At 52.9% G+C, this 57671-nt stretch carries 48 protein-coding genes and 1 pseudogene (2 of these 49 cut by a window edge); 10 read left to right on the forward strand and 39 right to left on the reverse strand.

The genetic code is table 11. The features are described from left to right. The 6 genes from priA to mazG form a co-directional block, all read right to left on the reverse strand. A protein-coding gene (gene priA, locus IPH59_16420; GenBank protein ID MBK7093270.1) for a primosomal protein N' crosses the window boundary here: on the reverse strand, positions 1 to 1472 show its 5' portion. It extends 928 nt beyond the left edge of the window; the window shows 1472 of its 2400 coding nt (coding positions 1-1472); it begins with the start codon at positions 1470 to 1472; its stop codon lies off the left edge, out of view. 127 nt (positions 1473 to 1599) lie between these two features. Then, positions 1600 to 2910, reverse strand: coding sequence for a tetratricopeptide repeat protein (locus tag IPH59_16425; GenBank protein ID MBK7093271.1), 1311 nt, complete (start codon positions 2908 to 2910; stop codon positions 1600 to 1602). Between the two features lie 82 nt (positions 2911 to 2992). Beyond that, positions 2993 to 4339 carry a DUF4139 domain-containing protein gene (locus tag IPH59_16430; GenBank protein MBK7093272.1) on the reverse strand — a complete coding sequence of 449 codons (1347 nt, stop codon included), beginning with the start codon at positions 4337 to 4339 and terminating at the stop codon, positions 2993 to 2995. 215 nt (positions 4340 to 4554) lie between these two features. Further along, positions 4555 to 6183 carry a response regulator gene (locus IPH59_16435; protein MBK7093273.1) on the reverse strand — a complete coding sequence of 543 codons (1629 nt, stop codon included), beginning with the start codon at positions 6181 to 6183 and terminating at the stop codon, positions 4555 to 4557. Beyond that, a complete protein-coding gene (locus IPH59_16440; GenBank protein ID MBK7093274.1) occupies positions 6123 to 8945 on the reverse strand; it encodes a PAS domain S-box protein in 2823 nt (940 codons plus the stop codon). The genes IPH59_16435 and IPH59_16440 overlap by 61 nt, the downstream gene beginning before the upstream one ends. 228 nt (positions 8946 to 9173) lie before the next feature. Then, on the reverse strand, positions 9174 to 9959 hold the full coding sequence (gene mazG, locus IPH59_16445) for a nucleoside triphosphate pyrophosphohydrolase (GenBank protein ID MBK7093275.1): 786 nt from the start codon (positions 9957 to 9959) through the stop codon (positions 9174 to 9176). Between the two features lie 137 nt (positions 9960 to 10096). Between mazG and IPH59_16450 the strand changes: the two genes are divergently transcribed. Further along, the gene (locus tag IPH59_16450) at positions 10097 to 12769 is read left to right on the forward strand and encodes a valine--tRNA ligase (GenBank protein MBK7093276.1); all 2673 of its coding nucleotides are present in this window, start codon (positions 10097 to 10099) and stop codon (positions 12767 to 12769) included. Positions 12770 to 12803: 34 nt separating this feature from the next. On the opposite strand, the gene IPH59_16455 is transcribed toward IPH59_16450, so the two are convergent. Next, a complete protein-coding gene (locus IPH59_16455; GenBank protein MBK7093277.1) occupies positions 12804 to 13598 on the reverse strand; it encodes a hypothetical protein in 795 nt (264 codons plus the stop codon). A 24-nt stretch (positions 13599 to 13622) separates the two neighbouring features. Further along, complete coding sequence (locus IPH59_16460) at positions 13623 to 13922, reverse strand: Rieske 2Fe-2S domain-containing protein (GenBank protein ID MBK7093278.1); 300 nt, start codon at positions 13920 to 13922, stop codon at positions 13623 to 13625. Between the two features lie 671 nt (positions 13923 to 14593). Here IPH59_16460 and IPH59_16465 point away from each other — a divergent pair. Beyond that, the gene (locus IPH59_16465) at positions 14594 to 21136 is read left to right on the forward strand and encodes a T9SS type A sorting domain-containing protein (protein MBK7093279.1); all 6543 of its coding nucleotides are present in this window, start codon (positions 14594 to 14596) and stop codon (positions 21134 to 21136) included. A gap of 156 nt (positions 21137 to 21292) precedes the next feature. On the opposite strand, the gene IPH59_16470 is transcribed toward IPH59_16465, so the two are convergent. The 26 genes from IPH59_16470 to IPH59_16595 all read right to left on the reverse strand — a co-directional run bounded on the left by IPH59_16470 (position 21293) and on the right by IPH59_16595 (position 44158). Next, positions 21293 to 22189, reverse strand: coding sequence for an aminotransferase class IV (locus tag IPH59_16470; GenBank protein ID MBK7093280.1), 897 nt, complete (start codon positions 22187 to 22189; stop codon positions 21293 to 21295). Positions 22190 to 22192: 3 nt separating this feature from the next. Beyond that, a complete protein-coding gene (aroQ, locus tag IPH59_16475; protein MBK7093281.1) occupies positions 22193 to 22630 on the reverse strand; it encodes a type II 3-dehydroquinate dehydratase in 438 nt (145 codons plus the stop codon). After that, the gene (locus IPH59_16480) at positions 22627 to 23706 is read right to left on the reverse strand and encodes a 3-dehydroquinate synthase (GenBank protein ID MBK7093282.1); all 1080 of its coding nucleotides are present in this window, start codon (positions 23704 to 23706) and stop codon (positions 22627 to 22629) included. Before IPH59_16480 ends, aroQ begins: the two co-directional genes overlap by 4 nt. Then, positions 23696 to 23920, reverse strand: coding sequence for a hypothetical protein (locus tag IPH59_16485; protein ID MBK7093283.1), 225 nt, complete (start codon positions 23918 to 23920; stop codon positions 23696 to 23698). Before IPH59_16485 ends, IPH59_16480 begins: the two co-directional genes overlap by 11 nt. Next, entirely contained in the window at positions 23911 to 24228 is a 318-nt protein-coding gene (locus tag IPH59_16490) for a shikimate kinase (GenBank protein MBK7093284.1), read from the reverse strand. The genes IPH59_16485 and IPH59_16490 overlap by 10 nt, the downstream gene beginning before the upstream one ends. Beyond that, complete coding sequence (aroC, locus tag IPH59_16495) at positions 24212 to 25345, reverse strand: chorismate synthase (protein MBK7093285.1); 1134 nt, start codon at positions 25343 to 25345, stop codon at positions 24212 to 24214. The genes IPH59_16490 and aroC overlap by 17 nt, the downstream gene beginning before the upstream one ends. Further along, positions 25342 to 26151 carry a hypothetical protein gene (locus IPH59_16500; protein MBK7093286.1) on the reverse strand — a complete coding sequence of 270 codons (810 nt, stop codon included), beginning with the start codon at positions 26149 to 26151 and terminating at the stop codon, positions 25342 to 25344. Before IPH59_16500 ends, aroC begins: the two co-directional genes overlap by 4 nt. Beyond that, positions 26152 to 27417 carry a 3-phosphoshikimate 1-carboxyvinyltransferase gene (gene aroA / locus IPH59_16505; protein ID MBK7093287.1) on the reverse strand — a complete coding sequence of 422 codons (1266 nt, stop codon included), beginning with the start codon at positions 27415 to 27417 and terminating at the stop codon, positions 26152 to 26154. Then, positions 27414 to 28262, reverse strand: coding sequence for a prephenate dehydrogenase (locus IPH59_16510; protein ID MBK7093288.1), 849 nt, complete (start codon positions 28260 to 28262; stop codon positions 27414 to 27416). The genes aroA and IPH59_16510 overlap by 4 nt, the downstream gene beginning before the upstream one ends. Next, entirely contained in the window at positions 28262 to 29275 is a 1014-nt protein-coding gene (gene aroF, locus IPH59_16515) for a 3-deoxy-7-phosphoheptulonate synthase (GenBank protein MBK7093289.1), read from the reverse strand. Before aroF ends, IPH59_16510 begins: the two co-directional genes overlap by 1 nt. Positions 29276 to 29277: 2 nt before the next feature. Continuing rightward, on the reverse strand, positions 29278 to 29643 hold the full coding sequence (gene aroH, locus IPH59_16520) for a chorismate mutase (GenBank protein ID MBK7093290.1): 366 nt from the start codon (positions 29641 to 29643) through the stop codon (positions 29278 to 29280). Beyond that, on the reverse strand, positions 29640 to 30440 hold the full coding sequence (locus IPH59_16525) for a tryptophan synthase subunit alpha (protein ID MBK7093291.1): 801 nt from the start codon (positions 30438 to 30440) through the stop codon (positions 29640 to 29642). The genes aroH and IPH59_16525 overlap by 4 nt, the downstream gene beginning before the upstream one ends. Next, on the reverse strand, positions 30424 to 31614 hold the full coding sequence (gene trpB / locus IPH59_16530; protein ID MBK7093292.1) for a tryptophan synthase subunit beta: 1191 nt from the start codon (positions 31612 to 31614) through the stop codon (positions 30424 to 30426). Before trpB ends, IPH59_16525 begins: the two co-directional genes overlap by 17 nt. Then, complete coding sequence (locus IPH59_16535; GenBank protein MBK7093293.1) at positions 31604 to 32197, reverse strand: phosphoribosylanthranilate isomerase; 594 nt, start codon at positions 32195 to 32197, stop codon at positions 31604 to 31606. The genes trpB and IPH59_16535 overlap by 11 nt, the downstream gene beginning before the upstream one ends. Then, positions 32194 to 32967 carry an indole-3-glycerol phosphate synthase TrpC gene (trpC, locus tag IPH59_16540; GenBank protein MBK7093294.1) on the reverse strand — a complete coding sequence of 258 codons (774 nt, stop codon included), beginning with the start codon at positions 32965 to 32967 and terminating at the stop codon, positions 32194 to 32196. Before trpC ends, IPH59_16535 begins: the two co-directional genes overlap by 4 nt. Before the next feature lie 100 nt (positions 32968 to 33067). After that, positions 33068 to 33985 (reverse strand): anthranilate phosphoribosyltransferase, encoded by a 918-nt coding sequence (gene trpD / locus IPH59_16545; GenBank protein ID MBK7093295.1) that lies wholly within the window; start codon positions 33983 to 33985, stop codon positions 33068 to 33070. Then, complete coding sequence (locus tag IPH59_16550; GenBank protein MBK7093296.1) at positions 33979 to 34551, reverse strand: aminodeoxychorismate/anthranilate synthase component II; 573 nt, start codon at positions 34549 to 34551, stop codon at positions 33979 to 33981. The genes trpD and IPH59_16550 overlap by 7 nt, the downstream gene beginning before the upstream one ends. Beyond that, positions 34548 to 36020: an anthranilate synthase component I gene (trpE, locus tag IPH59_16555; protein MBK7093297.1), complete on the reverse strand. Its 1473-nt coding sequence runs from the start codon at positions 36018 to 36020 to the stop codon at positions 34548 to 34550. Before trpE ends, IPH59_16550 begins: the two co-directional genes overlap by 4 nt. Before the next feature lie 341 nt (positions 36021 to 36361). Continuing rightward, entirely contained in the window at positions 36362 to 36733 is a 372-nt protein-coding gene (secG, locus tag IPH59_16560; GenBank protein ID MBK7093298.1) for a preprotein translocase subunit SecG, read from the reverse strand. Positions 36734 to 36751: 18 nt separating this feature from the next. Continuing rightward, positions 36752 to 37507, reverse strand: a complete 756-nt coding sequence (locus IPH59_16565) for a triose-phosphate isomerase (protein ID MBK7093299.1) — start codon at positions 37505 to 37507, stop codon at positions 36752 to 36754. 10 nt (positions 37508 to 37517) lie between these two features. Beyond that, positions 37518 to 38708 (reverse strand): phosphoglycerate kinase, encoded by a 1191-nt coding sequence (locus IPH59_16570; GenBank protein MBK7093300.1) that lies wholly within the window; start codon positions 38706 to 38708, stop codon positions 37518 to 37520. Between the two features lies 1 nt (position 38709). Continuing rightward, entirely contained in the window at positions 38710 to 39702 is a 993-nt protein-coding gene (gene gap / locus IPH59_16575) for a type I glyceraldehyde-3-phosphate dehydrogenase (protein ID MBK7093301.1), read from the reverse strand. Between the two features lie 19 nt (positions 39703 to 39721). Beyond that, positions 39722 to 40393, reverse strand: a complete 672-nt coding sequence (locus IPH59_16580; protein MBK7093302.1) for an outer membrane beta-barrel protein — start codon at positions 40391 to 40393, stop codon at positions 39722 to 39724. Next, entirely contained in the window at positions 40386 to 41438 is a 1053-nt protein-coding gene (locus IPH59_16585; GenBank protein ID MBK7093303.1) for a 6-phosphofructokinase, read from the reverse strand. The genes IPH59_16580 and IPH59_16585 overlap by 8 nt, the downstream gene beginning before the upstream one ends. Positions 41439 to 41490: 52 nt before the next feature. Continuing rightward, positions 41491 to 43320 carry an aspartyl protease family protein gene (locus IPH59_16590; protein MBK7093304.1) on the reverse strand — a complete coding sequence of 610 codons (1830 nt, stop codon included), beginning with the start codon at positions 43318 to 43320 and terminating at the stop codon, positions 41491 to 41493. A 109-nt stretch (positions 43321 to 43429) separates the two neighbouring features. After that, a complete protein-coding gene (locus IPH59_16595) occupies positions 43430 to 44158 on the reverse strand; it encodes a glycerophosphodiester phosphodiesterase (GenBank protein ID MBK7093305.1) in 729 nt (242 codons plus the stop codon). A 93-nt stretch (positions 44159 to 44251) separates the two neighbouring features. On the opposite strand from IPH59_16595, the pseudogene IPH59_16600 reads away from it, so the two are divergent. The 4 genes and pseudogenes from IPH59_16600 to IPH59_16615 all read left to right on the forward strand — a co-directional run bounded on the left by IPH59_16600 (position 44252) and on the right by IPH59_16615 (position 47137). Further along, positions 44252 to 44796, forward strand: a pseudogene (locus IPH59_16600) (NTP transferase domain-containing protein). Further along, complete coding sequence (locus tag IPH59_16605) at positions 44789 to 45244, forward strand: dTDP-4-dehydrorhamnose 3,5-epimerase family protein (GenBank protein ID MBK7093306.1); 456 nt, start codon at positions 44789 to 44791, stop codon at positions 45242 to 45244. The pseudogene IPH59_16600 and the gene IPH59_16605 overlap by 8 nt, the downstream one beginning before the upstream one ends. Then, a complete protein-coding gene (locus IPH59_16610; GenBank protein ID MBK7093307.1) occupies positions 45237 to 46247 on the forward strand; it encodes a GDP-mannose 4,6-dehydratase in 1011 nt (336 codons plus the stop codon). Before IPH59_16605 ends, IPH59_16610 begins: the two co-directional genes overlap by 8 nt. After that, positions 46247 to 47137 carry an SDR family oxidoreductase gene (locus IPH59_16615; GenBank protein MBK7093308.1) on the forward strand — a complete coding sequence of 297 codons (891 nt, stop codon included), beginning with the start codon at positions 46247 to 46249 and terminating at the stop codon, positions 47135 to 47137. Before IPH59_16610 ends, IPH59_16615 begins: the two co-directional genes overlap by 1 nt. A 57-nt stretch (positions 47138 to 47194) precedes the next feature. Here the strand turns inward: IPH59_16615 and IPH59_16620 are convergent, their stop codons facing one another. The 5 genes from IPH59_16620 to IPH59_16640 form a co-directional block, all read right to left on the reverse strand. Then, positions 47195 to 49114 (reverse strand): hypothetical protein, encoded by a 1920-nt coding sequence (locus IPH59_16620; GenBank protein MBK7093309.1) that lies wholly within the window; start codon positions 49112 to 49114, stop codon positions 47195 to 47197. After that, positions 49015 to 49371, reverse strand: a complete 357-nt coding sequence (locus tag IPH59_16625; protein MBK7093310.1) for a hypothetical protein — start codon at positions 49369 to 49371, stop codon at positions 49015 to 49017. The genes IPH59_16620 and IPH59_16625 overlap by 100 nt, the downstream gene beginning before the upstream one ends. A gap of 157 nt (positions 49372 to 49528) precedes the next feature. Further along, entirely contained in the window at positions 49529 to 49915 is a 387-nt protein-coding gene (locus IPH59_16630; GenBank protein ID MBK7093311.1) for a hypothetical protein, read from the reverse strand. A gap of 39 nt (positions 49916 to 49954) precedes the next feature. Further along, positions 49955 to 51280: a B12-binding domain-containing radical SAM protein gene (locus IPH59_16635; protein MBK7093312.1), complete on the reverse strand. Its 1326-nt coding sequence runs from the start codon at positions 51278 to 51280 to the stop codon at positions 49955 to 49957. Then, positions 51277 to 51660 carry a hypothetical protein gene (locus IPH59_16640; GenBank protein MBK7093313.1) on the reverse strand — a complete coding sequence of 128 codons (384 nt, stop codon included), beginning with the start codon at positions 51658 to 51660 and terminating at the stop codon, positions 51277 to 51279. The genes IPH59_16635 and IPH59_16640 overlap by 4 nt, the downstream gene beginning before the upstream one ends. 340 nt (positions 51661 to 52000) lie before the next feature. Here IPH59_16640 and IPH59_16645 point away from each other — a divergent pair, with 340 nt between their 5' ends. The 4 genes in view from IPH59_16645 to IPH59_16660 are tightly spaced (at most 14 nt apart) and all read left to right on the forward strand, a layout consistent with a single transcriptional unit that may run on beyond the window. Continuing rightward, positions 52001 to 54271 (forward strand): SLBB domain-containing protein, encoded by a 2271-nt coding sequence (locus IPH59_16645; protein ID MBK7093314.1) that lies wholly within the window; start codon positions 52001 to 52003, stop codon positions 54269 to 54271. Positions 54272 to 54285: 14 nt separating this feature from the next. Continuing rightward, positions 54286 to 55464 (forward strand): glycosyltransferase, encoded by a 1179-nt coding sequence (locus tag IPH59_16650; GenBank protein MBK7093315.1) that lies wholly within the window; start codon positions 54286 to 54288, stop codon positions 55462 to 55464. Further along, on the forward strand, positions 55461 to 56696 hold the full coding sequence (locus tag IPH59_16655; GenBank protein MBK7093316.1) for a glycosyltransferase family 4 protein: 1236 nt from the start codon (positions 55461 to 55463) through the stop codon (positions 56694 to 56696). Before IPH59_16650 ends, IPH59_16655 begins: the two co-directional genes overlap by 4 nt. Before the next feature lie 9 nt (positions 56697 to 56705). After that, on the forward strand, positions 56706 to 57671 hold the 5' end (the start) of the coding sequence (locus IPH59_16660; GenBank protein ID MBK7093317.1) for a bi-domain-containing oxidoreductase. Its footprint extends 1179 nt past the window's final position; 966 of the gene's 2145 nt are visible here — the first part of the coding sequence; its start codon is at positions 56706 to 56708; its stop codon lies off the right edge, out of view.

Raw genomic sequence — 57671 nt, forward strand, 5'->3', positions numbered from 1 at the left:
ATAATCTGGCCGTTTTGCTCGATAGCGCCGTTGATTTCTGCAATCAAAGTATCACTGAGATAACCGGAGCCCTTCTTCTCGAAGCTTTGCTTAAGATCAACGATTTCGACGGCCGGGAGATCGCGGCCATCGACGCGTTCAGGCAGTTCCAGAAGCGCGTACTTTCCGCTCTTGGCGTTGTAGTAGCTTTCAATCGATGGCGTTGCTGAGCCGAGCACGACAACAGCGCCAAGCTTTTGCGCGCGATATACTGCCAGATCGCGGGCATTGTAGCGCGGCGCGGGAGAAGCCTGTTTGTAGGCGGCGTCGTGTTCTTCGTCGACAACGATCAACCCAAGATGCGGAAAAGGCGTGAAAATTGCGGAGCGCGGACCAAGGACTATCTGCAGCTTGCCGGAGCGTGCTTTGTTCCAGATCTCATAGCGGGATCGAGCGGTTAGGCGCGAGTGGATCAATCCGAGAGAGCTGCCGAAGACGTTTTCGAGACGCAGATAAATCGCCTGTGCAAGGCCGATTTCCGGGACGAGCACGATGGCCTGTTTGCCGGCTTTGACCGCGTGTTGGATGGCGGCGACATAGACCTCGGTCTTGCCAGAACCCGTAACGCCGTGGAGCAAGAATGGCTCGAATTTGTCTGAGGAGATAGCAGAGTTCAGAGCAGTGATGGCATCTTCCTGAGCGGTAGTCGGCACAAACTCGCGCGGAGTCACCGGTTTCAAGGGCTCGACAAAAGGCGGTTTTTCGGCGATCCGAACAGCACCGGCTGCTGCCAACTCCTGTATCTGTTTGCGAGTCAAGCGATGGGTTTTGCGCCACTCGACGAGGTCGGCTATACCCCACTCACTAAGGTAATCGACAGCATCGCGTTCGCGGGATGTGAGTTCCATTTCCGGATCGGTGTGCTCTGAGCGCTCGACCTGATAGTCCTCTTCCTTGAGGCGAGTCGTTTGGACATTCCAATCGACCTCAATGACCCCGGCTTCGATGAGCTTTTCAATTGCAGCACGCGAGTACGACTGCAAATGATGCGATGCAATCATCGAACGTCCGCGCGATTTGGCCTGAACGAATTGGGCAAGCGCGTTGCCTTCGATGGCGAGTTGATCGAGTTTCTCACGGGAGATGATTTGCACGCGCTGAGAGAGCTGCGAAGTTAGCGGCTGGGGCAACAGCGCTCTGATCGTGTCGCCGAGTGATGCGAGATAGTATTCTGATACGAAACGGCAAAGAGCCAAGTCTGCTGTCGAAATCACCGGCTGGAGATCGGGCAAGGAGTCGATGGGCCGAGTTTGGCCATCAAAATTCACATCGACAGTAGTGATCACTCCCAGCTGCTTGCGTTTGCCAAGAGGTACGATCACACGGCGACCGATCAAATCGGGCGACTGCAATTCATCAGGAATGTGATAAGTCAGCGGCTTTTTGATCGAACCAAAAAGACAAACTTCTGCCAGCTTCCGTGCCTTTTGCATACGAAGCAATATAGGCAATTGGGCGGGATGATTCCATCACATCTGTCGTGGGCACAGAATTAAGGGAGAGCAAATAGAAACGGGAGCGCTAAGACGCGCTCCCGTAGAAGTTCAAAAGCAGAGAACTCTATTTATCCTTGCATTTGCTGGAGGCATCTTCGGCTTCCGGCTTCATTCCCTTGCGGGCATAAACAAGGCTAAGCTGGCACCAGCAATCGCTGAAGTTGGGGTCGGTTTCGGTGCACTTTTTGTAGGCTTCGAGCGATTCATCCTGTTTTTCGAGGAAGAATGCGGTATTGCCATACCAGTACCAATAGAGCGGCTCCTTGGCATTGGTCTCGGCGGCCTGCTTGAAATCGGCGAGCGCCTTTGTGTTGTAGTCCTGCCGCGATTTGATCATTTGGTCCCTAGCGGCGATAAGCGCTGCATCTTTGGGACTGACAGTAAGCAGGCTGTCGATCTTCTGAGCTGAATCGCGCATTTCCGGCGACGAAGCATTGCGGACATACATTACACCGCGCTGATAGCGAATTTCCGCATTGGCCGGGTTCACTTCAAGAATCTTGTCGAGTGTCTTCTCAAGAGAAGCATTGTCTCCAAGTGCCTGATACGACATTGCCTGATTGATGAATGCGGCCTCAGCGTTGGCCTTATCGAGCGCGCCGAATTCGCCGTAGTATCGTGCCGAATTGGCATAATCTTTCTGATCGAAATAGACGTTGGCCAAGTCATAGACCATAAGCGCATCATTGGGATTCAACTTGTAGCTGCGCTGGTAATACTCCAGGGCCTTGTCAATGTTGCCGAGTTTCTTTTCGATGAGGGCGAGGTTGGTCCAGATGCCGGGAATTGTATCGTCGATGACAATACATTCGTTGAAGAGACCCTGGCCCTTATTGAGAAGCTGTTTGACAATGTCAGCCCGCGTCGCTTTGGTTGAATCACCGGGAACAGTCACAGTATCACCAGCGGCTGCGGATGAGTCGGCAGCGGTCGCCATAACCGACGACACAGAGTCGGCGAGCCTGATTTGTGTTACGCCATCCTTGAAAGCACGGCTCAGTTCGGCTTCCTTGGTCTCGCGAATCTGCTTGGGCATGTCATCTTTTTGACAAGCTTTAGCGCGCTTTTTGTCGGCGTCCATGTTTTCCTTGGAGCAGATAGCTTCGAATTTGCGAAAGTGATCCATCATTACGGAGTATTCCGCGCGTTCAGCGGCGATCAGGCCAAGATAGAAGTGGGCCTCCAGCGGATCCGGATAGTTTGCGACCGCGATATCGAGCAACTCGACGACATGGTCGTAGTCCTTGTCTTTTTGACCCAGATAGATCTTGGCAGACCGAATCAGTGCGTCATAGGGCAGAACTTCCTTCTTCTGCTGAGCAAACGCGGTGACCGTCAAGGCTAACAACAACACTCCAATGAGTATCTTTTTCATTCTTATCTCCTCCTGCAAGTGAACTTCGTCACAATCTTAGCTCGGAACCTAATCATTCCCGCAAATCAAGTCAAAGAGTTTGTTAGCTTCCGTAGCGGATCCGATACTTGAGAACGGCCTCTTGATCAGATTTCGCCGGCACGGTAAACTCAAGTTGTTGAGCCGTTTTCTTGACATATTCAAAATTCGACTCAACGACCTGCCAGTCGCCGTAGAGGCGGTAGCGAACATTGATCGTTACATTTTCTTCCTTACGATTGCGAAGTTTGACCTCAACTGTCTCTTCTCGAACCCGATCGGAAATGCGTCGCGAATCAATGACGGCCGTCTCTGCGGCAATGTCAAATGCGTTGCCGCCACGCAGTTCAACTTCTTCGTTGCGCGGCGTGTGATCGATCATATCCTCGCCGATAAATTCCTCCGAGCCGTCGCTGTCGAGTTTGGTCACGCGAATCTTGCCTGCCGGAAGCGGCATACCCAATCCGCCGGACTCGGAATTGACAAATGTCACTACGACGTTGACATCGGTGACGCCGGGGGAAGCCTCGTAGCGATAGAGCTTCTTAATCTGGGTCGAAGCGGGGTCAAAAAGACTTACCTGCTTGGTTTCGTTGTTGGCCACGGTTGTTGCACGGCCAAGGGTGTAGAGATGGTATTCAAAGAAGGATTTCTCTTCGAACCCTCGCCCAGCCGCGTCCATTGCCATTGATTCGTACATAACGCCTTTGGCCATTGCAGGAGGCATGGCACGATGAATATCGCCAGCGACAAGTTTCAATTTGGCGTCGCGGTAGGTCTTGCCGGAACGGTTATCGAGCGAAACCCAGCCGGAGAGGCGAAGATTTTTGTCGTCCTTGTCCAACTGCGCAATGTATTCGGCGTGCCAACTGATGTCGCTGGTCAAATAGGAGATTTCGGCGTCGCGCTTGCCCGAGACGTCGCTGGCAATCAGCCACTCAAGGGTTGGGGTGACGATTAAGCCTTCCGGCAGTTTCGGAGCGGAAACGGTCAGCATCTCCAGCGAATTAACGAGGCGAACTGCGCCATCGGCGAGATGCAGGACCATGTAGCCGGATGAGAGTGAGAGGAACTTGCCGCTAACGACATCGCCGTTCTTCATGGTGATTTCGACGGTATTGCCAAGATACTTCTGTAGAATTTTATCCGACGATACCAGGTCGTACTGATAATTCTGTTCGAGTAACTCAACCTTGTCGGAGCCCCGCAGTTTGAAGTGCACCGAGGTCGGGTCGATCGAAGCCGCGATATCGGTAAGGCTCATGCGATTGGTGCCCTTCTGGAATTCGAGGGTGCGGCCTTCCCTGACCAGCGCGAGGTTCTGATTATACACGGTAATGGCAACATCATCGGCCATAGCGATTGAGGCGATGAGTGCGAATGAAAGGACAGAAAGGATTAGTTTCAACATATACTCCTCCACTTGTACTATTAACGAGCCCCGTCGTATCCAGACACTTTTCTCGAGTTCATCTGCGACGCGGCGAACCGGCGCAGCATTGTCCCAGTGCCGATTCATAGCAATTACAAACGTATACGGCAATATATTCCGTTGATTTGTTTACTGCAATGGCATCAATGAGTTAGGAATTCGAAAAATTGAGCGGGACGGTCTGTGATTGCCGATTAGAGCTGGCGAACTTTGGTCCGCAAATCGAGGGCTTCGCGTATCTTGACCAGGAATGTACGCATCTGGAAAGGTTTGGCGATGTATCCGAGGATACCATCCTGGAGAAATTCCTGAATATCCTGATCGCTGAAGCCGGACATGATGAGAACTTTGACGTCAGGATTGAATTTCTTGAGAGCTGCAAAGGTATCGCGACCGTTCATTTTCGGCATCATCATGTCGAGCAGAACAAGATCGATGGCGTTCATACCGGTACGATAGAGTTGAACGGCTTCTTCGCCATCTTTGCAGGAAACGACCTTGTAGCCCGCCTTGGTGAGCATTCTCTCGGCGAGATTGCGAACGATGTCTTCATCATCGACGAGCAAAATGCGCTCGCGACCATCGACTTTGATTTCGGTAATTTCAGCCGCGCTCGGAAGCGCTGTACCTTCCAACACCGGGAAATACAAAGTGAAGGCTGAGCCTTTACCGACGCTGCTGGCAACCTCGACACATCCGGCGTGGCTCTTGACGCAACCGTAAACTCCCGCCAAACCAAGACCGGTACCCTTGCCCTGTTCTTTGGTCGTGAAGAATGGATCAAAGATGTGCGAGAGAATCTTGTCCTCAATTCCGACACCGGTATCGGATACAGTAATGGAAATGTATTCGCCGGGTCCACGCTCCAGCGAATGACGGTTACAATAGTCAGCGTCGAGATTGACATTGCGGGTAGTGATGATTAGTCGGCCACCATCGGGCATGGCATCGCGGGCATTGACGCCGAGGTTGAGAATAGCACTCTGGATCTGCGACGGGTCGCCCTTGACAAAACTTTGCGACGCAGAAAGCTCTGTTTGAATTTCAATCCGACGGTCGATGGTGTGTGAAAGGATAATCTTGACTTCATTGATTGCATCATGAATATCCATCGGAACAGCGAGGAAGTTGCCCTTGCGCGCGAAAGCGAGCAACTGACTGGTGAGATCGGCGGCGCGCGAAGCGGCACGGATGATTTCGCCGGAGTAGTCTTTCAGCTTTGAATCGTCGGCTGCTTCGAGACTGATCAATTCGCCAAATCCGCGTATACCGGCGAGAAGATTGTTAAAATCGTGGGCAATTCCGCTCGCAAGCCGCCCGACAGCCTCGAGTTTCTGCGCTTGGCGAAGTCGTTCTTCGAGTTCGGCCTCTTTGGTGACATCGCGTTTGACAGCGACGAAATTGATGACTTTGCCGGCTGCATCTTTAATTGGCGAGATTGCGCATTCTTCTTCATAGAGAGTACCGTTCTTGCGCTTATTGGTGAATCTTCCCACCCAGGGTTCGCCGGCGCGCAAGGTGGTCCACATATCCCGGTAGTACTCGGCGGATTGCACACCGCTCTTAAGAATTCGCGCGTTCTGACCAATGACTTCTTCGCGGCTGTATCCGGAGACATTCACAAAAGCAGAATTGACGTAAATGATCTTGCCGTCGATGTCGCTGATGACGATCGACTCGGTTGCTTGTTCGACCGCTTTCGCAAGCTGCGAGCGTTCGGTTTCGATTTCGCGTCGATCGGTGATATCACGCGAGTTGAAGACTATAGCGCCGACATGCGGATCATCAAGCAGTTGCGGCCAATCGTGTCGAGAATGCGCCAACTGCCGTCTTTGTGGCGAATGCGCAATTCTGCAGAAACATCGCCGCCCTTGATGAGAGCGCGCCGCATAATCTCTCGCACGCGTCGGCAATCGTCGCGATGCAGGCGCCTGAAGATGCTGGTGCCTTTGAGCTCGTCGGCACTGTAGCCGAGCACGCGTTCCACGGACGGGCTCAGGTAGATGAACTGTCCGTTGATATCAAAGAGTGTGATTACGTCAGACGAGTTATCGATGAGAGCACGGAAATGCTCTTCGCGTGACTGCAGCGCTTCCTCGGCGTGTTTCTGCTCGCTGATATCGGCAATGAACCCTTCGAGGGCAACAACCCTGTTCTCTTCGTCTACAACTGCGCTGCCCTGTTCCCAAACGAACTTGATCTCGCCGTTGCGTGTGATGAGACGATAGGTGAGCCGGTACGATTCACGTCGTTCGATGCCTCGTTGCACTTCGTTCCAGACCATTGTGCGATCATCAGGATGGATTAGATCATTGTATTGGACCGACCCGCCAATCTGCATCTCAGATGGGGTGTAGCCGGTCAATTGACGACAACCTTCACTGACGAATTCCATCGGCCAATCGGGGGTGTTCTGGCATCGATACGCCATTCCTGGAAGATTCCCGAGGAGAGCGGACACAGATCTCTGCTGATCGCGCAATTTTGCCTCTGCAAGTTTGCGCGCGGTGATGTCTTCGAATACGGTAACGAAGTATCCTTCTCTGGGACTATAGGCAGAAATCCAGAACCAGCGACCAAGCTCGGGTGTTTCGCTTTCAAACTTGACTGTCTCGCCATTGAGCGCGACGCGGCCATACTTGCCGATCCAATTTTCCTTGGCGGATTCGATGCCGGGGATGACTTCGGTAACGCATCTGCCTATTAAGTTTTCGCGTTTGAGTCCAGTCATTTCCTCAAAGACAGAGTTGACCTCAAGAAATATGTAGTCGATGGGATTGCCGCTCGGATCGAGGACTATCTTGTGGAGTGCAAAGCCATCGATCAAGTTTTCGAACAAAGAACGATACTTCTCTTCGCTTTCGCGCAACGCATCGTGAGATATCTTCTCGCTGGTAATCGACTCGGTAAAGACGATGATGCCGCCGATTGAATCCTGACTGGTTCGCCACGGACTAACAATGAATCGTATCCAACCTACTGTACCGTCAGCGCGGATGATCCTTTCTTCAGTGCTTTCAACGGTCTCTCCCGCCATGGCATGACGGTAGATATCACGCCAGCGTTCACTGGTCTCCGGGAAGAATTCGAATTGAGAATGTCCAATAACGCCCTGATCGCGCAGCCGATATTCCTCGAGCCACGCAGTCGTGGCAAAGAGGTAGCGCATCTGCTTATCGAAGATTGCTATCGCTGTCGGCGTGTGCTTAAACACCAGCCGGAATCGTTCATCGCTTTCACGCAAAGCGGCCTCGGTGCGCAGCTTGTCGGTGATATCAAAAATCGTCGAGTACAAGTAGTCGCGCCCGTCGAGACTGAGCGGACTCGAGTGAACCTCTACCTGTCGGACTTCACCGGACGAGAGTCGGTGGTCGAATATGAATCGGTTTCGCTGCTCGCCGCTGGCGGTGCGCATTAGATCGCGCACTTCTATTTCAGGCAGTGTGTTGATGTCCCAGACTTTTAGGGAGCGCAGTTGCTCGACCGAGTAGCCATAGAAGCTTGCCGCTGCGGGGTTCGCATCGATGATCGTACCGTTTGCAGGATCAATCACGAGTTTGACAGCTTCGTTCTTTTCGAAGAGTTGGCGGAATCGCCGTTCACCCGCTGCGTGGCTTTCTGTGAGCCTTGTGCGCTGCAGGTATTGGGCAATCTGTATTCCAATTCCGCTGACTGTCTGGAGCAGGTCGGTGTCGATACTATACGACTCTATACTGTAAAGCGTAAAAATGCCGCCATCGACAGTGCCGTCAGAAATCGGGAATGACAGGCTGGTCTTTAGCCCGAGTTTTGCTGTAGCTTTACGACGCTCTATGGGGTCAGAATCGACGACAGTTGCTGTCCAAAGCGGTAAACCGCCGGTCCAAACCTTTCCTTGTGTCATCTGGGCTCGATCCAACTGCAGCGTGCGGGTTATGGCGACAAATTCGTCTGTCGATTTGAGATTTTCAGCGCACCAGATTTGCGAAATGCGCAGTTGGGGACTGCCTTCTACCGGAATCCAGTGCTCACAGATTTGCCAGCCCAACTCCTTGCCAATGGCTTCAAGCGTTGACAAGATTGCCGAATCCGATGCTTTTGCAGAAGATAAGATGTTTGCGACAGTGTGTTGGGCTTTGAGATGTTGATGTCGCGTGTAGACTTCGGTGACACATTCGGATCGAATAGTCGTGAGGATCAGTTCCTCGCCTTCGGAGGTTTTGACTATGCGGCTATCTTCCTCAACTCGAACTTGCACACCATCAACGCGATAAATTACATACTCGGTTCTAAACGGAGTACGGTGGTGGATTACAGAGTCAAAATATTCGACAACCTGATCACGATGCAATTGATGGATGCAATCGAAACGGAGTTGGGGACATTTCTGCAGTTCTTCAGCGGAGAAGCCAAAAACGGCGGTTGTCGCTTTGTTGGCGTAACGGACTTGCGCGCCATCAAGGCTGAACAGAATGTGAACATCCCGCAGGTTGTCGAGAATAGCCTTGATGATAGCTCCGTTCCTAAATCTTTTAGCCCTTTGGTCGGAGTCGGAGGTGAGTGCGAAACTTCGCTTTTCAGATGCTGGGTCGGTTCCGACAGGCAACCAACATTGTGTGTTTTCCTCTTGAATTATCGGAAACGCATCAATAGACGTTAGCAAAAGAAGAGAAGTATAAGAGCTATTTAATTGGTATTTTTCGGGGGCGTTGCGTTGAGAATCAATAGCTTACGCGTGTTCCATTGAGAAACGCCAGGCGACAAAGTGGATACTTATTCCTATGAAGAGTTTCGACTTGAAATCCCGAAATGGTTACGATAGACGGAAAAGGAGTTAAAGAAGCTTGGCGCGCTGCCATTCTTCTTCCATTTGAGCCAACGTTGCCTGCTTAAGCGTCAGTCCACGCGCTTGTAGTGCCTTCTCCATTTTGTCAAAGCGATCGGAAAATTTGCGAATCGTACCGTTGAGACAAGTCTCCGGTTCAGCCTGAATGTGACGAGCAAAATTCACGAGTGAGAAAAGCAGGTCGCCGAATTCGTCTTGAATGGCGGCTTTGTCATTTAGGGAAAGCGCTTCTTTGAACTCTGAAAGTTCTTCGTCGATTTTAGCAAAGATGTCTTCCGCGCGCTCCCAGTCGAATCCGAATTGAGCGGCTTTCTCCTGCACGCGATAGGCTTTGAGCAACGACGGCATCGTTTTCGGAACTCCGGAAAGCACTGTCAAATGCCGCTCTTCCTTCTTGCGAGTCTTCAGCTTGACAGCCTCCCAATTTTGCCGCACCTGATCCGGAGTCAAGTCCTTGCGGTCGCCGAAGACATGCGGGTGGCGTTCGATCATCTTCTGAGTGACGACTTCGACTACATCGCGCATGTCGAACTTGCCGAGTTCTTCGGCGATTTCAGCCTGAAAGATGATGTGAAGCAGGATGTCGCCGAGCTCTTCTTTGAGCTTGTCGTAGTCGGAAGCTTCACCGGCTTCGACTGCTTCGTACGTCTCCTCGATCATGTACGGCAGCAGCGACTGAGTGGTCTGTGCGCGATCCCAATTACATCCTCCCGGCGCACGCAATTTGCGAAGGATTTCGACCAATTCCTGAAATGATGTTCCTGACTCTCTCACTGAATATTCGCGCCTTTCTTCCGATTAGAGGAGGACAATATAGAGGCGAACACGGCGGCGACCAAGGCGTTTTAATATCGTCTTGACATCATTGGACTAACGGCTATACTCATAGCTTACTTTTGGAAGAGAGATTTATGAGCGGACAGGAAATTCCCAAGCAATATAACCCTTCCGGCGTGGAAGACCGCCTGTATGCGGACTGGCTCGCCAAGGGATACTTCCACGGCAAGGTTGATTCGCCGAAGAAGACATATAGCATTGTCATACCACCACCGAATGCGACAGATGTGCTGCATCTGGGCCATGCGCTGAACAACACCCTCCAAGATATCATGATTCGCTGGAAGCGCCTTCAGGGCTTCGAAGTGTGTTGGCTTCCGGGCAGCGACCATGCCGGTATTGCGACACAGGTTGTCGTTGAGAAGCTGTTGGTCAAGGAAGGCACTTCTCGCCGCGAAGTTGGCCGCGAAGAGTTTGTCCGTCGAGTTTGGGAGTATGTCGGCGCCAAGAAGGCACGCATCATGGAGCAGTTGCAGAAAGTCGGCTGTGCCTGTGATTGGTCGCGCGAGCGATTTACGCTTGATGAGCAACTTTCGGAAGCGGTGAAGGAAGTTTTCATCCGCTTGCACGAAAAGAATCTGGTCTACAAAGGCAAATACATCGTCAACTGGTGTCCGCGATGTCAGACTTCCCTGTCGGACGACGAGGTCGAGCACCAGAGCCGAGTCTCGAAGCTGTATCATATCAAGTACAAGCTCAAGGGGCAGGATGTCTACATGATTGCCGCAACTACACGTCCGGAGACGATGCTTGGCGACACGGCATTGGCAGTCAATCCCAAGGATGAGCGTTACCAGAAGTACATTGGCAAGACGGCGATTCTGCCGATCCTCGACCGTGAGTTGGCGATCGTCGCTGATGACTATGTTGATATCGAATTCGGTACGGGTGTCGTCAAAATCACACCGGCGCACGATCCGAATGACTTTGAAGTTTCTCAGCGTCATGATCTGGAGAAGATCAATATCCTGAATCCGGACGGTACGTTGAACGAAAACGCTGGCAAGTTCAAGGGTCAGGATATCAAGACGGCGCGCAAGTTGGTTCTGGAAGAACTCGAGAAGAAGAGCTTACTCGCCAAAGTTGAAGACTACGAACATTCGGTCGGTACTTGCTATCGCTGTTCGACCGTTGTCGAACCTTACCTTTCGGAGCAGTGGTTTGTCCGCATGAAACCGCTGGCGAAACCGGCGATTGAAGCTTTGAAGAACGGGCAATTGCGTTTCCATCCCGATCACTGGTCGAAGACATATCTCTATTGGATGGAAAATATTCGCGACTGGTGCATTTCGCGCCAGTTGTGGTGGGGACATCGCATACCGGTGTACTACTGCCGCGAATGCAACGAAGAGATGATTCTCAAACAGGCGCCGACTCAGTGCCGCAAGTGCAACAGCACGGATGTCTATCAGGAAGAAGATGTTCTCGATACGTGGTTTTCCTCGTGGCTGTGGCCGTTCTCGACATTTGGCTGGCCGCAGGATACTCCGGATTTACGCAAGTTCTATCCCACCGATTCACTGTTTACGGCGAGCGAGATTATTTTCCTGTGGGTCGCACGCATGGTGATGGCTGGATATGAATTCACGGACAAGCTCGTTTTCAACGATGTCTATATTCACGGTACGGTTCGCGATGCTCACGGGCAAAAGATGTCCAAGTCGAAAGGCAACGGCATCGATCCGATCGAAGTCATTAATCAGTATGGCGCGGACAGTATGCGTTTATCGTTGATTCTCTCGACACCGGAAGGCCAGGATCCGAACATTGCGATGAATACCTTCGAGCTGGGACGCAATTTCGGCAACAAGCTGTGGAATGCTTCACGATTCATCCTGATGAATATCGGCGACGACCTTGGCGAGGGCGACCTTGACACGATGCCGATTTCCGACAAGATGCCGCTGATGGATCGCTGGATTCTTTCGCGACTCAATGAGACGATTAAGATCACCGGTGATTCGCTGACGGAGTTCAAATTCAACGCCGCCGGCAAACAGCTCTATGATTTCGTCTGGCACGACTATTGTGACTGGTACATCGAACTGGTCAAGACGCGACTATACAACGATGACGATCCGGCGGATAAACTGCTCGCCAAACGGGTTACCGGCTATTGTCTGAACAACATTCTGATTCTGCTTCATCCATTCGCGCCGTTTATCACGGAAGAGATTTGGCATTTGCTGCACAAACTTCCGGAAGGCCAAGAGTCAATTCTCAACGCGAAGTATCCTGTCGCCGACGAGAAGTTGATCGACCTGCAGTTGGAAGAGATGATGAACAAGCTCCAGCGCGTCGTCAATGCGATCCGCAATATTCGCGCGGAAATGAATGTTCCGCCGTCGAAGCGCGCCGAAGTGCATCTCAAGATCACCGATACTGCTCTGCGTCAGACGCTGGAAGCCAATCAGAACTATATCGTCAATCTCGGCAAGATCGAGCGGCTCGTCATCGGCGAAGATGTCAAGAAACCGCCGTTGTCAGCTTCGGCAGTGATTCCTTCGGTTGAGATCTTCATTCCGCTGGCTGGATTGATCGATATCGATATGGAGCGCGCGCGTCTTCAAAAAGAGCTTGAGAACATAACGGGTCTTCTGGAGAAAACTCGCAAGAAGCTTGCTAATCGCGAATTCGTTGATCAGGCGCCCAAGGCGGTTGTCGAGCAACAACAGGCGAAGAAAAAAGAGTACGAAGATATCGTTGAGAAGATCAATGCCAACCTTGAGCAGTTGCTGGGATGGTAGCGACGCGGCGACTTCGACGCTTTAGTAACCTGACCTACCGACCGATGTAACGACGGATTCCGACCCCGATTCCGGCCTCGAACGAACCGGTGTCTTCGCGAACAGTCGACCAGCGAAGATTGACATCAAGCGACGACGACTTGTCCAGCCGTATCCTGAACTGGTGAGTCAAACCACCTCTATGGTATCCACCGAATGTAAAGGCGTGGTACATATTGAACTTCCGTCCTACCGGAAATGCCAATCCAAAATTATAGGCGCCGCCACCTGAATTCAGAGGCAGGTTCTCGTTTAGACTAATGCCTAAGTGCATTTTGTCTGCTTTCCCGACTCGAATGTGACCGGTAATGTGCGGCATGAAATCAATCTCATCATTGAAATCACGCGGATAGCGACCAATCAATACACCTACGCCGATACCCTCATCTTCGCCTTCGTAACTAATACTGGGCGTTACCACCGCAAATGTCTGTCGTCCGACATGTTGGTCAAGATACTTCCCCTGTTCAACATCATAGTTGCTGGAGGATGCGAGTGTAATGTCGCTGTACCATAACGCGCCGGTTACCCCTACGACAAAGGGCGATCGGGTTCTTTGCGGCACTCGCATGTACAGAGCTGCTGCGCCTTCAACGAACGTGTTGTCGACAGTACGGGGGGGACCATCGCAGCCTTCGATAACGGAAGTATATTTCCCCGTGCCACCATACAGCCCATAAACTATATCGGTCTGATTCTCGTCGCCGGAGTCAATTCCAATCGGCAGAGCGAGGACGGCGCAGACTTGAAAGAGGCGTTTACACTTCGAAGCGAATGATGATAACAACATTGGTCCCCCAATGTTTAGAGTGGTTTAGATTTCAATATAGACGATTCCATCGACGACATCAACAGGATAAGTCTTGAGCTTGGCCCAGGCTTCGGTAAGGCACTCTCCCGTCGTGATGTCATAACGCCAGCCGTGCGCTGGGCAAGTGATGATGGTGCCGTCGATTTTGCCGTTGGCGATTGAGGCTCGCATATGTTTGCAGTCAGCTTCGAGTCCGTGCAATTTGCCATTCAGACAGAAGACTGCGACATTACGGGCAAGAATCTTGAGGGACTTGACTCCCCCTTCTTTGATTTGGTCCTTATGGCAAACTTTGAGTCTCATACTTCGATCAAGAATATGATACCGTTTATGGCCGATCGCCACCTGTAATTCTTCGAGAGCGAAAATAGCCAAAAAGTGCGACGATTTTCATGCAACGCACTCCACAACAACAGCTTACATCGACCGAATCTTAAATAGAGGTCAATTACGTAGTTAAAGGAGGCAGAATTGAGTCTCGATATGGGATATCGCCGACACGTCCGAGCTGTATCTCTATGTCTGCGTTTCAATTGAATCAGTCGAGAAACTGTTCAAGGAGCCAGAAATACCTTGACAAATTTGAGCGAATTACCTTATTTATACCTAATTAAGTAGTACTTCGCAGTACTTCAACAACTCTAAGACATTTAATAGAATTTACGGTGTTCGGTGGTATGCAAACAGGCACCAGAGAATCCATGTTGCGCAAGCAAACTCTCAGTTGTGGGTTCGTGTCGTTTGTTCAACCTCGCCGGTAACTTTTTGAGATTGGAGAATATCGGGAATCTTAGGTAAAGCGCTGCAAGTTCATTTTCATACGCACGTTGCGTCCTCTCATATCCTTTGCACGTTTTCCCCCGCCGTAACGGCATTCCGCGATAGTTGATCCAATCAGAATTAGAATCGAAATGTGTCACATTGTGAAAGAATATAAGTCCTCTGCAGAACCTTTAGAAAACATTGGAGTCAAAATGTCTAAACAGCTGACCAAGCTTATGATGCTTGTCATCATCGGAATGTGTTGTTTGACAATCACGCCATCGGTGTTTGCCGCCGGTGGAAACCCTGATCTTCCTGACTCGGTAATGGCGCTGATGAACAAAACTGCGCTGACCGGGGAACCATCGTTGCAGTACATATTCGACAGCCTCGGATATGACATCAACGTTGCCACCGACGAAACCGGTATGGAGACCTTCTGTACAACGCCGGGACAAAATCTGGCGACAATTGTTATTGAAGTCGCCGGCTCCGCGGCAACTGCTCGCTCTGGTTGGTATGTTGCCAATGACACAACTCCGCTTTATCAGCTGTTTTCCGGCGGTGATGATCCGGGCGACTCGGTAACCTTCTCTGTTTCCGGAGGTGACTCCATCGGATTCTGGATGAAGCCGAGAATCGCACCAGACACCAACCGCACTTGGTACACGCAGAATTATCTCAACTATGACGGATTTAACCACGCCAAGGTATTTCGTACCGGCGTTCCGCATGAATTCATCGTGGCTTTTGAGGACTTGCCGAACGGTGGAGACACGGACTGGAACGACTTGGTGTTCAAGGTCCGCTTCTCAAATCAGGCGCCGGTGATTACTCTCCCGGCCGATATCAATGTACTCCAATGTTCGTTGGCACAGATTTGTTTTGCAGTTAACGCTTCCGACCCCGATTGCCAGGGCGACACGATTACCGTCACCAAGCAATCAGGTCCGGGTACTTTCACACAGATCAAGCAGAAGGGTCCGGTCAGCACCAACTTCTGCTGGACTCCGGCGGCTGCAGGGACTTATCAGTTTGTTTTCAAGGTTAAAGACGAACTGAACGCTACCGATTTTGACACTATCAATGTAACGGTTACTTTGAATACGGCACCGGTTGCCAACGCAGGACGCGACTCCACCCTGTTCCAGTGCACACCGGCTCCGATTTGCATAACCGCTTCATGCACCGATGCAAACAGCAATTTGTCGACCTGTCAATTGGTCTCAGGTCCTGGCACCTACAATGGTTCGACGATCTGTTTCACTCCCGCCTCTTCGGGAACTTACACCCTTGTATTGAAAGCTACGGACGCGTGCGGATTGATCGACTATGATACTTCAGTCGTCAATGTCACACTCAATCAGGCTCCGATTGCGAATGCGGGTAATGACTCGACTCTCTCCCAGTGCACACCGGCACCGATTTGCGTGACTGCATCCTGCAGTGACCCGAACGGTAACCTGTCGACCTGCCAGTTGGTTTCAGGTCCGGGCACGTACAATGGCTCAGCAATTTGCTTCACACCGGCGGCGTCAGGTTCATACACCTTCGTGTTGAAGGCGACGGATGCTTGCGGATTGACAGACTTTGATACTTCCGTTGTCAATGTGACTTTGAATCAGGCGCCAATTGCAAATGCGGGTAATGACTCGACACTCGCGCAGTGTACTCCCGCACCGATTTGCGTGACTGCATCTTGCAGCGACCCGAGCGGTAACCTCTCGACCTGCCAGTTGGTTTCCGGTCCGGGTACGTACAACGGCTCAGCGATCTGCTTCACTCCGGCAGCATCAGGTTCATACACCTTCGTGTTGAAGGCGACGGATGCTTGTGGTCTTACGGACTTCGATACTTCAGTAGTCAATGTGACACTCAATCAAGCACCAATTGCGAATGCGGGCAACGATTCGACGTTGTTCCAGTGTACAGCGGCGCCGATTTGCGTGACTGCTTCCTGCAGTGACCCGAATGGTAACCTGTCGACCTGTCAGCTTGTCTCTGGTCCGGGCACTTACAACGGCTCAGCGATCTGCTTCACACCGGCGGCATCAGGTTCATACACCTTCGTGTTGAAGGCGACGGATGCTTGCGGATTGACGGACTTCGATACTTCAGTAGTGAATGTCACTCTTAATCAGGCACCGATTGCTAATGCCGGCATCGATTCGACGTTGTTCCAGTGTACTGCTGCTCCGATTTGCGTGACTGCATCCTGCAGTGATCCGAACGGTAACCTGTCGACCTGCCAGTTGGTCTCCGGTCCGGGCACCTACAACGGCTCAGCGATCTGCTTCACACCGGCGGCATCAGGTTCTTACACCTTCGTGTTGAAGGCGACGGACGCTTGCGGATTGACGGATTTCGATACGTCTGTAGTCAATGTGACTTTGAACCAAGCACCGGTTGCGAATGCGGGTAACGATTCGACACTCGCACAGTGCACTCCGGCACCGATTTGCGTGACTGCTTCCTGCAGTGATCCGAACGGTAACTTGTCGACCTGTCAGTTGGTCTCTGGTCCGGGCACTTACAACGGCTCAGCGATATGCTTCACACCGGCGGCATCAGGTTCATACACCTTCGTGTTGAAGGCGACGGATGCTTGCGGATTGACCGACTTCGATACTTCAGTAGTGAATGTCACACTCAATCAGGCGCCCGTTGCAAACGCTGGAAGTGATTCGACACTGTTCCAGTGCACGGCGGCTCCGATTTGCGTGACTGCGTCCTGCAGTGATCCGAACGGTAACCTGTCGACTTGTCAGCTTGTCTCTGGTCCGGGTACTTATAATGGCTCAGCGATCTGTTTCACGCCTGCGGCATCAGGTTCATACACCTTCGTGTTGAAGGCGACGGATGCTTGCGGGTTGACGGACTTTGATACTTCAGTAGTCAACGTGACTCTCAACCAGGCACCGGTTGCGAACGCCGGCAACGATTCGACGTTGTTCCAGTGTACACCCGCACCGATTTGCGTGACTGCATCCTGCAGTGATCCGAACGGTAATCTTTCGACCTGTCAGCTTGTCTCCGGTCCGGGCACCTACAACGGCTCAGCGATTTGCTTCACACCTGCGGCATCAGGAAGCTACACCTTCGTGTTGAAGGCGACGGATGCTTGCGGTCTTACGGACTTTGACACATCGGTAGTCAATGTCACACTCAATCAAGCACCGGTTGCGAATGCCGGCAACGATTCGACATTATTCCAGTGTACACCGGCTCCGATCTGTGTGACTGCATCCTGCAGTGACCCGAACGGCAACCTTTCGACCTGTCAGTTAGTCTCTGGTCCGGGTACCTACAACGGCTCAGCGATCTGCTTCACTCCGGCAGGTGCTGGTGTCTTCACCTTCGTTCTGAAAGCGACCGACGCTTGCGGAGCAACAGATTTTGACACTTCAGTAGTGACGGTATCACTTAACCAGCCGCCGGTAGCGAGCATGGGCAATGACTCAACGCTCTTCCAGTGCGGTGCAGCTCCGATTTGTATTCCGGCTTCGTGCTCCGATCCGAACGGTAACTTGTCGACCTGTCAGCTTGTCTCAGGTCCCGGTTCCTACAACGGCTCTGATGTCTGCTTCACTCCGGCTGGCGCTGGTGTCTTCACCTTCGTTCTGAAAGCGACCGACGCTTGCGGAGCGACGGACTTTGATACGGCAGTCGTGACGGTAGCACTCAATCTTCCGCCGGTAGCCAATGCAGGACGCGATTCGACGCTGTTCCAGTGTGCTCCGGCGCAGATCTGCATCACGGCAGGCTGCAGTGATCCCGATGCCAATCTTACCAATTGCGAATTGACTTCCGGTCCGGGAACGCTTAACGGCGGCGGCATCTGCTTCACGCCGGCAGCTTCCGGAATCTATACCTTTATAGTGAAAGCGACTGATGCTTGCGGTTTGACCGACTTCGATACCTCGGTAGTCAACGTCACGCTGAATCAAGCTCCGGTTGCGACGGTCGGAAACGACTCGACCTTGTTCCAGTGCACACCGGCTCCGATCTGTATCGCTGCCGCTTGCAGCGATCCGAACGGCAACTTGTCAACTTGTCAGTTAGTCTCAGGTCCGGGCACCTACAATGGCTCGACGATCTGCTTCACGCCGGCATCTTCGGGAAGCTATACCTTGGTTCTCAAAGCCACGGATGCTTGCGGATTGACGGACTTCGATACGTCAGTCGTCAATGTCACACTTAACGTGGCACCGATTGCCAATGCTGGACGCGACTCGACGTTGTTCCAGTGTACACCGGCACCGATTTGCATTGCGGCTTCGTGCAGTGATGCCAATGCAAACTTGTCGACCTGCAACTTGATCTCCGGACCGGGCACCTACAACGGTTCGCAGATTTGCTTCACACCGGCGGGTGCAGGCACTTTCACTTTCGTACTGCAAGCAACCGATGCTTGTGGAGCGACTGATCTTGATACTTCGGTGGTGACGGTGACAACAAACGTTGCGCCGATTGCAAACTGCCACGGCGATACAACAATTTTTGCGTGCAGCCTTGCGCAGATCTGCATTCCGGGATTCAGCGTAAGTGACGCCAATAACAACATCACAACGACGGTTGTCACGGGCGGCACACTCAATGCCGGATCAGTCTGCTTGACTCCAGTTGTTGGAGCGAACAATATCAGACTAATCGTTACGGACGCCTGCGGACTGGCGGATACTTGCCAGACAATCGTGACCGTAGTTCTCAATGCCGCGCCGGTAGCAAATGCCGGAGCTGATCAAAATCTGCTGTGCCAGACACCTGGGCAGTCGATCTGCTGGGCGGCAAGCTGTACCGATCCGAATAGCAACCTGACAGATTGCTCGCTGGTCTCGGGTCCGGGTACTTACAACGGCACACAGATTTGCTTCACACCAGCGTCGAGCGGCACCTTCTCATTCGTGCTTAAAGCAACCGATGCCTGCGGAGCTACTGATTTTGATACCGCGGTAGTCACCGTCAGATTGAACAACGCCCCGACGGCTTCGGTAGATCAGGGTGACACCACGATCTTCTGCAGCGAAACTGGCCCGATGCAGATTTGCGTGCCTTTCAGCTATGCTGACATGAACGGTAATGTGCAGAGTGTCAGTGTCAATCCGGCGCCGACGACGTTGAACTTCGCCAACGGCTCCGGGCTGTTCTGCTTCACACCCGCGAACGCATTTGATGATATCTATAGCTACACGGTTACAGTGACCGACAGTTGCGGATTGATTGCTCAATCGACGCACACCCGCTGGGTACGCTTCATCGATTGTGATACGGCGACGTGCTTTATTGTCAAGACCGAGAAGACGCACAATACCCTTCAGGGTCACTATGAATTCGTTTCAGTCACCATCGAAGGCGCCGGTCAGGAATTTGGCGGCTTTGATTTCTTGATGAGTTACGACAACTCTGCATTGAACTTCGTCGAAGCGAAGCCCGGTGACATGCTGACAACTTGCGGTTGGGAGTATTTCACCTATCGCTACGGCGCACAGGGTAATTGCAACGGTTCGTGCCCGTCAGGATTGGTCAGAATCGTTTCGGTTGCCGACGCCAATAACGGCGCCAACCATCCGAGCTGCTTTGGTCCGGCGTTGCCGTCACCGCAAGAGTTGTTTGTATTGAAGTTCCTCGTCACCAATGACAGAACGTTCGAATGTCAGTACGTACCGGTCAGCTTCTTCTGGCTCGATTGCGGCGACAACGCGATTTCGACTGTCACCGGCGACACGCTGTATCTCGAAAAGCGCATCTTCTCATTCGAAGGCAACGCAGTTTGGGATGAGTTTGATGACGCGCTCTTCCCCGAGCACTCACGTCCGTTTGGTGTCGGAGCGTTGGACTTCTGTATGCTTGGCGACAAGTATGAGCCGATTCGCTGTATCGAATTCTGGATAGGCGGTATTGACATCGTCTGCGCCGATTCAATTGACGCGCCCGGCGACTTGAACCTTAACGGTATCGGATACGAAATCGCCGACGCCGTTATGTACACGAACTACTTCCTGTACGGTCTCGCGGCTCTTGATCCGGATCCGATGCGTCGCGAAGCACAGATTGCGGCATCGGATGTCAACCGCGACGGCAGCAGCCTTTCGGTCGGCGATCTGGTTTACCTGATCCGAGTAGTTGTCGGCGACGCCCTTCCATTCAATAAACTGACGCCGTTTGCCAATAGCGTCATCGTGAAGCAGGAAGGCAGTGTCGTTTCGAGTGATGCCAATGTCGAAATCGGCGCCGCGCTGTTGGTATTCAATGTCGGCGAGAGCTATTCAATTAGCAGCCTCACCGATATGACAGTGTCCACGAACGAAATGAACGGACAGGTTCGGGTGCTGATCTACGACATCTCGTCCAATTCAATCGCAGCCGGTTCTACGGCGCTGCTCGAAGTGACCGGAGATGCCGAACTGGTAAGCGCTGATGTTGCCGATTACAATGGCAGCATGATGACAGCACGCCTTGAGAAGAACGTTCTGCCGACAAGCTTCGCTCTTGGCCAGAACTATCCGAATCCGTTCAATCCTGAGACGGTGATTGAATTCGCCCTGCCGAAATCGGCGAATGTGATGATTACCGTTTACAACACTACCGGCCAAAAAGTCGCGACGGTGTTGAACAATGTCATGAGCGCAGGCCGCCATCAAGTGAGATGGGACGGCAAGGACAGCGGCGGCAACACGGTGTCCTCAGGCGTTTATCTTTACAAGTTCGAGTCCGAGGGATTCAGCGAGACCAGAAAGATGTTGCTGGTCAAGTAGTATTCCGGTTGCTGGGTCTGTGCGCGAATGACCAAGCGCGCAGATCAGGAATGAAAAAGCCCCGATTGTGAGATCGGGGCTTTTTTTGTTGGCCGTTGTCCTAGCTATCGTTAGATCCTAGGCATTGAATCGTTCGCTTTATTACTCGTATGACGGTTACTTCACCGGCACGAGCCAGTCAGCATACTTCTTGATTTTCTGATGAGTCACTTCGTCGAACACGCGGGCGACTTCAAGCGCGATCTGATCCTTGCGGGCAAGGTTGAATTTGCGCTTCTCCAACTGCTTGACGAAGTTCACGCCGGAACCGGTGCCGGTGAAGAAGATTTCATCCGCCTTGAGAAGTTGCTCGCGCTTGAACTTGCCTTCAGTGACCTTGAGACCAAGCTGTTCCTTCGCTAATTGCATGACCGACAAGCGCGTGATGCCGCCGAGCGGACCGCAGTCGATTGACGGCGTGAACAAATTGCCGTCTTTGGCAAAGAAGAGATTCATGATTGAGGCTTCGGAAACGTGGCCCTCGGTTGATGACAAGATGCCGACATCATAGCCTTTCTTCTTGGCTTCGATAGCACTGAAAAATGACAACAAGTAGTTGCCGGTAAGCTTGCCGGCGAAGGTGCCGTCGGTCGGACGTTTCTGCGAGACGAAACAGCAACGATACTGGTTCGCCGAACTAAAGGGAATCGACTGAATGAAAATCGACAGACCGTAGTCGGACGGGCGCATCAAGCCGACGCCTTTTTCACTGCGGTAGACTACCGGACGGATGTAGGTATCCATCTTGACATTGTTCTTCTTGATCAATGCGGCAACGATACCGATGAATTCTTTCTCCGAGACCTTGAAATCGATGTCGAGCATCTTGGTCGAGCGGACGAGGCGCTGATAGTATTTTTCGGGACGATAGAGATACCAGTTCTTCTTGTCTTCGAGATAGTATGCCTTCATTCCCTCAAACGCTGCGGTTCCATAGTTGACAGATTGCATCATCGAGGACATGTTGTTCTGTTCGGGCGAATGGAATTTCCCATTCGTGTACATGAATTTCATAGTCTATCCTTTAGCTGTATTGGCAATGTATTGAATGGCTAATTCGTATCCAGTTATGCCGAGTCCGCTGATCAAGCCCGCGCAACCGGCGGCGGTAATCGACTTGCGGCGAAACTCTTCGCGTTTGTAGATGTTGGAGATGTGGACCTCGACGACCGGGACTTCGACAGCAAGAAGCGCATCAAGAATGACAATTGAGGTGTGGCTGTAGCCGGCGGGATTCATGACGATGCCGGCGACACCTTTGCGGTATTTCTGTACGCAGTCGACGATGTCGCCTTCGGAGTTGAATTGGAAACAGTCGATTTGATAACCGAGTGACTTGCCACATTTCTTCAGCCGACGCTCCAACTCGGGTAGAGTGGTTTTGCCGTAGACCTCGGGCTGGCGTTCGCCAAGTAGGTTAAGGTTTGGACCGTTGATAACGATAATCTTCTTCATGCTTCCAACATCTCTCGCGTCTGCTCATAGGCGCGCGCGAATTGGGAATAGTCTACGCTTTTCACTGTGTGCTCGCCACATCTTTTTAGCAGTACAAAATTGACGGTCGAGCCGGACTTCTTCTTATCGTGCAGAACCCGCTCCCACAGCACCTGCGGCGTGATTTCGCTGAGAGCAAAGCGGCGATAGACTGATAGTATTGGCGATGCCACATTGTCGCAGTCCAAGCCGCTCAGACCTGACAGCTTGCGCGACAGGGCCAACGCAACTATGATCCCGAATGCCACTGATTTGCCGTGCGAATGGCCGGTGACGGCCTCGTAGGCGTGCCCCGTCGTGTGACCAAAGTTCAGGACGCGGCGCAGGTCTTTCTCGAAGGGGTCGCGATTTACAACGTCAACTTTCAAGCGCACCGCTGCGGCAACTAAGTCGGAAAGATCGCCGCCATTAAGATAGTCATCGAGATTCGCAGTGTGCTTGTGGAATGCCTTGCTGTCACGGGCAGCGAAGATTTTGAACGCCTCTACCAAGCCATCGCGAAGTTGATTCTTCCGCAATGTTGCCAAGAATCTCTCGTCGCAAAATACGCGTTTCGGCGGATAGAATGTTCCGGCGATATTCTTGGAGCCGCCGAGATTGATTGCCGTCTTGCCGCCAATTGCGGCATCGACCTGCCCAACCAGCGTTGTCGGGAGCGAGACATAGTCGATTCCACGCATGTAAGTTGACGCTGCGAATCCAGCCAGATCGGTGACGACACCGCCGCCGATTGCGATCAGAAGCGATCTGCGGTCGGCGCCCTGGTCGTGAAGCCAATGCAATAGTTTTCCTGCGCTGTTGATGCTTTTCTGTTTTTCGCCGGAAGGCAGTGCGTAGAACGTTCTCTTTGACAAGGTAGATTTCAGTAAATCGCCGCCATGGAGCCGAACTACATTAGCATCGACAACAAAATGAGTTGAGCTGTGCGCTTGCGATTTAGCATAACGGGCGATCTCTTCAACGAGCCCGGTTCCGATTTCGATGCTGGTTTTGACTTGGGGTAATTGATGATTGTCTTGAGTCTCTTCACGATGCAATCCATTCGCGATACGAGTGCAACACCAATTCGGAAACTTCCAGCGGCGACAGTCCGCTTGTATCGATTTTGTTTGTGATGGTCGCCCATACTTCGCGCCGCCGTGATTCGATTTCCGCGAGTTTGGCGACGGCATCGGTTCCTTCAAGCAAGGGGCGATCATTGCGATACAGCAGCCGATGTGCCAATTCACCGGAAGGCGCAGTCAGAAGCACCACCAGTCCGTTTTTTTGGCAAGTGTCAAGTTCTCTGGTACCGCCAACATCCCTCCACCAGTCGCGATGACCTGTCGATCCTGTTCGCAAAGCTCCGTCAACAAATCGTACTCGCGATCGCGAAAATACTGCTCGCCGTGACGGGCGAAAATTTCGTTGACGGTCATGTTTTCGCGGCGTTCGATTAGTGTATCGGTATCGGCAAAGACAAACCGCAGCGCGTTGGCAACTAAGCGTCCGGTGCTGGTCTTGCCGGTGCCCATCATTCCCGCGAGGAACATATTGGACTTGTCAGCGCTTCTTGACATGCTTTAGAAAAGCCTGAAAGTTCTCGCGCGCTTCACGTATCGAGTCGCCGCCGAATTTCTCGGACATCATATCGGCGATTGCCAGCGCAACGACTGCTTCGCAAACGACGCCTCCGGCAGGAACAATACAGATATCGGAACGAACGTATGGCGCATCGACAGTCTTCTTCGAGGTAAGATTAGTCGTCTTGAGCGGTTTGCCAAGAGTCGAGATCGGTTTGAAGAATGCGCGGATGACGATTTCTTCACCGGTCGAAATGCCCCCGGCAATACCGCCGGAGTTGTTTGATGCTTGATAGTAGCCGCGCTTGGCGCTGTACTTGATAGGATCGTGCACTTGCGAACCGGGCAGTTCGGCGGATTTGATTCCGTCGCCGATTTCGACGCCCTTGACTGACTGCACACCCATGATTGCTGCGGCCAGACGCGTGTCGCAGCGACGATCCCACTGGGCATAGCTGCCAAGTCCGACTGGCGCGCCAGTGACGATGATCTCCGACACGCCGCCGAGCGTGTCAGATTGCTCAACGGCTGAGTCGATGGCGCGGATCATTTTGCGTTCGATGCCTTTGTCGGCGCAGCGGACAGGAGACTTTTCGATTTCCTTGAATTTCGCGGAACTGAATTTGACCGGCGTTTCATTCAGCACGCTTCCGATGCGGCGAGTGTGCGAATAGACATTGATCCCAAATGCCGCCAGGAACTGCTTGGCAACACTGCCGGCCGCAGTGCGAGCAGCAGTCTCGCGTGCAGATGAGCGTTCTATTGCTTTTTGGATGTCGTCGAAGTCGTACTTGAGTACCGCCGGCAAGTCGGCATGACCGGGACGCGGGACGACTTTCTTTTCGCGAGTCTGGTCCTTCCAGTTTTTCCAATCGCGATTCTGAATGAAGATGCTGATTGGGCTGCCGATTGTCTCGCCATCCCAGAGTCCTGCAGTGACGAGCGCAGTATCCTGTTCTATGCGCATTCGGGCGCCGCGTCCATAGCCCATCTGGCGGCGGCGTAAATCGATAGTGATGGCATTGACATCGAGAACAAGTCCGGCAGGGATGCCCTCGATGATTGTCGTAAGTCCCGGGCCGTGTGATTCGCCAGCAGTCAAGTATCTGATCATCGCGACGCTCTCCTGATTACTCGCACAATGTCCTCCGGTTCTACTTCGATTCCAGTCATGATACGAAAGTTGTTTGCCGCTTGAACCGCAAGCATGTATTTGCCATCGACGTGAGTTCTTCTCTTGAAATTAGTATCTGCGTACCGCAATTCAAATATTCGCGTCAACTGCGATATAGCCGTTGAGCCAATCAGCTTCGACAGCGCAATTGGAGTACAGTTGATGCAAAGATCGCATCCAGTGTTTATCGAGGAAGCGTTATCAAGCATCTGTGACTCGTAGTGAGTAAGTCGACGTGCTCCTTGCGCCCACGCCGAGAACGCCTTCTCACGTTCGCCCGAGCGATGATAAACCGTGACGCTGGCGGCACGTTTCGAAGCCAGATAATAGAAAACTGTTCGCGCGGAACCGCCGGAGCCGAGGATGGCAACTTCGGCGCCGTGGATGTCGCATTTGAGTTTGCCCTCTATCGTAGCGGCAATTCCGGCATAGTCGCTGTTGTAAGCGTGAAGGACGCCGCGCTTGTTGATGACGAGATTTGCCGATCCGGTGGCTTTGACGATGTTATCGCGCCGATTGATGACAGAACTGACGCTTTCCTTGAACGGTATGGTGACGTTAAACCCTGCAATCGGCAGAGTGCGGGCGCTGGTCAAGAAATCATTGAGACTTGATGGGTTGATGTCAAAACAGTTGTAAATAGCGTCGACCTTGTGGCGGTGAAACAATGCGCGATAAATCGTCGGCGACAATGAGTAGCTGATATTGCTGCCGAGAATTCCGTACACTGCAGTGTTGGGGATCATTCACGATTCCAGCGTTTTCATGAGTTCGTAAAACTCCGGCGCCGAAACGGAAATCGTATCGCCGTATTCCCCGCTCACATTTCCGGTATTGATGAGATTGATGATCTCGATCATCATCGCAATTCTGTGATCGCCGAGGTGAGCTGCATTGCCCTTATGCGCGCCGAGACCTCCCTGAATGTGAAGCGTATCGCCGGTTAGCTCTGCGCTTCCGCCGAATGCCTTGACGACATCGACTATGGCCGTTGCGCGATCCGATTCTTTGACCCGCAATTCGCCGATGTTATGGAATGACGATTTACCTTCGGCGAACATTGCGGCGACTGCCAAAGCCGGAACTTCGTCAATGTATCGCGCAGTGGTGATGTTTGCCGCGTCGAAACCGCGAAGCGAAGTCGATTTGACAACAAGGTCGCCAACCGGCTCGCCGTGTTGCGAACGGAGATTCTCTTGTTCAATACTCGCACCCATTCCACGCAGTATTTCGAGTGCGCCGGTGCGGGTTTCATTGAGCAGCACGTCGCGTATGATCAATTCACTGCCGGGCATCGCCAATGCGGCCACGATGAAGAACACCGCAGTCGAAATGTCGCCGGGAACGGTGTACGCAAAGCCATCGATTCGCTTGACCGGGCTGAGAATGGAGGTTCGTCCTTCAACATCAATGTTGCAGCCAAGGTGTTTGAGCATGATCTCCGTATGATTGCGCGATTGTTCCGGTTCGGTCACCGAGGTAACGCCCTCGGCATGAAGTCCCGCGAAGAGAATCGCTGATTTTGCCTGTGCGGAAGCCACCGACGTGCTGATGTTTATACCGTGAAGTCTACGGCCTCGTACCGTGACAGGCGGACGGTCATCGGCAGCGGCTGTTGCCAGGTCGCCGCCCATTTGCCGCAGCGGCTCTATCACGCGACGTACCGGTCGTCGGTTGAGCGAGTCATCTCCTGCCAGTCGGCAGTCGACCTTGAGACCCGCAAGTATTCCCAAACTCAATCGCAATGTTGTTCCGGAATTGCCGCAATATAAAATGGCTTCGTCTGTTCGAAGTGCTTCAAATCCGGCACTGACACACTCGACAGAGCCGTTGTCTGTTGCGGCAATCATTCCAAGCTTCTGATACAGCGCGAGCGTTGCATTGACATCGTCGCCGCGCGACAAATTGTTGAGAAGCGATTTGCCCTTTGCTAATGCGGCAAGCATGATAGCGCGGTGCGAAATCGATTTGTCGCCCCCTACTCGAATATCGCCGCGTAAGTTCTTGGTCATATTGATTTCTGTTCTTCCTCTCCGAAGATTCGACGAAATTCCTTTTCCGCCCCGGTGTCAAGCGCTTTCTGTGCACGGTCAAGCCCGGCACGCAGTTCGGCAAGACTGGCTTGAAGATTCGCACGATTGCCCCACAACATTTGGAACACCATTTCGGCATCCGATTTCGCAACCCGGGTAGCGCTGCGATAACTTGGACAGGCAAACGCTTCACCGTGTGCGCTGACAATTGTCTCATTTTCGAATTGCGACTTCAATAAGTATGCGAACAAATGCGGAAGATTGCTTGAAACGGCGAAAATGCGGTCGTGCTCTTCCGGGTTGATCGACAGAGATTTAGCGCCGAGGATATCGACAAGCTCCGTCGCAAGTTCGAGAGCCTGCATTTTGGTCGTACCTGATTTGGTCGTGAAGTAGTTTGCGTTGCGAAACAAGTCGGCGTTCCACGATTGCGCACCCCTTAGCTCCGTGCCTGCCAACGGGTGTCCGCCGACGAAGTTCGTCATCTCGCACTCGTTGGCCGCGATCACGATTTCACTCTTGAGCGATCCGGTATCGGTTACGAGGAGTTTGTCTGACAGCGCCGTCCGATGCTTTTTCATGACACCGGCGATTTGCAGCACCGGCAAGGCGATGATCACGATCTCGGAGTTGTCGGCAACATCTTCCGTGTCGACGGCTATGACATTGACCAGACCTTGTTCGCGCGCCTGGCGACAGAGCGCATCGCTCAGATCACAGGCAGTTATGACCAAATCCGGATTGGCTCGTTTGAGCGCAGCGGCAATCGAGCCGCCGATCTGGCCGAGTCCGACGATACCAATTTTGCAATCGCTGAGAGGCATCACACCGTCTTGCCGACCGCGGCGGCAATGTTTTTGACTTGCTTCATCAATGCTGCGAATTGGTCAAGATTAAGCGACTGATATCCGTCACACATGGCTTTGTCAGGATTGGGATGGATTTCGATAATCAACCCGTCGGCTCCTGCCGCAACCGCTGCAAGCGCGACCGGAAGGATCAAGTGCCTCTCCCCGGTCGCATGTGAAGGATCGAGAATAACCGGAAGATGCGAGAGCGATTTGAGCCCCGGCACCGCCGCGATATCGCAGGTATTGCGCGTAAACTTTTCGAATGTGCGTATGCCGCGCTCACAGAGAATGACATTGTAGTTGCCGTTGGCGAGAATATACTCAGCGGACATGAGAAGTTCTTCGATAGTCGACATCATGCCGCGCTTCAGTAACACTGGACGCGATTGCTTGCCGACCTTTTCGAGCATGGCGAAGTTCTGCATGTTGCGGGCGCCGATTTGAATAATGTCGGCATAGTCGGAAATCAAGTCGACATCATCCTGCGACAAGCACTCGGTCACAATCGGAATTCCGACCTCATCGCGGACGCGGGCGAGAATCTCAAGACCCTTGCGGCCCATGCCTTGAAACGAGTATGGCGAGGTGCGCGGCTTAAAGGCACCACCGCGCAATATGCGAGCGCCGGCTTCCTTGGCGGCGATTGCCGATTCCAGAACTTGCTCGTAACTTTCGACAGCGCACGGCCCGGCCATGACAGTCATGGTACCGTTACCGATTTTGGTTCCATTGAGGCTCACCACTGTCGGCTCAGGTTTGAATTCCAATGAGGCAAGCTTGTACGGCTTGAGGATCGGGATGACAGCCTCGACACCCTGCAGTTGCAGAAGCAGTTCCTTCTCGATACTTCGTTCGTCACCGACGGCGCCGATAATTGTCTTTTCCTCGCCTTGCGAGATATGCGGTTTGAGTCCCAGCTCTTCGATGTGTCGAATGACACCGGCAGTTTCCTTTACGGTGGCTTGTTTTTTCATTACAACGATCATCATTACAGTTCTCCCGCGAGATCCGGACGGAGCCGCGACGCATCGCCGATGTAGAGGTGCTTGATCTGGTCCTGTGGCTTGTCGGTATTGACCATGATGAGAATGCGAATAACGCGCTGCAATGCGCCGGGAACGTCGATTTCGGTGGCGCACATCAACGGCACGGTCTTGAGTCCCATCTCGCGTACGGCATAGGCCGGATAATCAGCGGTGAGATCTTTTGTTGCCGTGATGAACACGGCGCCGATGTCGTCGATTTCGATGTCGTTCTTGGCGAACATGTGCACCAATAACTTGCGTGTGGCTTCGAAGATTGCCTCGCGCGAGTTTGCCGATGCGCAGATTGCGCCGCGCACACCGCGCATCATCGTTGTGACTCCAGATTCATGCGTGCCTCCGTCAAGAATTTAGAAACTGATGAGTAATTTCGTTTTGAACCGCTGCTGTCGATCAGTTGCAGGATCGCACTGCCGATAATGACGCCGTCGCTGAATGCGCCGATTTTGCCCGCCATTTCCGGCGTCGAAACACCGAATCCAACCGCAACCGGCGCCTTTGAATGCCTGCGCAGATTCGTTACTTGTTGTTTCAAGTCGCTGTGCATAGTCGCGCGTGCGCCGGTGGTGCCGGTGACGCTGACAAAATAGACAAAGCCCGAAGCGTCGCTTGCGATCGATAGTGCGCGCTCGGGTGGTGACGTTAAAGTTACTAACGGTATGAAGTCGATACCATGTTTGCGGCACGCGATTCGCAACTCGCTGCTTTCTTCGGGAATCATGTCGGGCACTATCAGGCCACTGACATTATTTGATGCACAGCGATTGACGAAAGAGTTGATTCCCGCTCTCAAGATGATGTTGGCATAGCACATCACAACGATTGACTGTGATACACTGCGACGCAGCGATGCAATTGCCGCGAATCCTTTGGCGACTGTGAAACCACGCTCCAGCGCAAGGTGCGACGCGCGCTGAATCACCGGACCATCTGCCAAAGGGTCGGAATGCGGAAAGCCAACTTCGATGATGTCCGCGCCGCTCGTGCTCAAACATTTCATAATCGACGGAAACTCGCGCATCGACGGATAGCCGCAAGTGATAAACGGCATCAGCGCAGCCCGGTTGTCGTCGCGGCATTTCGCAAAAGTCTCAGCGATGGTTGTCATCGTACTCCTTGACACTGCCCATATCTTTGTCGCCGCGACCGGATAGATTGACGATGATGGTCTTCTTGTCGCCGATCTTGCGGGCGAGTTTGCGTGCATAGGCAAGAGCGAAACTTGATTCGAGTGCGGGAATGATGCCCTCGTGTCGGCAAAGCTCTTTGAATGCAGAAACAGCTTCGCGGTCGAGTGCAGTGACATACTTCACGCGGCCGGAATCTTTGAGGAACGCGTGTTCCGGCCCGACGCCGGGATAGTCGAGTCCGGCGCTGATTGTTTCGGTGAGTTCAATCTGCCCGTCGCCATCCTGAAGCAGATAGCTCAACGCGCCGTGCAGTACACCCGGTGTTCCCTTGGCAAGCGGCGCGGCATGTTGACCCGGTTTCAGCGCTTGGCCGGCAGACTCGACACCGATCAGCGAAACATTCTTGTCGTTGAGAAATGCACTGAATATTCCCATCGCGTTTGAACCGCCGCCAATGCAGGCGACAACGTAGTCGGGCAGTTTGCCGGTTGACTTAAGCGACTGCGCGCGGGTTTCCTTGCCGATGACTGACTGAAACTCGCGGACGATTTTCGGATACGGATGCGGTCCGACGGTGGAACCGATGATGTAGTGCGTGGTGCCGACATTGGTGACCCAGTCGCGGATAGCTTCGGAGGTGGCTTCTTTCAGTGTTGCAAGACCGGCTGAGACTTCGCGGACTTCCGCGCCGAGCAGTTTCATGCGTTGAACGTTGGGGCTCTGACGTTTGGCATCGTGACTGCCCATGTAGACGACACATTCGAGCCCAAGCATTGCACATGCCGCAGCGGTTGCCGTGCCGTGTTGCCCGGCACCGGTTTCGGCGACAATACGTTTCTTGCCGATCCGTTTCGCGAGCAGTGCCTGGCCGAGGCAGTTATTGATTTTGTGCGCGCCGGTGTGGTTGAGGTCTTCCCGCTTGAGGAATATGCGCGCGCCTTTCCAGAGACGCGTAAGATTTTCTGCCGGATAGAGCGGTGTCGGGCGACCGCCGAAATCGCGCAGTAGTTGATCCAGTTGTGACTTGAAGCTGCGATCGCGCTGCGCCTGCGCAAATGCGCGCTCGACTTCATCGAGCGCCGCAACGAGCGTCTCCGGCACGAAGCGGCCGCCGTAGCGGCCATAGTAGCCTTTGCGTGACTTAGCGGGCATTCTTCACACTCTCGATAAATCGTCGTACGAGTTGGTGATCCTTCTTGCCGGGCGCGGCTTCGGTGCCGCGCGCGACGTCGACTCCCCAAGGCGCGAGTTCACTTACAATGGCGCCGACATTGTCGGGCGTCAATCGTCCCGCCAGAATGACCGCGTTGCCTACGGCATCTCTGTGGGGGGCGAGCTGTTCGCGCATTATTGACAAGTCGCTGTTCTTGAAATCGAGCAATGTCGGCATCGGGATTCGCGTCAGTTTGCCGTTGACAATGCCGTTCATCCAGATCGCGCGAATCCAACCAACGGCGGGCTGACGAACTTCGAGTTCGGTTGCGTCGAAATAGACTTGATAGTAGTCGAGAACAACGTCACAGTTCTGCGAGAAGTCGAGTAGGTCTTCCGCATTTGCAAATACGCCGACACATTGAATAGACGCGCCGATAGCTTCCCGCAGGCGCTCCAGTTGAACGTAGTTGACGCGTCGCGGTGAATCCGACAGAATGAATCCGACGAAGTCAGCTCCGGCATCGATGCAAACCTCCGCGTCTTCGACGGACGTCACGCCGCAAATTTTCGTCTTGGTCATTGTCCGCGCAGCTCCTTGATTTTTGTCTCGATGTCGTTCGCAGTCATAAGCGACGTTCCAATCAAGCAGGCGTGGGCTCCGGCGGATTGCATGCGCAGAATGTCGGCACGAGTGCGGATACCGCTCTCGGCGACTTTGATGACCTCCCCGGGGATGCGCTTGAGGATTCTTTCGCCCGTTGTAAGATCGATAGTCATTGTCTTGAGATTGCGATTATTCACGCCGATAATCCGGGCATTGGCAGCCAACGCGCGTGACAATTCGAATTCATCGTGCACTTCGACAAGAGCTTCGAGATGAAGCTCGTCCGACAACCGCAAAAGCTGGCGCAATTCCTGATGATCGAGAATCGCCACGATAAGAAGAACTGCCGAAGCGCCAAGCGCGGCAGCCTCGTGAATTTGCAGTGGGTCGACAATAAAGTCTTTGCGCAAGATTGGTATCGAGACACTCCCGGCTACTTGCTGCAAGTCCGAAAGCGAACCGCCAAAATGTTCTTGTTCGGTCAGCACTGATATTGCTGCGGCGCCGTTTTGCTCGTATGCCTGCGCTATCGAAGCGACATCAACATTGGCCGAAAGTGTACCGGCGCTCGGAGATTTGCGTTTGATCTCGAGAATGAGTTGCCCACCGGGGCGGGAGATCATCTCGCCAAATCGCGCCTGACGTGCCACAGTCTTGGCGGCGCGAGCAGCGATTTCGTTTTCCCAATCAGTGCGTGAGCGATTCTCGATATTGGCTCTGACCTTGGTCACAATCGCGTCGAGCATCTAACTTTCCTCCCGCGATGCCGCAACGTAGTCCCTCAGTAGCCGTTTTGCCTTGCCGGAGTGAATAGCTTCGATAGCAAGGTCGGCGCCCTCATCGAGGTCACCGGCTCTCTTCCGCAACGACGAGTGCGAATCCGGCATTGAGTATCGTCGCTATTTTGTAAGCCGAGTCCTTGCCGTCGAGCACGGCACGCAGAATTGCGAGATTGGCTTCCTTGTCGCCGCCGCGCAAGTCTGCGGGCACATAGCCGTTTTGAAGTGCGAGCGGCAGTTCGATGGGGTCTGAGAACAGGTCGGCATCGAGCCACTGGAAGCGATGGTTGATGCCCGTAGGGAGGATTTCGTCAAAGCCATGCGAGTTGTGTACCGTCACGATTGTTGTCTCAGGTAAATGTTGCGCCGCCGATGCAATCAACTCGGCTGTCTGGCGCGTCGCCGTGCCGATAAGTTGATGCGTCGCACGCGCGGGATTGAGCAGCGGTCCGAGCATATTGAACACTGTGCGAAACGCGAGTTCTTTGCGGACTGCCGCAACGTTTTTCATTGCAGGATGATAGTGCGGTGCGAACAAGAAGCAGTAGCCGATGTTGTCCAGCAACTGCGCCGCCCGTTGCGGCGAAAGTTCAAGATTCACGCCGGCGGCTTCGAGTAAGTCAGCCGACCCGCAGGATGAACTCATTGCGCGATTGCCGTGCTTGGCGACGGGTACACCGCAGGCCGCGACAACAAGTGAAGCGGCAGTCGAGATGTTGAATGAGTGCGAGTTATCACCGCCGGTACCGCAACAATCGAAAATCTGAGTTTGGCTGTGCGGCACAACGACGGCATGTTTGCGCAACGAGTGCGCACATCCGGCGATTTCGGAAACACTTTCGCCCTTCACTCGCAATGCCGTCAGAAACGCCGCAACTTGCGTAGGCGCGACTTCACCCAATGCGATGACATCCATCATGGCTTCAGCTTCGGCGAAAGTCAGCGATTCGCCGTGAGCCAGTTTGTGCAGAGTCTCTCTTACCATGTCCGCATATCCACAAAATTGTTGATGATCTTCATTCCCTCAGTGGTCAAAATCGATTCCGGATGAAACTGCACGCCAAACAACGGCGAGGTCTTGTGCTTAAGTCCCATCACTTCCCCGTCGGAAGTATAGGCGACGACTTCAAGCTCCGGCGGCAATGACTCTTCAGCGACGACCAGTGAATGGTATCGTGTCGCTTTGAACGGGTTGGGCAATCCAGCCATCAGCCCTTTACTGCGGTGGTAAATCTCCGAAGTCTTGCCATGAAGCAGACGGTCGGCAGAACCGACCTTGGCGCCGAACGCCTCGCCAATGCATTGATGGCCGAGGCACACGCCAAAAATCGGCGTGGTGGTGTGCATCGACTTGATGATTTCCAGCGATAACTCGGCCTCGCGCGGGTGCCCCGGACCGGGGGAAATCACGATTTTCTGCGGATTCATCTCGATGATTTTTTCAATCGTTGTCTCGTCGGGACGAAGGACAGTGAGATTTTTCTCGCGCTCGCCGAAGTACTGCACCAGATTGTATATGAACGAGTCGTAATTATCGATGAACAGAATCATAGCAGTCCTTCCTCAGCGATTCGGATCGCTTCTTTTAGAGCCGCGATTTTATTGCCGGTTTCGAGATATTCCTGCGCCGGAATCGAGTCGGCGACAATTCCCGCACCGGCTTGCAAGTGGAGACGGTTGCCGCGCTTCACGATGGTCCGTATCGTGATACACATATCGAGATCGCCGGAGAGCGAAAAATATCCAACCGCACCGGCGTAAGGCCCTCGGGATGTCTTCTCCAAGTCGGCAATGATCTCCATTGCCCTTAATTTCGGTGCTCCTGACACTGTTCCAGCCGGAAACGCGGCGCGAAAGAGATCGAATTGCGAAGAATCGTCGCGCAATTGTCCAATTACATTTGAGGTCATGTGCATTACGTGAGAATAGTATTCCATTTGCATCATCGAGGATACTTTGACCGAACCATATTTGCAGACGCGACCAAGATCATTGCGGCCCAAATCGACAAGCATTACATGCTCGGAGCGTTCCTTTTCGTCGCGCAGTAGTTCATTAGCCATGCGTTGATCGTCTTCAGGACTACGGCCACGACGCCGGGTCCCAGCAATCGGTCGAATTGTTGCCTGCCTCCCCTGGAGGCGAACCATAGCCTCGGGAGATGATCCGATCAACTCAATATCGTCAAACTGCAGATAGAACATGTATGGTGAAGGGTTGAGCATACGCAGTGCGCGGTAGACGTGGAAGCCGTCGACCTCTGATGTGCGCTCTTCACGTTGCGACAAGACTACCTGAAAAATATCGCCTTTGAAGATGTGTTTCTGCGCCTTGACGACAACGTCTTCATAATCACTTTGGCTGAAGTTCGACGCATATTGGTGATCGCTGGACACTTTGGTATGGTCCGACGTAATCGTGCGGCTGCTGAGAGCATCGCGGATTTGCTCCAAGCTGACATGTTCACGGCCGGAACCAAGCGAACCATCACTGTGGCGAAGGCGCAATAGCTTGAGCCGGCGCATGTAGTGGTCAAAGACGAGCACCGTATCAACAAAGTAATAGATACCGAGCGGCTGATTTGATTGCGGCAGGAGTCCGGCTAACTTAGGCTCAAAACACTGGACGATCTCATAAGAAGTATACCCGACGAGGCCACCAAGCAGTGGAATCTCTGCGCGCGAAGATTCCAGCGCAAAGGTCTCCAGCAGTTTCCGAACGCCCGCAAACGGATCCACGTGGGAGACATGATTGACAATCAATTCATTGTCACCGGAAGTCATCACGGTGCGCTCTTTCTCGATACGCACCTGCAACAGCGGATCGATGCCAATAAACGTGTAACGTCCAATGGCAGTGGGATCCTCAGCGGATTCGAGCAGAAATTTGGCGCCCAAAGGACGGAGTTTTAGAAATGCGGAAACCGGAGTCTCCAAATCACCGGGCAGATCGAGTTCGTCATACTGCAAAGCGATCTTGGCGGAGCCGTTGCTCTTCTTGAGGATTTCCAGAATATTCACATCAACTCCATAAAAAAACCCACCATCCTTGCGGATAGTGGGTTCGGTTTTCTGATTTCCGATTGATTCGGCTACACCGGCACTGCACCACTATCCATGGCAGATGTATACCACCACCAATAGTAGCCCATGGTAAAAACACAGAATAGTGCGCTGATGATTGTTGCCGTAATCATTGGGATGAATATAACGTACTTTGTCAACCTGTCAAGTCCCTTTTTGTGTGCAATAGCTGAACACCCGAGTCCGAACAACAATCGAGCACAAGCAGAAGGACATCACAACAAAAAAGGCAGGCCTTCGGAAAGACCTGCCTTCAAAAAATCGAATCTGCGAATCGACTACTGACCGCCACCTGCTGGAGGTGTCGTGGCCGGTTGTTCTGTCGGAGGCGTTGTCGCCGGCGCCTGGGCCGGGGCTTGCTGCTGCTCCTGATTGATGATGCGCTGCACTGCCGACTCGCCGCCGGTGGTGTCGACGCGACCACGCGAGGCAATTGTCAAGCTGATGCAAGAGATCATGAATAAGATGGCAAGAATTGTGGTGGCCTTGGAGAGAAAAGTTGCTGCACCGCGTCCACCAAATACCGCACCGGAAAATGCACCGCCACCGAAAGCGCCGGCAAGACCGCCGCCCTTGGAAGACTGCATCAACACGACGATGATCAATCCTGCGCAGACAATCACATGAAGAATAATCAGGAACGTAAACACTAAAAATGCCTCCTGCTCTTAACGAGCCGCTTCTATAATCTTGTTAAACGACTCCGCCTTCAGGCTTGCGCCGCCAACCAGTCCGCCATCTATATTGGGCTGGCTGAATAACTCGCGTGCGTTGTCGGGCTTAACCGAGCCGCCGTAGAGGATTCGAATTCCTTCCGCGGTGTTGCCAAATCTCTTTCGCAACAGGCTGCGGATGAAGTTGTGAACCTCTTCGGCTTGCGCCGGTGACGCCGTTTTGCCGGTGCCGATTGCCCAGACCGGCTCATAGGCGACGACTGTTCGTTCCGCCTGTTCCGCCGTAAGGCCGTCATAACATCCTTCGATCTGCGTGCGAACAACTTGTTCAGTCTGATTCGCTTCGCGTTGATCGAGAGTCTCACCGACACACACGATGGGAGTCAATCCAAGCGTAAGAGCCTTCTTGAGTTTGGAGTTTATGGTAACGTCCGTCTCGAAAAAGAACTGCCTTCGCTCAGAGTGTCCCAAGATAACGTGGGAACAGCCCAGAGTCAACAGCATTTTGCCCGACACTTCGCCGGTGAAAGCGCCCTCGTCCTCCCAGTACATGTTCTGACCACCGACCTTGACTGAGCTTGACTTAGCAGCATCAATCGTGGCGACCAGCGATGTAAATGGCGGACAGACAACAACTTCCGGCGATTGGGCTTTGCCCGCAAAGGAGGCTACCGCACCTGCCAATGCTTGAGCATCGGCAGGCAATGTGTACATTTTCCAGTTTCCAGCGACGATTTTGGTACGTGTCATTTCGCCGCGCCTAATCTGTTAACGCCGCGACGCCGGGAAGAACCTTGCCCTCAAGGAACTCCAGCGATGCGCCGCCGCCGGTAGAAATGTGTGAAAACTTCTTTTCAAGGCCCGACTTGGCAACTGCTGCAGCAGAGTCACCGCCGCCAACAATTGTGACTGCGCCGGAGCCGGTCAGATCGGCAAGGACCTTGGCCATCTCCATTGTACCGAGCGCAAACTTGTCGATTTCAAAAACACCCATCGGTCCATTCCAGACGACTGTCTTACAGCCGCTCAGCTCGGATTGGAATAGCTTCACCGATTCGGGTCCGATGTCAAGCCCCTTGAGATTGGCAGGAATTGATCCGGCGCTGTGATAACTGACGCTGGCGGTTTCGTTGACTTCAGCCGCACAGGCGAAGTCCACCGGAAGAATCAGCTTCACATTTTTAGCAGCCGCCTGCTTGAGCAGATCAGCCGCAAGTTCGATTTTATCGGATTCAAGAAGCGAGCCGCCGATTTCTTTGCCCTGAGCTTTCAGGAATGTAAACGCCATTCCACCGCCGATCAGAATCTTGTCGACCTTGCCAAGCAGATTGGTGATGACATCAATCTTGCCGGAGATCTTTGCGCCGCCCAGCAAAGCTGCAAAGGGACGTTTGGGATTGGCAAGAGCGCCGCCGAGGAAGTCGAGTTCCTTCTTCATCAGATAACCGGCAGCAGATTGCTCGAAGAAATGCGTGACGCCTTCCGTCGAGGCGTGGGCGCGATGCGCCGAGCCGAATGCGTCATTGACATAGAGGTCGCCAAGGAACGCCAGTTTTTCGGCAAATGCGGCATCGTTGGCTTCTTCTTCTTTATGGAAACGCAAGTTCTCTAGAAGCAGGATGTCGCCATTCTTGAGATTGGAAACTGCCTCTTCAGCAATTGGACCAATGCACTCGTCTGCGAATCGAACTTTTTTGCCGGTGAGTTTTTCGAGCACCGGTACAACCGGCTTGAGGCTAAACTCTGGAGTCGGACCACCTTTGGGGCGGCCAAGATGCGACATCAGAATCAACTTTCCGCCGGAGTTCACGACCTTCATGATTGAAGGAAGCGACTCGCGTATGCGCAAATCATCCTTAACAACTCCGTCCTTAAGCGGGACGTTGAAGTCGACGCGCATTAAAACGCGTCGACCAGAGAGTTGCAGATCGTCGATTGACAATTTTTTCATACTACATCATCCGTTCAAGAGCGTCCACCATGCGGCACGAGAAGCCCCATTCGTTGTCATACCAGGAGAAGACCTTGATAAAGCTACCCTTGGCTTGTGTCATGCGTGAATCGAAAACTGATGAATGGCTGTTGCCGACGACGTCAATCGAGACGATTTCTTCAGTACAGTACTCAAGGAACCCTTTCATCTTGCCGTTGGCAGCTTCCTTGACGGCATTATTGAGGTCATCTACCGTCACGTCTTTGGAAAGGATGGCGCAGAAGTCGACCAGCGAACCATCCGAAGTCGGTACGCGGACGGCTAGTCCGTCAAGTTTGCCCTTCATCGCCGGGATTACTTCGGCAATCGCCTTGGCAGCTCCGGTCGTTGTCGGAATCATTGAAAGCGCAGCGGCACGGGCACGGCGGAGGTCCTTGTGCGGCAGGTCGAGAATCTTCTGGTCATTGGTGTAAGCGTGGATAGTGGTCATCAAGCCCTTCTCGATACCGAACTTGTCGTTGATGACCTTCACTACCGGAGCCAGACAGTTGGTTGTGCAGGAGCCGATGGAAATGACATCGTGCTTGCTCTTGTCGTAATCGTCCCAGTTGACACCGAACACAAACGTTCCATCATGTCCCTTGGCCGGAGCAGAAATCAGCACCTTCTTGGCGCCGCCGGCGATGTGTTTCGATGCGCCTTCCTTATCGGTGAACTTGCCGGTTGATTCCACGACGACTTGCACACCTTGGGCGGAGTGCGGTAACTTAGCCGGATCGAGTTCCTTGGTGACCTTGATCTTCTTGCCGTTAACGATGATGTTGTCGCCTTCGACGCTGACTTCGCCATCGAACTTGCGATGCACGGAATCATACTTGAACAGATGCGCCAGTGTAGCAGCATCGGTGACGTCGTTGATCGTTACCACTTCAAGCTTGTTTTCCTTGACTGCTTTGCGCAGTATCAACCGGCCAATACGTCCAAATCCATTGATCGCAATCTTAGTCGACATAAACTCCTCAACTTCCCTGCTATTTGCTCAAGTTTAAGTACATAATTCCCAGCGAAAACTGCACGCCTGAATAGTCGCTGATTCCCGCAATATCTCCGGAAAATTTCACATTCATGTATTTCACTGTTACGTCAAACTGCAGCGACTCGGTCAGTGGAAATTCGACACCGCCGCCTGCCCACCAAGTCCAATCAGACTCGCTCGACAGTGAACCGTCAGTGTAGCGAATCCAGTACGAATCATAGGGTCCGAGGCTCGCCGTCTCCCTGCCGAGCACATAGGCTCCGCCGCCTTCGAAATAGGGCCGCGCCTTGCCGGGCAGCTGCTCGTTGAACGGTGTGAGTTTCAGTCCAGCCTGAATAGGATAGATCGAAGCCTGACCGACGAACCGGCCATCGAATACGTCATTGATATAGATCTCAAAAGTGATGTCGCCTTTGGAATATGATCCGAAGTTCAGAACACCGGCGAGGAAATCGACAAAATAGTAATTGAAGAAACCCTCGATGTAGAAATTGGTCTTATTCCCGAAGAGTTTGACTTCGTCATTGGGAGTACTCAAATCGTTTTCACTGTTGGTGAACAGCCCCAATCGGACGCCAACCGCACTGGTGCCCCCCGGCTGTGCGGCAAAAAGCGGCAGCTGTAGTGCGAGAATCATAACCCCTGCTGCGACAAGTCTTTTAACCAATATATTCCTCCGCCATTTCGATGAATTTTTCGTCGACACGCTTCAAGGAATATACGGCCTCCGTCAATTCGACACCAACAATTTCGTTTCCGCGCAGTGCAACCATCTGTCCGAAGCGGCCATCGCGAATGAAGTCGACAGCGGCTGAGCCATATCGCGTCGCCAGCACCCGGTCGTATGCCGACGGTGCTCCGCCGCGCTGAATGTGCCCGAGGATTACTGCACGTGCTTCGAACTTAGTGCGTTTTTCGATTTCATCAGCAAGCAATGTACCTATGCCGCCGAGCCGGACATGGCCGAACTGGTCGACTCCCATGTCCTTAACGATCAGCGAACCGTCCTGGTCAACCTGCGTATTGAACGCGACCTTTGCACCTTCGGAAACAACCACAATAGAGAAATCTTTGCCGCGTTTGTGACGTTTGCGAATCAGTTCGCAAACCTTGTCGATTACGACCGGACGCTCGGGAATCAAGATGACATCCGCGCCGCCGGCGACACCGGCATAGAGTGCGATCCAGCCTGTATGTCTGCCCATTACTTCAGTAACGAGGACGCGATTGTGCGATTCGGCAGTGGTATGCAGCCGGTCGATTGCTTCCATCGCGATGTTCACCGCAGTGTCGAAACCGAAAGTCTGATCAGTACCCGACAAGTCGTTGTCGATCGTCTTGGGAATGCCGACGATTTTGACGCCAAGTGCTCCGAGCTTCTGCGCTACACCAAGCGTGTCTTCGCCGCCGATGGCAACCAGGCAATCAAGTTCGAGATCCTTGAGGTTGCGCATGAGTTCGTCGGGATTTTCCGCATTCTTGAATGGATTGGTGCGCGAGGTCTTGAGCATGGTTCCGCCGCGATGAAGAATGCCGGAGACATCATTGATGCCGAGCGGTTGAACATTTGTGTCGCCCAGCAGTCCTTTCCAGCCTTCGCGGATTCCGATGACCTCCCAACCGTTCTTGTTGATTCCCTTGCGCACGACCGCCCGAATAACGGCGTTAAGCCCCGGGCAGTCTCCGCCGCCGGTGATAATCCCTACTCGCAATTTGTTACCTCCATCCATTTACTCTGTCTGTATATCGGCAAGTGGCGACAATTTAGTATAAACTGTCCAATATCAACTCGACGTTAATTTTCTCTTTCCCGCGCAAAATGTCAATAATAACCCGAGAGTACTTTCCTCCGATTAGCGCGGAGTTGATTTCGGCGACGCTCATACCATCGGTGGATCGACCTTCGATGGCAGCGATTCGATCCCCTACCTGTATTAATCCATCACCGGGCCGTCCCTGAATGACATCGGATACAATGATAGCATCCTCTGACTTTGCAAGGACAATGCCCGCCATATTGCGGATCGTGCTCAGCCGATCAAACTGATCTGTCGGTTTGAAGTAGATTGATTCTGTCGGGTAATCGAATGTCACAATGAAACGTTTAAGAACTCCGGCGCCGATGTTTCCGGCCGTCTGAGCGCCGGCAAAGATACCGGATTCCGAGGTCGAATAGTTCACCAGCACAGAATCAATGCGATAGTCGCAAAGTTCCAACGCCGGCAGTTCGCCGATGAGTCCCGATGAACCGCCGCCGATGCCGACAGCTGTCACTTGATGATATTGGCTGCGGTCTTCGGCGAGTAGATTATTGCGTTCCACGAAAGGCGAATTGAAATCCACTGTCGCTCCCGAACCGGTATCAAGGCGGAAACGACCGATGATGCCGTCATTGATTCTCGCATCGATGTACGGTAGCCGGAAATCGAGATTCAATCGGCACTCACTACCCCAACCGGAGCGATCAACCTTACTATCTCGATGTATGATGAGATTGGAGTCTTCATAATCCACGGTAATGGCAAATCGACTTAGCAGGTCATAGCCGACGATACCGTCAATGCGCTTGGTCCCGGCTGCCTGAAGTGGCGACAAATCCATCGCATAAACCGGCAAATCGCTCAGCGACAAATCGCCGATGTGAAGCGAGTCCAATTGGTAGACCTCGCTGACATCTGCCCCGCCAACGCCGCGAGCTTCGACCTGGCCGAGATGTTCGAGCTTGAGCCGTTCGACCAAATCAGCATTTAGTGCAGTGCCGCCCGCGCCCGAATCGAATATGAACCGCATGGTTCCGTAACCCGGAACATCGGCATCGAAGTAAATGTGATTCCGATACAATTCGAACGGTACGACTACTTCTGCCGTGCCGCCAAGGTCTGCAGCGGTATTATCGCCTAATTCAAATGCCGAGTCGGCAATGCTGGTGTTGAATTCCACGCTTTTCACGCGATTGACTCCGGCAACTATTCCGGCATCGGTAGCTTCGGTGGTCTGATGTGCCACCATAATACCGTCGACTAAGCGATAGTCTGCAGGATAGGCAAACACAATCGCCATATCCGTAATCAGCTTGACGCGCTGAATGAGGTAACTCTCTTTCGAAATTGCCACTGTGGCATCGGTACCGCCTTTGGGCGAAATCTTTACTTGATAGCACGACTTGCCTTCGACCTCGACGTCGTCAATCAACAGTTCGATAACGCCGTCAAATTTCGACGGTGTCATGTAGGTGCCGCGATCAAGAACCAACTGAGTGACTACCAGACCTTTCAAGTCGCCGGTCATGGAATGCGTCAATCCCATCTGATCGCGCAACCAGCAGTCGTCGCCGTTACAGACTTGCGTGTAGGTCATGATCGGAAGGGCCAGATCGACGCGGATCTTGTCGGGTGACTTGTAGAAGGTCACGGTGGTCCCCTTCATGCCGCCGACTTCAGTTTCTGACTTCACCACTGCCGACTTAATAGCGGCGAGATTTTCCAACCCGCCCATAGCTTCAGCGTGTTTCTTGAGTATGTCGTCAAGCGTCGCGCTCTGCGCGGACGCGCCGATAAACGTGAGGAACGCGGCAATGATCGCTCTAATAATCATCTGTAATCATCCATTTGATTGTTTAGGTGGAGTCTGATTTGATCTGGAATATCTGTGGAGTGATGTTGTTTCAAAATTTCCTGACAATCAAGTAACAGCTGGACAATGCCTATGCCACAGGACTGTGTTTCTTCTTTGCCAAATGTGTCATCTTCTCGGGCAAATTGGTGATTATTCCATCGACACCGATATCGATCAATCGCCGCGCTGTGAGTTCGTTGTCGACTGTCCAGACTGCCGCCGCAAAGCCGGCATCATTGAGTCGTTTGACGACACCCGGTTTTGCCAGCAGACGCGAGAGATGGGCAACGCTACAGCGAAGGCTCTGCATACGCTCGATCAGATTTGCTGAGAAGTCCAATTTCATTTTGACGTTGCGTATCGGTCCGACAATCAATGCCGTATGCGAACGCGGCACCAGGGTCTTAATCTTGCTAACGATCTTTGCATTGAAACTCGAGTAGATAATGGCCGGATCGGTGGCGTGCCGTCCGAGCGAGCGCACAAGATCGGACTCGATACCAGCCGATTTGATGTCTAAAACAATCTCAATTCTTCCGACAAACTCGTGCAGAAATCGGTCGAATCGCAACAAATGTTGGCGCGAATCCAGATGCAGTTTGTCGATAGTTTTGGAGTCGGTCCGGCTGAGATAACCGGAAAAACCGGTCATTCTGGACAGATGATAGTCGTGAAAACAATAGATGACGCCATCGCGAGAGCAGCGTAAATCGACTTCGAGCGCATCCGCACCGCAGTCGGTCGCATAGCGAAACGCAGATAAGCTATTCTCGGGAAAGAGCTTAGAAGATCCGCGATGTGCGATGATTCGTGTCATGTGTGGCGATGATAGCAGTTTCGAGTTGTCATTTCAACAAAAGACTTTTACCTTTATACGTCTGAATATGCAGTCGGGAGGCATGTTAAACCAGTGAAAGGCGTTATTCTTGCCGGCGGATTGGGAACGCGCCTCTATCCGCTCACAAAAATCACCAATAAGCACCTGTTGCCGGTCTATGACCAGCCGATGATATACTATCCGATTCAGACAATGGTCAGAGCTGGAATTACGGATATAATGATAGTCACCGGCGGCAATCACGCCGGAGACTTCTTGCAACTGCTTGGCAACGGCAAAGACTTCGGGCTCAACGAGATCCGCTTCGCCTACCAAGAGGGCGAGGACGGCATTGCCAGCGCTTTGTCGCTGGCTCGCCATTTTGTCGGGAAAGATCGTTTTTGCACGATTCTTGGTGATAACATCATTGAGGACGACATCCGGCCGCAAGTACAGCAATTCGCAGGCATGAGATTACCGATGTCTCCAACCATTACGTGCGCAAGTCCGCCTGTGGGTATCATGTCTTGACCGGCTGGTGGAGCGACGCTGGAACGTTTGAATCACTCTATCGTGCCAACGGACTGGTAAAGGAATTGCGAAACAAATCTCTCGGAAAAGGTGAATTACATGATTGATGGAGTAAAAGTTAAACAGCTCAAGGTCAACTGCGACGAGCGCGGCAATCTCTTCGAAGTATTGCGCTCTGACGACGAGATGTTCATCAAGTTCGGCCAGGCGTATGTTACCACATCATATCCGGGAGTTATCAAAGCCTGGCATATGCACAAGAATCAGTTTGACCAGATGTGCGTCATCGTCGGACGGGTTAAGTTCGTGCTGTATGATGCCCGCGAAAACTCATCCACCTACGGTGAAATCAACGAGCTGTTCTTCGGCGATCAAAATCGCATGCTGGTGCAGATTCCGCCGGGCGTTTATCACGGATTCAAGAACATCGGTATTGACGAGTGCATCGTGTTGAATATTCCGACTGAGGTCTACCAACACACCAGTCCAGACGAATACCGGCTCGACCCGCAAGACAAGAAGATTCCCTATACTTGGGCACGCCACGATGGCTGATCTCTCGGTTCTGGTTTGCGGCGGCTGCGGGTTTATCGGTTCGAACTTTGTCCGCGCCTTGGCGGAACACAATCCGCAATGCCGCATCACCGTTGCCGATGCCTTGTCTTATGCAGGCTATACCGACAATCTTGGTGAACTGCTTGAGAATCGCCACGTAGTCTTCTTCCTGCGCAATATCGCCGAATACGAAGGGATGCGCGAAGTCTTCCACAACAGCTACGATCTGGTAATCAATTTCGCCGCCGAGACTCATGTTGATCGCTCGCTGTACAACACATCGAGCTTCGTCCGCGCCAACATAGTCGGTGTCGATGTGCTGTTGGCTTTGTGCCGCGAGTTCAACGTGCCGTTCCTGCAGATTTCGACCGACGAGGTCTATGGCCCTGCCGGTGAGCACGACTGCTTCACCGAGGAAGCACAGCTTAAACCGTCGAGCCCCTATGCCGCAAGCAAAGCCTCTGGCGATCTGTTGGTACAGGCCGCTATCAGAACATTTGACCAGGATGTCGCAATCGTGCGCACGACCAACAACTATGGTCCGAGACAGTTTCCTGAGAAGCTAATCCCCTATTTCATTCACTTGCTTCAGCAAGGACAGCCATTGCCAGTGTACGGTGATGGTTTGCAGAAACGTTGCTGGCTGCATGTTGAAGACTTCTGCGCGGCTCTGCTCAAATTGATCGCCGACTTTCCTCGCGGGGAGATCTTCAATATCGGAGCGACTTCGGAATACACGAATCTCGAAATTGTCGAGTCGCTGATTCGACTTACGGGCGGGCGTTCGCCAATCAGCCACGTCACTGACCGACCGGCACACGACCGACGCTACTGGATAGATTCGAGTAAATTTATCGCGCGATACGGCGCCCTGTCCCAACGCGATTTGCTCAGCGGTTTGGAATCGACAGTGCAGTGGTACATTGATAACCCCAGAATCTTCGAACGACTCGGCGGTAACGAAGCAAAATCGTTCGAGCAAAGCCACTACCACCACCAATAATGAGTCTGCGCGTTCTGGTTACCGGCGGGTCGGGCCTGCTTGGCTCGGCGCTGGTGCGGCAGCTTTGCAGCACGCATGATGTCGTCGCGACCTACCAGACCAACGAACGCAATCTCCCCTTTGGCTGTGGCCGCTCTGTCAAAATTGACTTGAGCCACCGCGAGTCAGCACTGCAGTTGTTCAAGGATCAGAAATTTGATGTCGTGATTAACGCCGCCGGTGCAACCTCGGTTGATCGCTGCGAACGCGATCGTGACTATGTGCAGAAGGGGAATGTCGATATCGTCGAGAATCTTATTGCGGCATCGGCGACAGCACGCTTCCGACTGTTTCAGATATCTTCCGACTACGTATTTGACGGCAACGACGGTCCGCCGACTGAGCACTGGAAACCCAATCCGATCAACATCTACGGCACCAGCAAGCGACTCGCCGAGGAACGCATCGTCGAGTCGAAGATGAATGCCGTCATTCTGCGCGTGTGTGCGTTGTATTCCAACAGTCCCTCGGCCAAAAGCAATATCGCCAAGTTAGTTGCGCAGAGTTTGAAATCGAATGAAGTCTATCCGGCGGCAGATGATTTGTTCGCCAATCCGACTGAGGTCAATGATTTGGCTGAGGCGATAGTGAAGCTAATCGGAATCGCAGAATTGCCGCAGATATTGCATCTCGCACCGGCGGAGTATCTTTCTCGTTACGAATTCGCAATCAAGATCGCCGAACGTCTGGGCGCTGATCCGAAGCTGATTTCGCCAGTCAAGATTGACGATCTGGATTTGCCTGCGCTTCGACCCAAGTTTGCAGGTCTGCGGTCTGAGATCGCCGCAGGGCTGCTGGGTCGAGAGTTAAAAGGGGCGACGGAAATCGTGAAGACGCTCCCTGCAATGTAGGGCAGCGCGATTCTTCGGCATCGCTCCTGAATACTACAATCCGTGACTCAATCGAATCTAGTTACAGCCTCCACATGGGGCGGCGCCGCCACCAAAGATGAAGCTGATTAGATAAACTGCGTCAGATACATCAACTCCGCCATCGCAATCCGAGTCACCAACCCAAAGTGGACTTGGAGCTGTACCACCGCCAAATATGTAAGAAATCAAGAATACCGCGTCCGATACGTTGTAGGCACCGAGGCCATCCGGCCCGGCGCAATTTCCAGTGTAAAGCGTCAAGAATCCGTTGTCCGCCGCGACGTAGAGCACGTCGCCCTGCACCTCAAGCGCCCACGGCCAGCCGGGATTTGTGTCGTATGCTCCCGCCCGAAACGGCGCTTCAGGATTCGCGATATTGATTACTTGGATTCCCAGCGTATAGTCCGCCAGATAGAGATAATCACCGTTGATTGCCATGCTGCGGGTGAAGTCTACTTCAGTAACCTCCCCTACTTGAATCGGAATCTGCGGATCGCTGATGTCAAAGACAAAGAGTGAACCATATTGAAAACCTGTTGGATTCTCCATCGCGACGAACATATAATCACCTCGAGCAGCAATAGCAGCGTTCCAACCATAAGGTGGTGTCACCTGACTTACAATCAGAGTCGGCGATTGTGGAGTAGTTATGTCGTAGATAGATACCGCATGTGCCCAGTTGGAAACGAACAGTCGACCAGCATCGCTGTACAAGTAAATTATGCCCGGACTGTCGAATGTGGTAATCCACGTAGGTAGTGTTGGGTTCGAAATATCGATGACAGCAACTCCGGCGTCGTAATCTGCAACGTATGCGTAGTCACCTTGAACCACAATTCGTCCTATCTTGCGCGGTTCTGTACAACTTCCGGCCAGCACCGGCGCCGTGGGAATCGTCAAATCAAACACCAATAGTCCGCAGCTACTGTCAGTGACAAAAGCATAATTGTCGCGAATGGCGACCCCTTGAGCGTTGCCCGGTGTGTCATACGAAGCAACAACTTGCGGTTCTTCAGGGTTGGAAACATCGATTACTTGAATTCCAGCGACTCCGTTAGCTTCAACCGCGTAATTGCCGATCATTGCCAGATCATAGCCCATTCCGGGTGTTTCGAGTCTCCAGGTTTCTACTGGCAAGAGTGGATCCGCCAAGTCATAGACAGCCAGCCCTTCGTACCAGTGCGGCCCATAAGCAATACTACTGGACAGATGCAGGTTCTGTGTCATCCCGGAAATCGACCAGGAACCGACAATTTCTGGAGCAGACTCTACGGTAATATCCACGATCTTACAGTTGGTGTTTCCCTTGACGTACAAGTAATGATCCAGTCGCTCAATCCTGGTGGGCCAGAAGTCACCCGGATCCAGTTTCAATCTTGACATCAGAGAAGGTGCCAGCGGATTCGTGACATTAACTACGATGAGTGAAGTGTCCGCTCGGTTTGACACATAAGCATAGCTACCGCTAACTTCAACATCCCATGCATCACCATTACAGGAAACGCTGCTTAGCCACTGCGGAGACGTCTTGTTCGCAATGCTGACGATATTCAAATTCCATTCGTCGGTGACATACGCGTAATCGCCCTGCACATCGACATTATTCGGTAACATTGGAACGTTGACGAACCCGAGCGAGACCGGCGACATCGGGTTGGATATGTCGAATACTTCCAGCCCTGATAGCGAATTCATGACCGACGCGTGCGTCAGGTAGAAATAGTCGCCGACAATGTCAAAGCCATAAAAATAGCAGCCGGACACCGTAGGAAACACATTCAGCAGTGTCGGACTCGCCGTCACATCGAAGACCAACAGACCTTTATCAAGGATTACGACATAGAGCGCATTCCCCACTATCGCAAGTTCTGCGTTGAATGCCGGGTAGGGATACCTGTATAGAATGACTGGCGCTGCCGGATTTGTGATATCCACCACTTCCAAGCCATACGCCATCCAGCAATATGCGCGATTGCCGGAGACAACTGCGTCTGCCATCCCTTGCCAAAGGGTTGAACCTCCAGGGTGATCGACATTTCCGCTTCTTGACCCGCCAGTTCTTTAGCCAGCGAATTATAGCCGAGCGATTCATTCTGTTGATGTTCTTTGATGCTGGCGCGAGATAAAGAATTGTCGAACGCACATACCTCCGACGAAACGATCAACAACACTGCAAATGCTGCCAGTGCCTTCAGCCATTGGAATACTTGCATGGTTCCTCCCCAGTAGCGCTACCGAGCTACGACGGGTTAGGTTTTCAGAATTGGTTTGATGTTCTTAACAAAGTTAAGAAACAGGGACGCAACTGTCAAGGATAAAAGTGCCAGACCTGCCGAGACAATTGCAGTTAGTGCTCGTGGTCTGCCCGCTTTACGCTCTGGCCTTCCGCAGTTGCATAAATGCGACTCCAAATAGCACCAGAAACACCAAGTCAGCAATCGCCCACGGCTTCCACATCCCGGGAATTCCACTGCTGAACCAGTAGGCAAATACGATTGCGCAATAGGCGACTTTGAGCAGCATGCCGTAAGGTATCAAGTTGCAAGACCGTACAGGTTCGCGGGCGATTTGCAGGTACATCATGCCAAAGACTATCAGCAATGCTCCGGGAAACTGCACGTAGCCGGGATGATTCGGCGGCGCGACCTCGAACATCGCGAACAGATTGTCATGAAACAGAATAAACGCTACACCGAGGAATGCATCATAAACAAAAGCAATATAGAATAGCGCCTTGATCCATGCTTGGTTCTTCATCTTTGACTCCCTGCGCAAACAAAGTGTTTTCTCGACAAGCTAGTTAACCTCACGGCCCGCCTTTAGCATTCCTTTGAATCGCTCGCGCCTCTTGCGATAAGCCTCATCCGAATACAGCCTCACCGCGAGGTCCCGGAATCCAAGCTCAAGTTGCTCTACCGTCATCTGTTTAGGTACGTAATTGACATCGAATAGCGTGCACTTGCGCCACGCCTCCGGCTCAATCAGTCGCTTTTCTTTGGCGAGACGATCATAAAGCGGCGTTCCCGGAAATGGCGTCTGGATCGTGATCTGTACTTCGTGAAGTCCAGTCTTCTCAACAAATTCGACAACGTCGTCAAAGATCTTTTCATCTTGCCCATCAAGACCGAGAATGAAACAGCCGTTGACGCTGATCCCATGCGACTGAATCGCGCGAATCTTCGACTCGTACTTCTGCCACTGCTTGCTCTTCCAATTTCCTCGGATCTCCAGCCCGGAGAGCGAAGCCGCCGTCGGGCTTTCGAGTCCGATCAAGACCTGCGCACATCCGCTCTCGCGCATCAAAGTGAGCAACTCATCGTCATCGCCAACCGAGATATCCGTCTCCGTAAACCAGCGGACATGTCGCCCCTTGAGTTGAGTAAGCAGTTCTTTCCAATAGCTGCGGTTAACCAGCGAATTGTCGTCGGCAAATTCGATAAACGGGTGCGACCAGGTCGCGCGAATTCTGTCAATTTCCGCAATCACTCGTGCCACCGGTTTTTGTTTATATTGCTTTGTCAAGAGCACCGAACTGGCACAGAACTCGCATAGATGAGGACAGCCGCGACTGGTTTGTACTGTGAGTCGATTGTAGCGGTCCGGAGCCAGCAATTCGAATGCCGGCATCGGCGCCTGCGCAAGGTCGAATTCCCGTTCCCGTCCGTCATAGAACTGTTGAAGCTTTCCAGCCTCGAAGTCGGCAAGCAGATCTGTCCAGACCGATTCACCCTCACCGATGACAACCGCATTGGCATGACGGGCTGCCTCTTGCGGAAGACTCGTCACATGCAGACCGCCCAGAACCACAGCGATACCCTTGTGGCGATACTCATCCGCCAGCGCGTAGGCTTCGTCCATCTGCGCCGAGTAACTCGAAATCGCGACCAAATCAAATCCTTCCGGCACTTCCCCGTGTTCGCGCGCCGCCGCCAGTTCGCTGATTTCAAAGTACTTTACATCATGCCGGCTCGGAGTCATTCCAGCCAGCGTTAGTAACCCGAGGCTCGGAAGTGATGCTATGATCTTACTGCGCTCGACAAATCCGGGAAGTGTCAGTCCAAGGCGAAGCAGCTCTTCATCGCATACCCGTATCCCGCTCATGGCGATTAGGGCAATCCTCATACAGACAATCCCTTCACGAAAAATATCACCAGCGCCAACAGAAGCGACACCACCGGTACCGCAAAGAAATGACGCACTGGTTTACGAAATGCCGATAGATAGCAGACCAGCGGCATCGTTACGTGGCCCACAACGAGAAGAATCGAAGGCCACTGTCCCGGGTCCGGCATGGCGCCGGTCTTGATGCTGAAGAAGTACGCGAAATTGACAATGGCGATACCGAAAAACGAAATGTGCCCCAGACGTGTCATCCGCCGACGCCACGACCCATACCCGCCGAGCCAATTCTCGTCGTGGAAGAACATTCCCTGAATCATTCCGGCAAGGAATCCCGCAAAGATTCCTCCCCAGGCAACATACAGGTTAATCTCGGGGCTCATCATCGACCCGCCCTGGTTACAGTGTGATTAATCAGGCTTAAGTATGGAGTTCTGTAGCAATATTTGTCAAGCGTTAGTTCTTCGACAGCAAAGCGCCTGTCGTCATCGCCCAACAACGGAAAGTAGACTCCCCTTTCCCACTTGGAGAGTCTGGGGTGAGTGCTCCGGCATTCCCTTCCCCTCCTCCAGAAAACTATTCCCTCCCATCCGCAATCACCCGAAACCCTGTCTTTATAATCCCCTTATTCTCAACCACTTATACGACTGTTTCATTTCGGCATCATCCTTGCTATGGCATAGCCTGAACGGTTCATAGGATGAACCGCAGGAGAGAGAGAATATGAAGATTTTTCAAGCTGTCGTCTTAGGCATCATCCTGACGGCAACAACAGTCGCGCAAAACTACCCGAAGCGCGACGGCGTTAACTACGACGATCTCATTCGTAAATATCCATCTTCATCCACCACGGAGATGGATCGATATCAATCCCCGTACCTGCTGCCAGACACCACCGCCCGGCTTGAACAGGATCCGTCCAAGGTTCAAGCCCGGGCAGCCCATCCCGACAGCGTTCGCACCGAGCTATTCGGCTACAACCTGTTCGCGCGCGGCGGCACTACCAACGAAATTCCGCAGAACCTCGCCCTCCCGGAGGATTACAAACTCGGCTCAGGCGATAATCTGATTGTCAATCTCTGGGGCAAGGTCGAACAAGAATACAATCTCACCGTCGACCGCCAGGGCGCGGTGTTTATCCCCAAGATCGGCGAAGTCGCTGTTTGGGGCCTGACTCTTCAACAGGCCGAGAAGCGGCTGCGCGAAAAGCTCGGCACCGGGTTCTCTGATTTCCAGATGACCTTGAGTCTCGGCAAACTTAAATCGATTCAAGTATTTGTTTTTGGCGAAGTAAAATTTCCCGGGTCCTACAGTGTCAATTCGCTGTCGACGATGTTTTCGGCGCTTTATCTCGCCGGTGGCCCGAGTGAACGCGGGAGTCTTCGCCGAATAAAACTGATTCGCTCCGGAGTGGAAACAGCATCAATTGATCTCTATCAGTTCCTGCTATTCGGCAAAAACGTTGCCGGTGTTTCCTTGCAGTCCGGCGATGTCGTCTTTGTCGATGTTGTCGGCAAACGCGTAAAGGTCGAAGGCGCAATCAAGCGTCCGGCTATCTACGAAATTCTCGGCACCGAGTCGATTTCGGAAATGATCGAGCTTGCCGGCGGAACACTACCGAGCGCATACCTCGAGAGAGTCCGCGTCGACCGTGTCACCACCAACGACGCGTATCAAGTTCTCGATCTCAATCTCAAGGACGCGGCTTCACCTGACTTGGCGTTCGCCATGGAAGACGGCGACGAGGTCAGCATTGAGTCGATCTACGATCATAAGCAGAATGTCGTCTACCTCGAAGGACATTTCCGTCATCCCGGTCTCTATCAGTATCAGGAAGGCTTGACGCTTGCCCAGTTATTCAAGAACGGCTGCGATCTCGAAGAACAAGCCTACCGCGGACGAATCGACATTCTCCGTTGTGAAAACGGCCGCGATACGTCGCTGGTCACTGTCGATCCGGAAGAAGTAATCGCGGGAATCATCGAGGTTCCGTTGCGCGCCGGCGACAAGTTGATCGCCTATTCGCGCGAGGATGTTACCGCCAAGCGCACGGTCTCCATTTTTGGAATGGTGACGCGCCCGGGCGATTACTCCTACTATGAAGGCATGAAGGTCTCAGACCTGGTGTTCAAGGCGGGCAACTTGATGCAGTCAGCCTATCCACTCAGAATCGAACTTGCGCGCACCATGGAAGACGGGCAACGCGAAGTGCTCTATGCGTCACTCGACGACCCCACCGGCGACATGCCGCTCTCGGAACACGACAAGATTTTCATACGCCAAATACCCGGCTGGGAAGAACGTGATATCGTCACCATTGAAGGTGAGGTCCGCTTCCCCGGAAAGTATGTAATCACCAAAGAAACCAACTCCCTCTACTCCTTGATACAACGTGCCGGTGGATTGAGTGATGATGCATTCGCCACCGGTACGGTGTTTACACGCGGCACGATCATATCCGATCTGAAGCGTCGCGGTGTAGATGAGTTGATCAATCGCTCGGCGGAGAAACTTGAAGACGATTCCGGGAAAATCCGAATCGACTCCTCCGCTGTTCTTCGCGACAACAACATGTCGAACCGGATTGTGGTTCACATCGATGAACTGCTCAAATCCGGCGACAGTCGTTATGACATCATTCTCAAAGACGGCGATCAAGTTTACATTCCATCCAATCCGGCCGGAATTCAAGTTCTCGGCGCTGTGCCGTCAATCAGCACGATTGCCTATCAAGACGGCAAGAAGGCTGATTTCTACGTCAAGCGGGCGGGCGGATTCCTTCCCAACGCCGACAAAAAGCACGTCCAGTTGATCCGCGCCGATGGCACTATTGTTTCCGGTCGAAGCTCACTCTCGAAAGAAGTGCGCCTCGGAGATGCAATCTATGTCCCAACGAAAGTACACAAGGAGCGCGACTGGCTCAAGATTTTCTCGACGACCGCATCTGTAGCGGCAAGTATCGCGACCACAATATTCGTTTTTGACCGGCTGTAATGGGAACGACGACAATGAAGAACCAACACGATCAGAAACTGCCGATAGTCTGTCTGTCAACCCAGGACTACGGCGACCTGTGGACACGCAAACAACGCTTTATGAATATGTTCGCCGACGACGGTCATCGCGTGATCTACGTCGAGTCCCAGTGGCATCTGCTGACGTACCTTAAGCGATTCTCCGGACAGCTTGCCCGTCCGTTCCGTTTTCTCGGCAAACCGCGCAAGGTGAAAGACAATCTCTTTGTCGCGACACCGCCGCTGCTCTTGCCGTTTCATCAGATGGCAACACCGATTGCAGTGATAAACAATCTGATTCTTGGCCTTTGGCTGCGTTGGACAACGCGACGCCTCGGAGTGAAAGACTCGCTGGTTTATTCCTATGTCCCTTATTCGCATCTGGCGATACGGATTCTTGGAAGCAAGAAAGTCCTCTACGAAAAAGTCGACGACCTAGCCGCCGCCAAAGGATTGGTGCGCCGGTCAACAGTGGAGTCGCTTGAGAAGCAACTCCTCAAGATGTCGCAACTCGTAATTGTCACCGCTACGAAACTGAAATTTTTGCTCGGCAACCAACACGATAGCATTCACGTGATTCCCAACGCTTGCGAGATAGAACACTTCGACGGCTCGGCAACAACTGAAACAGAGCCACTGCGCATGCGGTCGATTCTCAAACCGCGTATCGGCTTTGTCGGAATGCTCGCCTATTGGATCGACCTCGATCTTGTCGAGAGCATGGTCAAGGCGAGACCGAGTTGGCAGTTTGTTTTCATCGGTCCGGTCTCGGTTGATGTCTCGCGCTTTGACAAGTATTCCAATATCCATTTCATCGGGCGTGTTCCTTACGACTATCTGCCTTCCTACATGGAAGCCATCGATGTCTTCATGAACCCTTACTTGCGCGACGAGATTTCCGAATCCTGCTCGCCGCTCAAGGTATTCGAATATCTCGCCGCCGGCAAGCCGGTGGTGAGCGTACCGATGCCCGAGGTTCTCCGTTTTGCACCTTTCGTCAGGCTCGCCGACAACTCCGAACAATTCGTCGAACGAATCGAGGAGCTGCTCGCCATGAAAGCCATGGAACGGCGCAAACTCTCAACGCAACTGCGCGCACTGGTCAAGCACGACAACTGGCAGGATCGCTTCGACCGCACCCGCAAGCTGCTGCAGGAGACCTACGATCTATGAAAATCGCCATCAACTGCCTTCTGGTCGAACCGGGTCAAACCGGCGGCGGCGAAACATTTCTCGTCAATCTGATTGAACGACTCGCCCGTCTCGACACCAAGAATGAATACTTGTTGATTGTCACCGAGTCGAACGCGCGACTCTTCGCAACTTCGAACCCGCGATTTACTCAATACGTAGCGCTACCGTCGGCTCAATCGCGTCTACGGCGGCTGTGGTTCGAGTATCAATCGCTTCCGCACTTGCTCAAGCGTGAAGGGGTTGATTTGTATTATTCGCCATTCGGAACACTTCCCTATGGACTGCCCTGCAAGTCGGCTGTGACATTTCAGAATTTACTCTACATCGACTTTGCGAATAGCACTCCCTTTCGCGGGCGCACTCCGCTCGGTTGGTTGAAGATCAATCTTCAGGCGCTGTACTACAAGACTACCACCCGCTCGACGATGCGCCGCGCTGATAGAATTTGGGCAGTCTCGAACACGACAGCAAACGCTCTGAGTGACAACTATGAAGTTCCGCCTTCCAAGATCGAAGTCATATACGAAGGCGTGAGCATTGAACAATTTCATCCGGAGCGTCAAAACGATCTCCCGGAACGTCCATTCGCAGGGCGCTATGTACTTATGGTCGCATCACTCTATCCGAACAAGAACATCGACAAGGCAATCTGCGCCTTTCGCAACGTGGTCGATCGCGGCATGCCGCACCATTTGCTGATCGTCGGAAACGACTGGCACCACTATCGCAAGGAACTCGAGAAGCTGGTCAAGCGACTGCACCTTGAGGAACGCGTTCATTTCGTCGGCGGCGTCAAGCACGAGGAGATTCCTGCTTACTTCAAACACGCCGAGCTCTTCTTGATGATCTCAACTGTCGAATCATTCGGACTTCCGGTTCTCGAAGCAATGGCCTCGGGAGTGCCGGTGCTGATTTCTCAGCGTTCATCGTTACCGGAGATTGCCGGCAATGCGGCACTGACGGTCGACATCCAGAATACAAATCACATTGCCGACCAGATGGTTCGAATTCTTACCGACCGCGCATTGTCAAACAGTCTGCGCGAACGCGGTCAGACTCGCGCCCGCAGTTTCGATTGGAATGAAACTGCCGCTCGCGCCATCGACTTATTCAACGGACTATCACACGCGCCGCAGCCGGCGCCGGACATCCATAGAAAGGAATCTATCGATGACACCTACAAGTCTCAGATCCCGACAGCCACGCACTAAGGCGGCGGCATGAAGCAGGTACTGCAATACCCGCGCAAGGATGGCTTGCTCACCGAGGACTGCTCGCTGCCATCGTGCAAACCCAACGGCATCGTTGTTGACAATCGCTTTTCGCTGATTTCGCCCGGCACCGAACGTGCCATTATCGATTTGGCGTCGCAGAGTCTTGCCGGCAAGGCGCGTTCACGTCCTGATCTCGTCAAGCAAGTGCTCGACAAAGTTCGTACTGAAGGCTTAATCAACACTCTCAACAAAGTCCGAGCCAAACTTAACTCACCGATTCCGCTCGGCTACAGTTCCAGCGGTGTTGTCGTTGAAACGGCTGCCGGTGTACACGAATTCGCAGTCGGCGATCGCGTCGCTTGTGCCGGATTCGGCTACGCCTGCCACGCTGAGCAAATCTACGTGCCCAAGAATCTCGCAGTGCATCTTCCATCGACGCTTAGCCACCAGGAAGGCGCCTTCGTCACTCTCGGTGCAATCGCCCTCTGGGGTGTACGCCAGGCATCCGTTACGCTTGGCGAACGCGTCGCTGTGATCGGCCTTGGATTGCTTGGTCAAATAACCGTGCAGCTGCTGAAAGCAAGCGGCTGCCAGGTTATTGGCATCGATATCGATGAACAACGCCTGACAGAGACATCGCGCTTCGGGGCAGAACTTCTGGTCAACTCTGGTGACGACCTTGCGACCAAAGCAATCTCGCAATTCACCGATGGACTCGGCGTCGACTGTGTAATTATCACAGCCGCCACCAAATCCAATCAACCGATTGAATTTGCCGCCGAAATTTGCCGCGACCGTGGACGAGTTACGATAGTTGGCGATGTCGCAATGGAGATTCCACGCAAACCGTTCTACAATAAAGAACTCTCGCTTAATCTCTCGCGCTCGTACGGTCCGGGACGCTATGATCCGAGCTACGAAGAGCAGGGCCACGACTACCCGATCGGCTATGTCCGCTGGGCGGAAAATCGC

The organism is bacterium, from assembly GCA_016708315.1.
Lineage (GTDB): Bacteria > Zixibacteria > MSB-5A5 > CAIYYT01 > CAIYYT01 > JADJGC01.

Coding starts and splice junctions, on each gene's coding strand:
- IPH59_16425 (MBK7093271.1), bottom strand. CDS start 2,910: ATGAAAAAGATACTCATTGGAGTGTTGTTGTTAGCCTTGACGGTCACC.
- IPH59_16430 (MBK7093272.1), bottom strand. CDS start 4,339: ATGTTGAAACTAATCCTTTCTGTCCTTTCATTCGCACTCATCGCCTCA.
- IPH59_16450 (MBK7093276.1), top strand. CDS start 10,097: ATGAGCGGACAGGAAATTCCCAAGCAATATAACCCTTCCGGCGTGGAA.
- IPH59_16455 (MBK7093277.1), bottom strand. CDS start 13,598: ATGTTGTTATCATCATTCGCTTCGAAGTGTAAACGCCTCTTTCAAGTC.
- IPH59_16460 (MBK7093278.1), bottom strand. CDS start 13,922: ATGAGACTCAAAGTTTGCCATAAGGACCAAATCAAAGAAGGGGGAGTC.
- IPH59_16465 (MBK7093279.1), top strand. CDS start 14,594: ATGTCTAAACAGCTGACCAAGCTTATGATGCTTGTCATCATCGGAATG.
- IPH59_16470 (MBK7093280.1), bottom strand. CDS start 22,189: ATGAAATTCATGTACACGAATGGGAAATTCCATTCGCCCGAACAGAAC.
- aroQ (MBK7093281.1), bottom strand. CDS start 22,630: ATGAAGAAGATTATCGTTATCAACGGTCCAAACCTTAACCTACTTGGC.
- IPH59_16490 (MBK7093284.1), bottom strand. CDS start 24,228: ATGTCAAGAAGCGCTGACAAGTCCAATATGTTCCTCGCGGGAATGATG.
- aroC (MBK7093285.1), bottom strand. CDS start 25,345: ATGATCAGATACTTGACTGCTGGCGAATCACACGGCCCGGGACTTACG.
- IPH59_16500 (MBK7093286.1), bottom strand. CDS start 26,151: ATGATCCCCAACACTGCAGTGTACGGAATTCTCGGCAGCAATATCAGC.
- aroA (MBK7093287.1), bottom strand. CDS start 27,417: ATGACCAAGAACTTACGCGGCGATATTCGAGTAGGGGGCGACAAATCG.
- IPH59_16510 (MBK7093288.1), bottom strand. CDS start 28,262: ATGCCTCTCAGCGATTGCAAAATTGGTATCGTCGGACTCGGCCAGATC.
- aroF (MBK7093289.1), bottom strand. CDS start 29,275: ATGATCGTTGTAATGAAAAAACAAGCCACCGTAAAGGAAACTGCCGGT.
- aroH (MBK7093290.1), bottom strand. CDS start 29,643: ATGATGCGCGGTGTGCGCGGCGCAATCTGCGCATCGGCAAACTCGCGC.
- IPH59_16525 (MBK7093291.1), bottom strand. CDS start 30,440: ATGACAACCATCGCTGAGACTTTTGCGAAATGCCGCGACGACAACCGG.
- trpB (MBK7093292.1), bottom strand. CDS start 31,614: ATGCCCGCTAAGTCACGCAAAGGCTACTATGGCCGCTACGGCGGCCGC.
- IPH59_16535 (MBK7093293.1), bottom strand. CDS start 32,197: ATGACCAAGACGAAAATTTGCGGCGTGACGTCCGTCGAAGACGCGGAG.
- trpC (MBK7093294.1), bottom strand. CDS start 32,967: ATGCTCGACGCGATTGTGACCAAGGTCAGAGCCAATATCGAGAATCGC.
- trpD (MBK7093295.1), bottom strand. CDS start 33,985: ATGGTAAGAGAGACTCTGCACAAACTGGCTCACGGCGAATCGCTGACT.
- IPH59_16550 (MBK7093296.1), bottom strand. CDS start 34,551: ATGATTCTGTTCATCGATAATTACGACTCGTTCATATACAATCTGGTG.
- IPH59_16565 (MBK7093299.1), bottom strand. CDS start 37,507: ATGACACGTACCAAAATCGTCGCTGGAAACTGGAAAATGTACACATTG.
- IPH59_16570 (MBK7093300.1), bottom strand. CDS start 38,708: ATGAAAAAATTGTCAATCGACGATCTGCAACTCTCTGGTCGACGCGTT.
- gap (MBK7093301.1), bottom strand. CDS start 39,702: ATGTCGACTAAGATTGCGATCAATGGATTTGGACGTATTGGCCGGTTG.
- IPH59_16590 (MBK7093304.1), bottom strand. CDS start 43,320: ATGATTATTAGAGCGATCATTGCCGCGTTCCTCACGTTTATCGGCGCG.
- IPH59_16595 (MBK7093305.1), bottom strand. CDS start 44,158: ATGACACGAATCATCGCACATCGCGGATCTTCTAAGCTCTTTCCCGAG.
- IPH59_16605 (MBK7093306.1), top strand. CDS start 44,789: ATGATTGATGGAGTAAAAGTTAAACAGCTCAAGGTCAACTGCGACGAG.
- IPH59_16610 (MBK7093307.1), top strand. CDS start 45,237: ATGGCTGATCTCTCGGTTCTGGTTTGCGGCGGCTGCGGGTTTATCGGT.
- IPH59_16615 (MBK7093308.1), top strand. CDS start 46,247: ATGAGTCTGCGCGTTCTGGTTACCGGCGGGTCGGGCCTGCTTGGCTCG.
- IPH59_16620 (MBK7093309.1), bottom strand. CDS start 49,114: ATGGCGTATGGCTTGGAAGTGGTGGATATCACAAATCCGGCAGCGCCA.
- IPH59_16625 (MBK7093310.1), bottom strand. CDS start 49,371: ATGCAAGTATTCCAATGGCTGAAGGCACTGGCAGCATTTGCAGTGTTG.
- IPH59_16630 (MBK7093311.1), bottom strand. CDS start 49,915: ATGAAGAACCAAGCATGGATCAAGGCGCTATTCTATATTGCTTTTGTT.
- IPH59_16635 (MBK7093312.1), bottom strand. CDS start 51,280: ATGAGGATTGCCCTAATCGCCATGAGCGGGATACGGGTATGCGATGAA.
- IPH59_16640 (MBK7093313.1), bottom strand. CDS start 51,660: ATGAGCCCCGAGATTAACCTGTATGTTGCCTGGGGAGGAATCTTTGCG.
- IPH59_16645 (MBK7093314.1), top strand. CDS start 52,001: ATGAAGATTTTTCAAGCTGTCGTCTTAGGCATCATCCTGACGGCAACA.
- IPH59_16650 (MBK7093315.1), top strand. CDS start 54,286: ATGAAGAACCAACACGATCAGAAACTGCCGATAGTCTGTCTGTCAACC.
- IPH59_16655 (MBK7093316.1), top strand. CDS start 55,461: ATGAAAATCGCCATCAACTGCCTTCTGGTCGAACCGGGTCAAACCGGC.